This is a genomic window from Leptolyngbya sp. GB1-A1 (genome assembly GCF_039962475.1).
In the GTDB taxonomy this organism is placed as follows: Bacteria; Cyanobacteriota; Cyanobacteriia; order Elainellales; family Elainellaceae; genus Leptolyngbya_A.
In genome coordinates, this window is record NZ_JAMPLI010000006.1 from 115344 (window position 1) to 173014 (window position 57671).

The 57671-nt window shown below is 51.6% G+C and carries 56 protein-coding genes and 2 tRNA genes (1 of these 58 only partly in view); 26 read left to right on the forward strand and 32 right to left on the reverse strand.

The window, feature by feature from the left end; genetic code table 11:
* Positions 1–152 precede the first annotated feature (152 nt).
* Positions 153–1451, reverse strand: a complete 1299-nt coding sequence (hemL, locus tag NDI45_RS08870) for a glutamate-1-semialdehyde 2,1-aminomutase (protein ID WP_348247090.1) — start codon at positions 1449–1451, stop codon at positions 153–155.
* A 461-nt stretch (positions 1452–1912) separates the two neighbouring features.
* Here hemL and hisIE point away from each other — a divergent pair, with 461 nt between their 5' ends.
* Entirely contained in the window at positions 1913–2557 is a 645-nt protein-coding gene (gene hisIE, locus NDI45_RS08875; protein ID WP_348247091.1) for a bifunctional phosphoribosyl-AMP cyclohydrolase/phosphoribosyl-ATP diphosphatase HisIE, read from the forward strand.
* 54 nt (positions 2558–2611) lie between these two features.
* Here hisIE and NDI45_RS08880 read toward each other — a convergent pair whose 3' ends face one another.
* Positions 2612–3385, reverse strand: coding sequence for a biotin/lipoate A/B protein ligase family protein (locus NDI45_RS08880; protein WP_348247092.1), 774 nt, complete (start codon positions 3383–3385; stop codon positions 2612–2614).
* A gap of 206 nt (positions 3386–3591) precedes the next feature.
* Here NDI45_RS08880 and NDI45_RS08885 point away from each other — a divergent pair, with 206 nt between their 5' ends.
* The 3 genes from NDI45_RS08885 to NDI45_RS08895 all read left to right on the forward strand — a co-directional run bounded on the left by NDI45_RS08885 (position 3592) and on the right by NDI45_RS08895 (position 6872).
* A complete protein-coding gene (locus NDI45_RS08885) occupies positions 3592–4359 on the forward strand; it encodes a precorrin-2 C(20)-methyltransferase (RefSeq protein ID WP_190792099.1) in 768 nt (255 codons plus the stop codon).
* 193 nt (positions 4360–4552) lie between these two features.
* On the forward strand, positions 4553–5656 hold the full coding sequence (locus NDI45_RS08890) for a hypothetical protein (protein WP_348247093.1): 1104 nt from the start codon (positions 4553–4555) through the stop codon (positions 5654–5656).
* Positions 5657–5777: 121 nt separating this feature from the next.
* Positions 5778–6872 (forward strand): PfkB family carbohydrate kinase, encoded by a 1095-nt coding sequence (locus tag NDI45_RS08895; RefSeq protein WP_190792105.1) that lies wholly within the window; start codon positions 5778–5780, stop codon positions 6870–6872.
* Positions 6873–6906: 34 nt separating this feature from the next.
* Here the strand turns inward: NDI45_RS08895 and NDI45_RS08900 are convergent, their stop codons facing one another.
* From NDI45_RS08900 to cruF, 5 genes are all read right to left on the reverse strand, one after another.
* A complete protein-coding gene (locus tag NDI45_RS08900) occupies positions 6907–7419 on the reverse strand; it encodes a DUF456 family protein (RefSeq protein ID WP_348247094.1) in 513 nt (170 codons plus the stop codon).
* Positions 7420–7482: 63 nt separating this feature from the next.
* Positions 7483–8589, reverse strand: a complete 1107-nt coding sequence (locus tag NDI45_RS08905; protein WP_348247095.1) for a DUF3800 domain-containing protein — start codon at positions 8587–8589, stop codon at positions 7483–7485.
* Positions 8590–8748: 159 nt separating this feature from the next.
* A complete protein-coding gene (locus NDI45_RS08910; RefSeq protein ID WP_348247096.1) occupies positions 8749–9402 on the reverse strand; it encodes a cofactor assembly of complex C subunit B in 654 nt (217 codons plus the stop codon).
* A gap of 361 nt (positions 9403–9763) precedes the next feature.
* Positions 9764–10957: a 2'-O-glycosyltransferase CruG gene (gene cruG / locus NDI45_RS08915; protein ID WP_348247152.1), complete on the reverse strand. Its 1194-nt coding sequence runs from the start codon at positions 10955–10957 to the stop codon at positions 9764–9766.
* Positions 10958–11161: 204 nt separating this feature from the next.
* Positions 11162–12079, reverse strand: coding sequence for a gamma-carotene 1'-hydroxylase CruF (cruF, locus tag NDI45_RS08920; protein ID WP_348247097.1), 918 nt, complete (start codon positions 12077–12079; stop codon positions 11162–11164).
* A 274-nt stretch (positions 12080–12353) separates the two neighbouring features.
* Between cruF and NDI45_RS08925 the strand changes: the two genes are divergently transcribed.
* The 6 genes from NDI45_RS08925 (at position 12354) to NDI45_RS08950 (ending at position 17878) form a co-directional block, all read left to right on the forward strand.
* Positions 12354–13523 (forward strand): F420-0:Gamma-glutamyl ligase, encoded by a 1170-nt coding sequence (locus NDI45_RS08925; RefSeq protein WP_348247153.1) that lies wholly within the window; start codon positions 12354–12356, stop codon positions 13521–13523.
* Between the two features lie 33 nt (positions 13524–13556).
* Entirely contained in the window at positions 13557–14750 is a 1194-nt protein-coding gene (locus NDI45_RS08930; protein ID WP_348247098.1) for a GNAT family N-acetyltransferase, read from the forward strand.
* Positions 14751–14816: 66 nt separating this feature from the next.
* Positions 14817–15281 carry a Holliday junction resolvase RuvX gene (ruvX, locus tag NDI45_RS08935; protein WP_190790224.1) on the forward strand — a complete coding sequence of 155 codons (465 nt, stop codon included), beginning with the start codon at positions 14817–14819 and terminating at the stop codon, positions 15279–15281.
* Positions 15282–15421: 140 nt separating this feature from the next.
* A complete protein-coding gene (locus NDI45_RS08940; protein ID WP_190790223.1) occupies positions 15422–16006 on the forward strand; it encodes a DUF3727 domain-containing protein in 585 nt (194 codons plus the stop codon).
* A gap of 3 nt (positions 16007–16009) precedes the next feature.
* A complete protein-coding gene (mltG, locus tag NDI45_RS08945; protein ID WP_348247099.1) occupies positions 16010–17191 on the forward strand; it encodes an endolytic transglycosylase MltG in 1182 nt (393 codons plus the stop codon).
* A 138-nt stretch (positions 17192–17329) separates the two neighbouring features.
* Positions 17330–17878, forward strand: coding sequence for a YqeG family HAD IIIA-type phosphatase (locus NDI45_RS08950; protein WP_190790221.1), 549 nt, complete (start codon positions 17330–17332; stop codon positions 17876–17878).
* Between the two features lie 218 nt (positions 17879–18096).
* Here NDI45_RS08950 and NDI45_RS08955 read toward each other — a convergent pair whose 3' ends face one another.
* Entirely contained in the window at positions 18097–20628 is a 2532-nt protein-coding gene (locus NDI45_RS08955; RefSeq protein ID WP_348247100.1) for a DUF3656 domain-containing protein, read from the reverse strand.
* Between the two features lie 210 nt (positions 20629–20838).
* On the opposite strand from NDI45_RS08955, the gene NDI45_RS08960 reads away from it, so the two are divergent.
* From NDI45_RS08960 to NDI45_RS08970, 3 genes are all read left to right on the forward strand, one after another.
* Positions 20839–20912: transfer RNA gene (locus NDI45_RS08960), tRNA-Ile, on the forward strand.
* Positions 20913–20937: 25 nt separating this feature from the next.
* A tRNA-Ala gene (locus NDI45_RS08965) sits at positions 20938–21010 on the forward strand.
* A gap of 287 nt (positions 21011–21297) precedes the next feature.
* A complete protein-coding gene (locus NDI45_RS08970) occupies positions 21298–21456 on the forward strand; it encodes a hypothetical protein (protein WP_190790220.1) in 159 nt (52 codons plus the stop codon).
* A gap of 595 nt (positions 21457–22051) precedes the next feature.
* Here the strand turns inward: NDI45_RS08970 and NDI45_RS08975 are convergent.
* The gene (locus NDI45_RS08975; protein ID WP_348247101.1) at positions 22052–22507 is read right to left on the reverse strand and encodes a hypothetical protein; all 456 of its coding nucleotides are present in this window, start codon (positions 22505–22507) and stop codon (positions 22052–22054) included.
* Positions 22464–22760, reverse strand: coding sequence for a hypothetical protein (locus tag NDI45_RS08980; RefSeq protein WP_190794553.1), 297 nt, complete (start codon positions 22758–22760; stop codon positions 22464–22466). The genes NDI45_RS08975 and NDI45_RS08980 overlap by 44 nt, the downstream gene beginning before the upstream one ends.
* A gap of 268 nt (positions 22761–23028) precedes the next feature.
* Between NDI45_RS08980 and NDI45_RS08985 the strand changes: the two genes are divergently transcribed.
* Positions 23029–25137, forward strand: coding sequence for a hypothetical protein (locus tag NDI45_RS08985; RefSeq protein ID WP_348247102.1), 2109 nt, complete (start codon positions 23029–23031; stop codon positions 25135–25137).
* Positions 25138–25288: 151 nt separating this feature from the next.
* On the opposite strand, the gene NDI45_RS08990 is transcribed toward NDI45_RS08985, so the two are convergent.
* The 4 genes from NDI45_RS08990 to argS form a co-directional block, all read right to left on the reverse strand.
* Complete coding sequence (locus NDI45_RS08990) at positions 25289–25495, reverse strand: hypothetical protein (RefSeq protein ID WP_348247103.1); 207 nt, start codon at positions 25493–25495, stop codon at positions 25289–25291.
* Between the two features lie 326 nt (positions 25496–25821).
* Positions 25822–26148 (reverse strand): hypothetical protein, encoded by a 327-nt coding sequence (locus NDI45_RS08995; RefSeq protein ID WP_190794550.1) that lies wholly within the window; start codon positions 26146–26148, stop codon positions 25822–25824.
* Between the two features lie 263 nt (positions 26149–26411).
* Entirely contained in the window at positions 26412–28028 is a 1617-nt protein-coding gene (locus tag NDI45_RS09000; RefSeq protein WP_348247104.1) for a glycosyltransferase family 39 protein, read from the reverse strand.
* 262 nt (positions 28029–28290) lie between these two features.
* Entirely contained in the window at positions 28291–30048 is a 1758-nt protein-coding gene (gene argS / locus NDI45_RS09005; RefSeq protein WP_348247154.1) for an arginine--tRNA ligase, read from the reverse strand.
* Between the two features lies 1 nt (position 30049).
* On the opposite strand from argS, the gene NDI45_RS09010 reads away from it, so the two are divergent.
* Positions 30050–30175, forward strand: coding sequence for a hypothetical protein (locus NDI45_RS09010; protein ID WP_277879273.1), 126 nt, complete (start codon positions 30050–30052; stop codon positions 30173–30175).
* 283 nt (positions 30176–30458) lie between these two features.
* On the forward strand, positions 30459–31340 hold the full coding sequence (locus NDI45_RS09015) for a C39 family peptidase (protein WP_348247105.1): 882 nt from the start codon (positions 30459–30461) through the stop codon (positions 31338–31340).
* 47 nt (positions 31341–31387) lie between these two features.
* On the opposite strand, the gene nadC is transcribed toward NDI45_RS09015, so the two are convergent.
* From nadC to NDI45_RS09045, 6 genes are all read right to left on the reverse strand, one after another.
* On the reverse strand, positions 31388–32281 hold the full coding sequence (gene nadC / locus NDI45_RS09020) for a carboxylating nicotinate-nucleotide diphosphorylase (RefSeq protein WP_348247106.1): 894 nt from the start codon (positions 32279–32281) through the stop codon (positions 31388–31390).
* 32 nt (positions 32282–32313) lie between these two features.
* Positions 32314–32607, reverse strand: coding sequence for a DUF2470 domain-containing protein (locus NDI45_RS09025; RefSeq protein WP_190794545.1), 294 nt, complete (start codon positions 32605–32607; stop codon positions 32314–32316).
* Between the two features lie 317 nt (positions 32608–32924).
* Entirely contained in the window at positions 32925–33872 is a 948-nt protein-coding gene (locus NDI45_RS09030) for a GDP-mannose 4,6-dehydratase (RefSeq protein ID WP_348247155.1), read from the reverse strand.
* 287 nt (positions 33873–34159) lie between these two features.
* Positions 34160–34642 (reverse strand): hypothetical protein, encoded by a 483-nt coding sequence (locus NDI45_RS09035; protein ID WP_348247161.1) that lies wholly within the window; start codon positions 34640–34642, stop codon positions 34160–34162.
* Positions 34572–35528 (reverse strand): isoaspartyl peptidase/L-asparaginase, encoded by a 957-nt coding sequence (locus NDI45_RS09040; RefSeq protein ID WP_348247107.1) that lies wholly within the window; start codon positions 35526–35528, stop codon positions 34572–34574. The genes NDI45_RS09035 and NDI45_RS09040 overlap by 71 nt, the downstream gene beginning before the upstream one ends.
* A 92-nt stretch (positions 35529–35620) precedes the next feature.
* The gene (locus tag NDI45_RS09045) at positions 35621–35842 is read right to left on the reverse strand and encodes a DUF2256 domain-containing protein (RefSeq protein ID WP_348247108.1); all 222 of its coding nucleotides are present in this window, start codon (positions 35840–35842) and stop codon (positions 35621–35623) included.
* 141 nt (positions 35843–35983) lie between these two features.
* Between NDI45_RS09045 and NDI45_RS09050 the strand changes: the two genes are divergently transcribed.
* Together NDI45_RS09050 and NDI45_RS09055 are read left to right on the forward strand one after the other, a co-directional pair.
* A complete protein-coding gene (locus NDI45_RS09050) occupies positions 35984–36775 on the forward strand; it encodes an RNA methyltransferase (RefSeq protein WP_348247109.1) in 792 nt (263 codons plus the stop codon).
* A 333-nt stretch (positions 36776–37108) separates the two neighbouring features.
* Positions 37109–38533: a serine hydrolase gene (locus NDI45_RS09055; RefSeq protein ID WP_348247110.1), complete on the forward strand. Its 1425-nt coding sequence runs from the start codon at positions 37109–37111 to the stop codon at positions 38531–38533.
* Between the two features lie 59 nt (positions 38534–38592).
* On the opposite strand, the gene lexA is transcribed toward NDI45_RS09055, so the two are convergent.
* Together lexA and NDI45_RS09065 are read right to left on the reverse strand one after the other, a co-directional pair.
* Positions 38593–39204, reverse strand: coding sequence for a transcriptional repressor LexA (gene lexA / locus NDI45_RS09060; RefSeq protein WP_190790419.1), 612 nt, complete (start codon positions 39202–39204; stop codon positions 38593–38595).
* 377 nt (positions 39205–39581) lie between these two features.
* Positions 39582–39923, reverse strand: coding sequence for a cytochrome c (locus tag NDI45_RS09065; RefSeq protein WP_347277824.1), 342 nt, complete (start codon positions 39921–39923; stop codon positions 39582–39584).
* A gap of 376 nt (positions 39924–40299) precedes the next feature.
* Here NDI45_RS09065 and petG point away from each other — a divergent pair, with 376 nt between their 5' ends.
* On the forward strand, positions 40300–40413 hold the full coding sequence (gene petG, locus NDI45_RS09070) for a cytochrome b6-f complex subunit V (RefSeq protein ID WP_035999205.1): 114 nt from the start codon (positions 40300–40302) through the stop codon (positions 40411–40413).
* 142 nt (positions 40414–40555) lie between these two features.
* Here the strand turns inward: petG and NDI45_RS09075 are convergent, their stop codons facing one another.
* Positions 40556–42058, reverse strand: coding sequence for a YdiU family protein (locus NDI45_RS09075; protein WP_190790422.1), 1503 nt, complete (start codon positions 42056–42058; stop codon positions 40556–40558).
* 20 nt (positions 42059–42078) lie between these two features.
* Between NDI45_RS09075 and NDI45_RS09080 the strand changes: the two genes are divergently transcribed.
* Entirely contained in the window at positions 42079–42228 is a 150-nt protein-coding gene (locus tag NDI45_RS09080; RefSeq protein WP_190790423.1) for a hypothetical protein, read from the forward strand.
* A gap of 177 nt (positions 42229–42405) precedes the next feature.
* On the opposite strand, the gene glmU is transcribed toward NDI45_RS09080, so the two are convergent.
* The 3 genes from glmU to NDI45_RS09095 all read right to left on the reverse strand — a co-directional run bounded on the left by glmU (position 42406) and on the right by NDI45_RS09095 (position 45667).
* The gene (gene glmU, locus NDI45_RS09085; protein ID WP_190790424.1) at positions 42406–43794 is read right to left on the reverse strand and encodes a bifunctional UDP-N-acetylglucosamine diphosphorylase/glucosamine-1-phosphate N-acetyltransferase GlmU; all 1389 of its coding nucleotides are present in this window, start codon (positions 43792–43794) and stop codon (positions 42406–42408) included.
* Positions 43795–43895: 101 nt separating this feature from the next.
* On the reverse strand, positions 43896–44741 hold the full coding sequence (locus NDI45_RS09090; protein ID WP_348247111.1) for a metal ABC transporter permease: 846 nt from the start codon (positions 44739–44741) through the stop codon (positions 43896–43898).
* Between the two features lie 182 nt (positions 44742–44923).
* On the reverse strand, positions 44924–45667 hold the full coding sequence (locus NDI45_RS09095; RefSeq protein ID WP_348247156.1) for a metal ABC transporter ATP-binding protein: 744 nt from the start codon (positions 45665–45667) through the stop codon (positions 44924–44926).
* Between the two features lie 245 nt (positions 45668–45912).
* On the opposite strand from NDI45_RS09095, the gene NDI45_RS09100 reads away from it, so the two are divergent.
* Positions 45913–46848, forward strand: a complete 936-nt coding sequence (locus NDI45_RS09100; protein WP_199296429.1) for a zinc ABC transporter substrate-binding protein — start codon at positions 45913–45915, stop codon at positions 46846–46848.
* Here NDI45_RS09100 and NDI45_RS09105 read toward each other — a convergent pair.
* The 6 genes from NDI45_RS09105 to NDI45_RS09130 form a co-directional block, all read right to left on the reverse strand.
* Complete coding sequence (locus NDI45_RS09105; RefSeq protein ID WP_190790940.1) at positions 46820–47446, reverse strand: TMEM165/GDT1 family protein; 627 nt, start codon at positions 47444–47446, stop codon at positions 46820–46822. The two genes, NDI45_RS09100 and NDI45_RS09105, sit on opposite strands and share 29 nt — an antisense overlap.
* A 305-nt stretch (positions 47447–47751) precedes the next feature.
* Positions 47752–48756, reverse strand: a complete 1005-nt coding sequence (locus tag NDI45_RS09110) for a hypothetical protein (RefSeq protein WP_348247112.1) — start codon at positions 48754–48756, stop codon at positions 47752–47754.
* A complete protein-coding gene (locus tag NDI45_RS09115; RefSeq protein WP_348247113.1) occupies positions 48716–49717 on the reverse strand; it encodes a M20/M25/M40 family metallo-hydrolase in 1002 nt (333 codons plus the stop codon). The genes NDI45_RS09110 and NDI45_RS09115 overlap by 41 nt, the downstream gene beginning before the upstream one ends.
* A gap of 273 nt (positions 49718–49990) precedes the next feature.
* Complete coding sequence (locus tag NDI45_RS09120) at positions 49991–50437, reverse strand: ribonuclease III domain-containing protein (RefSeq protein ID WP_348247114.1); 447 nt, start codon at positions 50435–50437, stop codon at positions 49991–49993.
* A 32-nt stretch (positions 50438–50469) separates the two neighbouring features.
* Positions 50470–51411, reverse strand: a complete 942-nt coding sequence (locus NDI45_RS09125) for a homogentisate phytyltransferase (RefSeq protein WP_348247157.1) — start codon at positions 51409–51411, stop codon at positions 50470–50472.
* A gap of 106 nt (positions 51412–51517) precedes the next feature.
* Positions 51518–52363, reverse strand: a complete 846-nt coding sequence (locus tag NDI45_RS09130) for a methyltransferase domain-containing protein (RefSeq protein ID WP_348247115.1) — start codon at positions 52361–52363, stop codon at positions 51518–51520.
* 280 nt (positions 52364–52643) lie between these two features.
* On the opposite strand from NDI45_RS09130, the gene NDI45_RS09135 reads away from it, so the two are divergent.
* From NDI45_RS09135 to NDI45_RS09155, 5 genes are all read left to right on the forward strand, one after another.
* Positions 52644–52862, forward strand: coding sequence for a hypothetical protein (locus NDI45_RS09135; RefSeq protein WP_190790945.1), 219 nt, complete (start codon positions 52644–52646; stop codon positions 52860–52862).
* A gap of 50 nt (positions 52863–52912) precedes the next feature.
* Positions 52913–53419, forward strand: coding sequence for an aspartyl/asparaginyl beta-hydroxylase domain-containing protein (locus tag NDI45_RS09140; RefSeq protein ID WP_190790946.1), 507 nt, complete (start codon positions 52913–52915; stop codon positions 53417–53419).
* 116 nt (positions 53420–53535) lie between these two features.
* Complete coding sequence (locus NDI45_RS09145; RefSeq protein ID WP_190790947.1) at positions 53536–54909, forward strand: TrkH family potassium uptake protein; 1374 nt, start codon at positions 53536–53538, stop codon at positions 54907–54909.
* 93 nt (positions 54910–55002) lie between these two features.
* The gene (locus NDI45_RS09150) at positions 55003–55707 is read left to right on the forward strand and encodes an NAD-binding protein (protein ID WP_190790948.1); all 705 of its coding nucleotides are present in this window, start codon (positions 55003–55005) and stop codon (positions 55705–55707) included.
* Positions 55708–56643: 936 nt separating this feature from the next.
* Positions 56644–57671 carry the 5' end (the start) of an ATP-binding protein gene (locus tag NDI45_RS09155; RefSeq protein ID WP_348247116.1) on the forward strand. Its footprint extends 1399 nt past the window's final position, so only the first 1028 of its 2427 coding nucleotides appear in the window; it begins with the start codon at positions 56644–56646; the stop codon falls past the right edge of the window.

Sequence of the window (57671 nt, forward strand, 5' to 3'; positions counted from 1 at the left end):
AAGCTTCAAAAAGGCAATTTCTTGTCCTGTGCGATCGTGTGACAGGCTATGGAGGTTGCCTTTTGCTATAGAAATAAAACTAAAAAATAGGGCAGGCAAGATGCCCACCCCACAAAAGCGATATTTCAAGCGCGATGAATCACGATCGAACCCTACAACGAAGCCATCACTTCACGGGCAGCGGCTAGAGTGCGATCGATATCCTCATCGGTATGAGCCAGCGACGTAAATCCGGCTTCAAACTGAGACGGCGCGAGATAAATGCCCTGCTCCAGCATGCCGCGATGGAAGCGACCGAACTTGGTCAGGTCAGCCTTTTTCGCGTCTTCGTAGCTGTGAACGGGTCCCTCGGTGAAGAAGAAGCCGAACATTCCGCTGATTTGTCCACCGCAGGCAGCGTGTCCGGTTTCCTGGGCAATTTGCAGCAGACCGTCCGTTAGCTTTTTGGTGACGCGATCGAGATACTCGTAGGTTCCGGGACGCTTCAATAGCTCCAGCGTTTTGATACCTGCGGTCATTGCCAGCGGATTGCCGGAGAGCGTGCCTGCCTGATACATCGGACCTGCGGGAGCAACGAGCTGCATGATATCTTTGCGTCCACCATATGCGCCCACGGGCAGACCGCCGCCGATGACTTTGCCCATTGTGGTCAGGTCAGGGGTAACGCCAAATCGCTCTTGTGCGCCGCCGTAGGCAATGCGGAATCCGGTCATCACTTCGTCAAAGACAAGCAGTGCGCCGTGTTCTTTAGTGAGTTCGCGCAGCCCCTCCAGGAATCCAGCATCGGGAGGAATAAAGCCTGCGTTACCAACGATTGGCTCCAGGATTACGCCCGCGATTTCATTGGGATTTTCGGCAAAGAGGGCTTTGACAGCTTCCAGATCGTTGTAGGGCGCAGTCAGGGTGTTTGCAGTTGTGGATTTGGGTACGCCCGGAGAGTCAGGTAAGCCCAGGGTTGCGACGCCGGAACCTGCTTTTACCAAGAACATATCGGCGTGTCCGTGGTAGCAGCCCTCGAACTTGATCAGCTTCTCGCGTCCAGTAAATGCTCGCATCAGCCGCAGCACTGCCATACAAGCTTCTGTGCCGGAGTTGACGAAGCGTACCATTTCCACGCTGGGCACGGCATCGATCACCATTTCTGCCAGCACGTTTTCCAGATAGCAGGGCGCACCAAAGCTCGTTCCCTTCACCAGGGCATCTTGGAGGGCGGCAATCACTTCGGGGTGAGCATGACCGCAAATTGCTGGACCCCAGCTTCCCACGTAGTCAATATACTGGTTGCCGTCTACGTCCCACATATATGCGCCTTGAACATGGTCAAAGACGATCGGCTGTCCTCCAACAGACTTAAACGCCCGCACCGGGGAATTGACTCCACCCGGCATCAGCTTTTGGGCAGCGGCAAAAATTTCTTCTGATTTTGTCGTTTTAAGACGAGTAGTAACCAAATCTCTCTCCTCTTGAGCAGCTTAAATCGAGTAATTTTGTATCGTTTGCTTCGCAGTTGCTTCGCAGTTCCGCAAAGGGGGCATTGAGCGGATGCTGAGCTTGAGATCTTGGGGGCGATCGCAGCAGTGCGTCACGCTCTGTCAAAATAGCTCCTTCATTATCCTATCGAGTTGGGAATCCAACTGTGGGGGAATTCAGGAAAAGCAAATTTATTGTAAGAACGCAATTTTAAGGCATTACGTTTCAGGCAAAATAGAGAGTATTTCTACTCATCCTCTAGTCAGTGCAATTGATCCGTGCCAATAGCTCAGCGCAAATCGAGCGGTGGGATGCCAGGGATTTGAGAGTCACGATTTGATAATCACGATCGAACAAAAGCCTATCGATAAATTTCCTGAAAGCGATCGTCGCAGCTAATAATAGACATTGATCATCAACACCGCTTGCAGCAGGTTAACCCATGTCCTCCGTTCAATCCTCTACCTTCGCTATTCCGCTGGATCAGATTCGCTACAACGAGCAGGGGCTTGTTCCGGCGATCGTGCAGGACTATCTCGACGGTACGGTGCTGATGATGGCGTGGATGAATCGCGAGTCGCTGCAAAAAACCCTAGAAACGGGTGAAACCTGGTACTGGAGCCGATCGCGCTCTGAACTCTGGCACAAAGGCGCAACCTCTGGACATTTGCAGCAGGTGAAAACGATTCGCTACGACTGTGATAGCGACACGCTGCTGGTGACAGTCGAGCAACAGGGCGACATTGCCTGTCATACGGGAGAACGAAGCTGCTTTCATCAGATTGACGGTCAGATTCAGCCACCGCCTGCAGATACCCTATCTCAGGTGTTTGAGGTGATTTGCGATCGGCGAGATCACCCCAACTCCGATTCCTACACCTGTAAGCTGCTGGCAGGGGGCGATAACAAGATCCTCAAGAAAATTGGCGAAGAGTCGGCAGAAGTGGTGATGGCATTTAAAGATGATGACCCGGAGGCGATCGCCGGAGAAGTGGCAGATTTGCTTTATCACACGCTGGTTGCCTTGGCGCATCATAAAGTGGATATTCGTCAGGTTTACCGCAAGCTTCAGGAGCGCAGACGCTAGGCCAATGCTGCCTGTGCGGTGGTGTCTGTCAAGTAATGTTGTTGTGCGGTAGGGTCATCCTCCGATCAATCGCCATTCTGATTCGGTCAAAGGCTGGGTTACAAATTCGACATCAAACGTCTCGCAGGCAGCAGCAATCAGGGCATCAATGACTTTTTGATGCAGGTCATTTTGATACGGGTCTGGCAGGTCGAGCAGCGAGCAATCGATCGCCTCCATAGGCTGACCAAACACCTGCTTAAATAGCCCCGGATCAGGCTGAAGCCGCATTGAGCCATGCTGCAAAATTGCATTTCCCCGCCGCAGTTGGGCACTGCCAATTAGCTTCTCTCCGTTTGGCAAAACGAGATCGGCTGCGGTCGCCGTGCCAAAACAGTTGGGATTGTGGATGTAGCCCCTTCCTGCCGTACCGTAGTGCAGCTCTACGCCGATCGCCCTCCAGCCCCGAATCAGAAATTCACAAATCTTCTGGTATGCCTGCATTCGCGTTCCCTCAATCCCGGAGGTCACAACGGCATAGGTGAGGTCGCCCTGATGCAGCACGGCTCGACCCCCGCTTGGACGACGCACAAGGTCTAGCGGCTGATCGTTCCAGATTAGGGTCTGCCAGTGGTCGGGAATCTGTCGCTGATGATAGCCGAGCGAGATTGCCGCCGGATGCCAGGTATAAAAGCGCAATGTTGAGGGGTGCTGGTGGTGCTGATGTTGCTCTAACAGCCAGCGATCGATCGCCATTTGCTGGGAGCCGGGAGCCAGGAGGGGGGGGATGAGCCGCCAGGTGTTGGGAATCGGGAATTCAGGGGGTGAGAAGGGGGGGGAGTTTGCCATTTATTTTTGAGATGGGGGCGGGGGAGTAACTTGTTTTAGGATGGGGTGAGTTTAGCCGGTAGGGATTGGGCTATGGTGGGATAAAAGTGGGAATGAGTTGAGCGGCGATCCCTATGATATGAGGGAGGATGAACTCGATCGGCAACCTGGTATTCCTGGTATTTCTGAACGATTGAGAGAGTTTGTGTGAGAAGCTAGGGTGACGTATGGCGCATTCGATCGGTACACTTTTTGGCATTGGGGCGGGCGCAGGCGATCCAGAGCTGATCACAGTGAAGGGGCTGCGGATTTTGCGGCAGGTTTCGATCGTGGCATTTCCAGCAGGGGTGCGGGGAAAGCCAGGAGTCGCAGAGCAAATTATCGATCCGTGGCTGCTGCCGGAGCAGAAAAGACTGGCATTGACTTTTCCCTATGTGCAGGACGACGCGGAGCTGACTCAGGCATGGGAAACGGCTGCCGATCGGGTCTGGGAAGAGCTGCGTTTGGGGCAGGATGTGGCATTTGTTTCCGAGGGAGATGTAAGTTTTTACAGCACTTTCACCTATCTGGCGCAAACCCTGCAAGCAAGGCATCCGGAGGCGATCGTTCAAACCATTCCGGGAATTTGTTCACCGATGGCAGCCGCAGCCGCGCTGGGAATTCCTTTAACGGTGAGGGCACAAAAACTTCTGGTGCTGCCTGCGCTGTACAGTGTTACCGAATTGGAAACGGCACTGGCAACCGCAGATGTTGTGGTTTTAATGAAAGTGAGTTCGGTGTATTCGCAGGTTTGGTCGGTGCTGAAGCGATGGGGGCTGCTGTCACGCAGCTTTGTGATCGAACGCGCCACCCTACCCAACCAGGTCATTTATGCTGACTTGAGCGATCGTCCCACCCTAGAGCTGCCTTACTTCTCGCTGATGATTGTGCAGAGTCGGGATGCAGCACAGGCTCCGCTGGCGGTGGCAACTTTCCAGAATGAGCCGCAGTCGTGATTACAGTTCCGCAATTACAGTTCATATGTGCAGCGGTCATTCTAGGGGTCATTGCAGTCCTGATAGATTGAGCCATGTTGTGAAAGGGGATGCGGTAGGATCAAAAAGTTTCGTCAGGGGCGAAGTTTGGATCAGGGGTTCAGTTCGGTTTCGATCGCTATTTTTTCCATCGGTGCTTTAGTGAGTCGGCAATATGTCATCCTCCTTGCGGTTTCAGGATTTTTCAACCCTTCAGAAGAACGCGCAGCAGTGGCTCAAGCACCCTGCCGTTTGGTCGGGCATTGTCTCCGTAGGAGCGCACGGCTTGCTGTTTGCCCTATTGCCCCTACTGCCCAGCGATGCTCTCAGGGAAAATCCGCCTGATCTTCAGCGATCGGTCGATCTAGTTGAACTGACGCCCGAAGAACAGCAGCGATTGCCGGAGTTTTCGAACGAGCTGCCCGTAGAGTTGCCATCGATCGCCCAAACACCGTCTCAATCTCCGTCTGATTTGTTTACCACGCTGCCGCCGCTGTCCAACGAGACACTACCGCCGATCGCGCCTTCTTTTATCAATCCACTGCCGCTGCCCTCGTTCCCGATTTTCCCGATTCTGCCGCCGTCCCGGACTCCGCTTCAGATTCCTGCCCCGACTGTGCCTCCGAACCCACCAGCCAGCCCTTTGCGCTCTCCTTCTCCCGAGGCTTCTCCTTCGGCGGCAGCTAGTCCGCAGCCGAGTCCTTCCCCGGCTTCTGATGCCCCGGCTCCCGATGCCAGTTCCGCTCCTGAATCTCCACCAACCGCTGAAAATCCGCCTGCTCCATCACAGCCCAGCCCCTCAGAGCAGCTTATTGCCCGGCAGCAGGAGCTACGGCAGCTGTATACCTATAACCCGGAAGGAACCAGCAACGAATCGGCTTTGCAATCGGATACCGACTGGCTGAAGCAGGTTACTGATAGCCTGGGCGAAAACTGGGACGAAGACGCCCAAGAGAACCTCGATCGCGACAAGATTGTAGAGATAGCGGGAGTTTATCCCAGAGCTGCCTGTATTCGCCGTCTATCGGCTTCGGTGATTCTAGGGGTGATGGTGGACGGAGAAGGCAAACTGCTGGAAGAACCCGTGCCGCCTGCGATTCTCAGAAGTTCGGGCTACGCCGTTTTTAATCAGCTCGCGGTCGAGGCAGCCGCTGCCCATGCTTTTGAAGCTGCCGAAAAACCGCTCCCTTACCGGGTCCTGGTTAAGTTTGAGCCGAGCAATGAAGTTTGTCCGCCCGGAACGGCTCCTGAATCGGCTCCAGAGGCTCCGCCGTCCTGAGGAAGAATCTCACTCGGTCGAAGAATCTAACGATCGAGGTATGACGGAAATTCTCCGATCACGGTATCTGTGGGGTACTTGCGGAATTTACTCTGTCTCTCCGCCCTTCCCCGTTACTGTGATCATCCTGGATACTCCGTTTAAAGCGCATCTTCGCGCGATTGCCGATCGCCTGTTTTCACTGATCGATCGCTTCTCGCAGGCAAAGGTACTGGTGATTGGGGATTTGACGCTGGATGAATTTTTGACAGGGCAGGTGGAGCGGGTGTCCCGGGAAGCTCCGGTGATGATTCTGCGGCACGAGCAAACCGAGAGAACGCCGGGTGGTGGTGCAAATGCGGTGTATAACCTAGCGAAGCTGGGAGCACAGGTGCAGGCAGTGGGTCTAGTGGGCGACGATGAGCAGGGAATCGCGCTTCGTAATCTGTTCGTCCAGGCAGGCATCGATACCGCAGGAATTTTTGTTGATCCCGATCGCCCAACCGTTACCAAAACCCGAATTTCCGGTCATGCCCGCCAGTCGGTAACGCAGCAAATTGTCCGAATCGATCGCAAGTCCGACCGCGCTCCCCGTTTAGAGCTTCAGCAGCAGCTTGCCACCTATATTCGCCAGCACGTTCATTTCGTGGATGCAGTGGTCTGTTCGGACTATGGCGATCAAACGCTGGGGCAGCCCGTGATCGATGCGGCACTATTTCATCCCTACACAATCGTCGATGCTCAACAGCAGCTCGAGCGCTATCGGGGCGCGTTTTTGTTCACGCCTAACCTCCCTGAAGCTGAAAAAGCGGTCGGCTACGCAATTACCGATGAGCAAAGCCTCAGCCGCGCCGGACATGATTTGCTAGAGCGCACTAAAGCCAAGTTTGTGCTTATCACCAGAGGCGAAGCCGGAATGACGCTGTTCGATCGATCGGGTGTGGAGCAAACCGTTCCTGCCTTTAACCGCACTGATGTGTTTGACGTAACAGGAGCAGGCGATACGGTCGCGGCTGCGCTCACCCTGGCCCTCACCGCCGGAGCCTCACCCTGGGAAGCGGCAATTCTGGGTAATCTGGCAGCGAGTTTGGTGGTGCGCCAGTTCGGAACCGCGACGACAACACAAGCCGCAATGCAGGCTGCTCTGAAGGATTTGCTAAGCGGCAGTCAAGACGACCGCATCACCGAACCCCTGCGCGAACGAGCCGCTGCTCCAGAGGAATTCAAGAATGCCTAGCCGGAATGTTTGCTGGAATAATTAGCCGGAATACCTAGCCATACACCTGCGGCCAGGTAGTGAACAGAAAGACGACCACCGGGACGATCGCCAGCAGGAGTTCGATGATATTACCAACCATAGTCCCGACAAAAATCCCGATCGCCGCCCGAAACGCCCGCTTCAAATCCCGCTGATACAGCAGCTCCCCTACAATTGCCCCCAGCAGCGGACCAATTAGCAGCCCCAGCAGCGGGCCTCCAAACGGCAGTGCAGGCAGCAGCCCAAAGACGCCCACCAGCAACCCGACGATCGCGCCAATTTGCCCCCAGCGGCTCGCCCCCGCCTTTTTTGCCCCGTAATAAGCTGCCAGAAAATCAATGCCCAGATTTGCCAGCAGCACGACGATCGCGACGGCAAGCGGAATCCAAATTTGGCTAAAGCCCTGAACCAATCCCCAGATAACGATCGCCACCAGAATTAAACTCGCACCTGGAAGCGCGGGAACGGCTGCGCCAATAACGCCGAGGATCATAACCGTGATCAGGAGCCAGTAGAGGAGGAGCATTGAGGTAGGTGAGTGGGTGATTAATAAAGGGGGTTAAAGTTAATCTTTCTGCTTTATTTATTGCTATGTGTGATTTTTGTCTCTAATGTTGCATATTAGAAAAACTTTTTCCAATTCTTCATAGCTATCTATCCTATGCAGAAAGGCAACATTTTTATTCTCAGATTTGTTTATTAGCTCTATAAACGAATCAACATTATTCAGTTGTTTCTCGGAAAGTGAAGTAAAATCATGTGCTATCTGCTCCTTTGAGCTACTATTTACGTAGATAGTGAATTTACCCATTAAGCCAACAAAAACATCTGAAGCCTGAATAAGCAAGTTGCTTTCTGAATCTATAAAATAGTAGTTCTTGAGTTCTTTGTAATCGGCAAGGATTTGCGAAATCTTAACCTCATTGTCGAAGATATGGGTTGAGTTTTTGAACAATTGTAAGGGTCTTAGATAGAAATGCGAAAAGTCTTCTATTAAAACATGGTCTTCTTCATTCATTATGAATGGAAGTGATTTGTTTCTCCTTGCCTCTTTAAGCGTTTGCCTAAGGAATTGCAATCCAAAATGGAACTCTTCTTCATCAATATATTCGTCAAATATTAGGGTCAATCTTTCAATGAATTCTAAAACCGACTCCTTCTTGAGGTTGGGATAATTGAAATTGTAGAATAATTCTATTACCTGCTTAATCTCAAGCTTGGCAAGCTTATACAGATCATTCTTCAGATAATTTACAAAACTTAAATCCAACTGTCTTGCTATTTCTAAGTCCGCGATTGCAGAGTCAACGATATCGACAATAGACCAGTAAAGAATATTTAGACTTGAACAATGAATATATAAGTTACTATCGAAAAGATACTTCAAAAAGTAGTTCAGTTTCTCGGATTTTAGACAATCAAGGAAGTCACCCTTGGCAATGTGCTTAAGTTTTACTTCCTTAATATTTTTCTGTAAGTTTAGTTTATTAAATAGAGGTTCTATGTTCGGGGATTTTCCCTCATAAACCAAGCCGCCTAAAACAAAATTTGAGCTAAAAGGGGAATTAAAATCATTTTCCTTTACATAAAATTTTCTAATATTATTTGTTTCATCGTAGTAAAAAGTAAAAGAACTGTCAAAGTCTGCTGTTGGCGCAAGGATCTTTGCAATTGTTCTGACGTCAAAACTCATCATTTTCCGCCCCTGTTCATTCCATCCATAGCAAGTCGCGACGCTAGAAAATTGAGCAATGGTTTATTCATACTGAGCAGTGCTCATCATCTTGTTAAGTTACTCATTGATAACTAGCGCACTCACCCCTTCACTCACCCCTTCACTCATCCCCTCATCAATTCACTGCTCGATTGCTTCAACCGAGGCAAGGCAATTCGCAAGCTTATCCGAGATCCCGGCAATCCAGGTTTCATCCTGCTTGGTATAGCTGCGGGGAGCGTTTGCACCCAGGATCATAACGCCCACTTTGCCGATCGGCTGACAAATCACGCCCTGAGTATTTTCGGGCAGATAATCAAACTCGATGCGTCCGGGATAAAGGGCAAGGTTAACCAGGTAAACGGGCTTTTGGCTCGAGAGAACGCGCTGCACGATCGCCCCTGGTTTTACCTCTGGATTGTTGCCCAAAATGCCGCGCCTCAGCAGGACCCGATCGCCATACCAGACCAGGATCGATCGCGTAACAGTATTCGTCAGCAGCAAATGGGATGACCAGGCAAGCTCGGTTTGAATTGATTCAGGCAGATCTTCCGCCAGGTCAAATCCTTCTTCGCCAATGAGTTGCACAGCATCGGGTAGCTTTGGCTGAACTTGCTGCCAGATCAGTCCGGTCAAAATCAGAATCGCGCTGAGAATCACGCCCATCACATCCGATCGTGCCTGCGAGTCGGTGAGGGCAGGGGTAAGGAGCCGATTTAACATCAGCAGCGTACCGCCAAGAATGCCAACGGCGATCGGCAATTGCCGTAACACTGCATTTTGATCTTTAGCCATCGCTGCTTTTTCCGGTGGAAGTCTGATTCTTTTTATCTTACCTAGCGGGATCAGGGGATTACCTCACCTGGGCCGACGCGGCACTAAAACGAAAAATCAGGCTGTGTCATTTTGTCATCTAAAATTCACATCGCCATAACAAGGCTGACAAACCCGGCTGATAACTTATAAATCACAGGTGAATGAATGCTGCGGAGGGGTAGTGAGCTGCAATCTCTGAGCAATCCGAAAGGGTTCTCACAGCGGCTACTCCTCTTTTTCCGTCTTTTCCGTTGGATACCCCTTCGATCGAGATTCAACCAGCCCGAAGAATTTTCTGACTGTGGTTAACCCAGCGTCAGATCAAGAAACAGCATAACCATTATCCCTCCTGTCCTTTTGCATCCAGAGCCGCATAGCTTCTGCCGCGCCACTGAGTCGGAGTGCGGGTCGAAGACAGCCAGATTCGCAGCACCGCGATCGGATCAGCCAGGGGAGACAGCCAGAAGCTCCAGCTTGCATTTGCCTGGGAGAAATCGTAAGACGCAGCAATGCCCAACAGCAGGGCAAACCGGATCGCGACCAAGCCTGCATTTAGCCCAAACGCTGCCCAGATTGGGAGAGACGTGAAGCCCAGCGCGATCGCAACAGCAAACCCGATCGCCCCAATCAAAGGAAGTCCCTGAACGGCAATTAAAAACCCCAGATCGCCCCATTTCTGTGCCGGAGTGCAGGCATCTTTTAAGTCGAGCGATCGTCCCCACTCGCGCCAAGTTTCTGCCATGCCTTCGTACATTCGCACCTTTAGCACTCTGGAACCATCCAGGAAGCCGACTTTTGCCCCCAGCCGAGCTGCATTTCGTGCCAGCGTCACATCGTCACAAAAGGAATTTCTTGCGCTGGAGTAGCCCCCCAGTTGGGTTAAAAGCGAGCGACGGCAGAGAAAGCACTGTCCATTTGCCATCACGCGATCGGCTTCGCCTGACCGTTCTCCGGCTGCCCCGAAGCGATAAACCAGTGTAATCAGCAGCGCAGGCTGGAGCCACCACTCGCCCAAATCCTTCAGGATAAAGCGAGGGGCAAGCGAGATCAGATCGTAGCCTTCCTGATGAGCCGTTTTAAGAATGCTGGCAATAAGTCCGGGCTGAGGCTGGGTATCGGCATCGACGCCCAAAATCCACTCGCTGTCTTCGGAACTGTAGAGAAAGCCGCTGTGCAGTGCCCACGGGCGACCGACCCATCCTGACGGCAAGGGGTCATCGGTTAGTAGGCGAAATCGCGGATCGGCCAGCTGGGCTGCTTTTACCAAATCCGGTGTACCGTCCTGCGATCGGCTATCGACCACAATGATTTCTCGCACTTCGTAGCCCTGTCGCGTCAGCCCTTCCAGGCAGCCTCCGATCCGATGTGCCTCATTCAGCGTCGGAACGACAATACTCACCCTGCCAATCAGATCCGGCGTAGCCATTTGCGGCTGAAGCGGGGGTAGTCGTCGGGGAGCTTGCAGCAAACGAGACAGCAGAATTGCGACAGCAGGTAACTGAATTACGAGCAGCAGCAGGGCAAGGGCATTCATCCAGCCAGAGCGAGGATCTGCACCAGGGAGAAAGTCAAAAAGCAGTAGAGTTTGCACAGTTTCAGCGTTTGCGATCGGAATCGGTGAGGAAAAAAGGCGAATAAAAAAGCAATGAGGAAGTTTCCCCACTGCTCATTTTGACACCGAAAGGCTGCGTTCAAAGACGATTCGGCAATCCGTCCACAGTCCTTATTCGAAATTGAGCTATTTGGATGTAACGGCAACCGGAGTCGGATTACTCACGCTGTCAGCCAGGGAAAGAGACGCAATCGCGCGATCGCCTCCACGCTGAGCCAGCCACCAGCAAACGACCGCCGGAGCCACCCCCGTCAGTAATCCCAGACCCAGCGGAATCCAGAAGCCTGCCCCAATGCTGAGCACCGCAGCAAACACAAAGTTGCCGAGATAGACCACAAGCGGAAGTCCAAGTTCCTGACGATCGATCGAGATGGTTTGCTGACGCCAGAGGAAAGCAGCCACAGTAATATAAACGACCCCTGTGCCAAACCAGCCCGCAAAGTTTTGATAAGGCATTCCAAAAAATGCGCCGGGGGTGTGCCAGTACCAGAAGGGGAGAGCAGCCTGGCTCATTGCCGGGTCAAGCACAAAATCCCAGGAAGTGAGCATTAGCGAACCCAGAACCACGGCACCAATCTGCCCCAGCCAGCCCAGCTTGCCGGACTTGACGACGCTTAAGCCTGCCCGTGCCAGCACGTATGCCGAGAAGCCAAGATAAAACCAGGAGAGGGGAATTGTAAACGGAACCAGTCCACTAATCTTGTAGCCCAAGCCGCTGAGATAGCTGTAGTGCCCGAAGGGAAAACCTGTGCTGGTTCCCATCAGTTCGCTGGTTAGGGAGATGGACACTGCCGGGATCATAAACGTCAGCAGGTTTCGTAGACCTAACATGCGACAAGCATAGACTGCTACCGCGATCGTTGCCAGCACCATGTACAAAACGCCGCCGCCCGCCAAGCTCCAGGCATACATAGTTTGACCCGCAGGCAGATAAGCTAAAAATTCAGGGTGGGGCATGACGAGCAGGATTCCTGCCAGTCCAAATGCCATCGACACCAAATGTCCAATCAAGCAATACCGCTCGATCCGCTCCAATACACTCATCTCAGGCTCCCCGTGCGTAGACACTCACAAGTCCAGACTAATTAGTGAAATTTACAAAATTTAATCTGTCTCACGATACTACTGTAAAAGAAGTCAGGCTGTAAATTAGCAGAAAAAGATTGGGATCAGGGGGATGGCGAGTTAGGGAGTTGGGGGGATAAGGATTAATCAGGATTTTGGTGCGGCGTGAGAATTCGTGGTGGGATGTCCAAAGTCGATTAGACTGCATAATGAACATTTTTAAGCAATAGAAGCGGAATCAAATACTGTGTCGATCGCCGGAATGATTGGAGTTGGTCTTGCCGTCGTAGTCGGTTTAGTCCTGCTGGGGCTGATTGCGTTCGAGGCGAAATATCGTCAGCGTCCAGGCAACCGCTTAGAGGTGACTGCCGGGGAATGGAATTTGCCGATTTATGAGCCGGATCATTATTTGGCGATCGGCGAGATAGAGCTGATTAACCAGACCAAAACACTGGAAATCATGGTTCCGCAGCTCTGGGCGGAGGCAACCCTGCTCTCGAAGGGAAGCCTGGAAGGAATTACGACTGAAATTCGCGTGACGCCCCGCCATCCTGATGCCCCTGCCCGTCCAGATGGCTACTGGTTTGGTTATATTGTGAAGCGGAAGCCCACTAAGGCAGAAATTGCGATCGACCTTCGCGGTAAGAAATTAACTGAGCTTCAGTCGGTTTGGGTACGGGTTCACTACATTACCTACGGGCCTCAGGGACGGATTCCCAAAGTCAAACATATTATTGTGCCGCTCAGCTTCCCCAATGTCGATGAGCCGAGACGGTGGCGACCGACGACCCGCGCTGACGTTTTACCGATACGAACTCACCTGCTGACTCACCTGGATGATCCAGTGGAGATTGTGAAGCGGTACGTTATGCCTCATGCACAAGATGGCGACGTCGTCACGATCGGCGAAACGCCCGTTGCCCTCATGCAGGGTCGGTTCCGGCATCCCACCGAGATTAAACCGGGCTGGGTGGCGCGTCGCATTTGCTATTTCTTTATGCCCACTTCCAGTCTGGCAACCGCTTGCGGCATGCAAACCCTCGTAGATATTGTGGGACCGTGGAGCGTGCTGTTTGCCTTTATCGGCGGCTCGATCGCCAAAGCCGTCTTTAAAAAACCGGGAATGTTCTACCAATGGGCAGGGGAGCAAGCCCGTCTGATTGATGACGTGACCGGAACGCTGCCGCCCTACGATCAATTTATTGTGCTTGGACCCGATCGTCCGCAGCAGGTGGTAGAGCGAATCTACCAAGAAACTGGGCTTCAGGCGGCGATCGTAGACGTGAACGACTTGAAAGCAGTTAAGATATTGGCAATGACGCCTGGATTGTCAAGTGATCTGCTGAATCAGGCATTGCTCCACAATCCAGCCGGAAATGCTGACGAACAAACGCCGATCGTGCTAATTCGTCCAACAGGTTAATGCCCAAAAGCTAATCATGCTTCCCTGTGACTTATGACTTCTGCCCCTCCCCAAACTAACGTGACGATCCGTGCCTTTCAGTATCGCGATCTGGAAGCAATCACCCGGATGGTGGGTGCTGCGGAAACGAACACAGCGACCTCGACTGAAGCAACGCAGCGATTGCAGCAGTTGTGGCGGTGGTATGGGCTGCTTAAATGCCTCAGTTTGTTCCCAAACCCGTTTCAGCATTCAATTTCGGCTTACGTCGCTGAGCAGGACGGGCAGCTATGCGGCATGGTACAGGTGTCGCCCTTTAATCGGACCCGCAGTACGTGGAAAGTCGATCAGGTCTGGGTTGATCGATCGACCCTGGGCGGGCAAACCTTGGCAATGGATGTGGGCTCTCAGCTTTTACGCCACTGCTTTCAGACGATCTGGGAAGCGCGAACCTGGATCATTGAAGTCAATGTGAACGATAGCGAAACCCTTGCCCTATATCGACAAAATGGCTTTCAGACTCTGGCACACCTCACTTACTGGGAGCTTTCCCCAGAGCTCTTGCAGGCACTTGCAGAACGCAAGCACGATCTGCCCAATTTGCTTCCGGTAGGCAACGCCGATGCTACGCTGCTGCACCAGCTTGATACGGTTTCCATGCCGCCCTTGGTGCGCCAAGTGTTCGATCGCCACGTCACCGACTTCAAGAGCGGGCTAATGGGATCGATGCTGCGTCAGATGCACCACTGGATGCACCAGTCTGAGCAGGCGCGAGGTTATGTGTTTGAGTCTCAGCGCAAAGCGGCGATCGGCTATTACGAGCTTCAGCTTTGCCGTCACGGTCATCGTCCCCATGTAGCAGATATTACGGTTCATCCGGCGTACACCTGGCTCTATCCCGAACTGTTTGCTCAGATGGCAAGAGTGGTGCGCGACCTGCCCGTTCAAACAATGCGAGTTGCTTCGACTGACTATCAGCCAGAGCGGGAAGCCTTCCTGGAGCGCATTGGTGCAACCCGGATCGAGCATACGCTGATGATGTCGCGATCGGTCTGGCACAAGCTGCGAGAGTCTCGCTTCTCGCTAGAAGGACTCCAGCTCTCTGAAGTGCTGCAAGGATTCCAGCCTGCCCGTCAGCCCATTCCCGGTCGGTTTTCGCTGCTGGATTCGATCCGTCCTCAAGCATCCGAAAAATCTGACACACCGCCGCTTGATCCCGGGAACACGAACCCGCCTGAAAATTCCTGAATGTTTCTGAAAGTACCTCGAAGAACGCCTTTGCTTCCCTGATCCCTCTTTCCTCGGCTCCCTTTTATGCAGCGAATTTCCGCACTAGGGCTGGATCTGGGCAGAAAGCGAATCGGGGTTGCAGGCTGTGACGGAACTGGACTGATTGCAACCGGCTTGACCACGATCGATCGCCGCTCGTTTGCGGAGGATGTGGCACGGCTTCAAAAGCTGGTACTAGAGCGGGAGGTACAGCTTCTGATAATTGGCTTGCCTTACAATATGGACGGCAGCCTGGGAGCGCAGGCAAAGCAGGTGCAAAAATTCGCCGCTCGCCTCTCTGCTGCCCTCAATTTGCCCATTGAATTTGTCGATGAGCGTCTGACTTCAGTACAGGCAGAAGAGCTATTACGCGCCGAGCGACAAGATTTTTCTCGCAACAAAGGCTTGATCGATCGCAAAGCAGCGGCTATCATCCTGCAACAGTGGCTCGATATTCGCCGCAGCCAAAAAAGAAACTCCCTTAACTCCCTTGAATTGGATCAAGATTAAAAACCTTCGCATTTTTTCTGCTTTTATCTCTTGTTCAGGCAGAATTTGACGCAAGACCTAACCTCAGAAAGGTATAAGGAGAAGGGATAAAGAGTAGAAGTTAAGCAAACGCTCAAATTGGATTCAAATTGGAACTTGAAATGGACGATGTACCTACACTAAATCTACTGGATGAAGACGGACAGCCCGTACTTTGCTACGTCGAGCGATCGCTCAATGCAAAGGGCAAAGAGTATGTGCTGCTGCGTCCGGTAGATGCCCCCGTTGAAATTTTTGCCTGGGTGGGGGATGAGGAAGAAGAAGAAGACGAAATGCTGCTAGATGTGGACGATGCCGAGCTAGACGAAATCATGCCCACGGCAAAAGCAGTTTTAGCAGAGCAAGATTTAACCCTGCATCGGACTGCCCTGTCACTGATTGCAAGCGGTAATCTACCGGAGTTCAGTGAGGAAGACGTGATTACGCTGGATATTGAAGGCGATGAGGGTCAGGTCAACATGGAGCAGTTCCAGCAGCTTGCTTCGTTCTTCCATGAAGAGCAAGAGTATGTGGTCTGTACCCCGCTCGATCCTTTCCTGTTTATCGCTCGCCTCAACGCTGCCGGACAGCCTGAACTGCTGACCCCTGATGAACTGGTTGCGCTCCAGCAACTCGACGAATTCAAGGAGATGCAGCTTGAGCTGGAACAGCTTGCCGATGAATTTGACGATGAGGAGCTAAATTAACGCATGGTCAAGGCTTCCCGCATTCCTAGGGTGTTGTTCTACTTACTGCTATTGCCGATCGTTCTAGGAATTGGTGCATGGCAAGGATGGTCATGGTGGAGCTGGGCAAGTGCGCCCCCTGTCGGAACTCAGTCTGGAACTGCTGCGAAGCCTGACTCTAGTAAGCCCCAAACCGTTCAAATTCAAATTCCTGAAGGAACCTCAGCGCAACAAATCGGAGAAGACCTCCACGCTGCCGGGCTGATTCGATCGCTGACTGCCTGGAACCTCTGGTCACGATGGCTGAGCCAGCAGGACAAAACGGGCAGCTTCCAGGCTGGGACTTATGAGTTATCTACCGATCAGGCCATGACGGCGATCGCTGACCAGCTCTGGCGGGGCGATGTGGTGCAGAGCAGCTACACGATTCCCGAAGGCTGGTCAATACAGCAAATGGCAGCCTATTTTGAGGAGCAGGGTTATTTCTCAGCCCCGGCGTTTCTGGAAGCGGTCAAGCAAATTCCTCGCGATCGCTATCCCTGGCTGCCTGAAAATCTGCCTCATCTGGAGGGATTTCTATATCCCGATACCTATCAGTTTGGGGGGGATCTCACGCCTCAGCTTGTGATCGACCAGATGCTCGATCGCTTTCAGCAGGTCGGACTGCCGCTTTATGAAAAGGTACAGGGGCAAACCAAGTACAGCCTGCTAGAGTGGGTGACGCTTGCCAGCATTGTTGAAAAAGAAGCGGTGGTTAGCTCAGAACGCCCGACGATCGCTGGAGTGTTTGCCCGTCGCCTGCAGGAGGGAATGACGCTGGGAGCCGATCCCACCGTGGAATATGGGCTGGGCATTCGCCAGACTGCCGACCAGCCATTGACCCTCGATCAAGTCCGTACCCCTTCTCCTTACAATACCTATATCAATCCTGGCTTACCGCCGACGCCGATCGCTAGTCCGGGCGTTGCCAGTCTCGAAGTTTCCCTCAATCCACCGGATACTGAGTATCTGTACTTTGTTGCCCGCTACGACGGAACGCACGTCTTCAGCCGCACCCTAGCAGAACATGAAACAGCCCAGGCAGCAATTCACGATGGGCGAGAAAATCTTGCTCCGATGGCTTCACCCTCACCTGCAAATTCTGCTCCGGCGGCATTGTCTTCGCCTGCAAGTCGCCCTCAAACGAAGCCTCAAAGTAGCCCTTAGTCAAACTAGATTCCTGAGAGCGTTAGATTAAGAAAGGGAAGGATGAGAGAAATCCTGATTCTGTTGTTCTGGTCAGGCGTGCGCTAGATTGACTGAAGTGATTTGCATTGCTCTATTTTTGTTTCTGGAACCCGTACTATGTCCTGGGGTAAATTATTGCAGCCCGATTTAATTCTGGGCAATTCGATTCTGGCACTGACTCCTGAAGTGCTTCAGCGGCATCAGCTTCAAGGCTTAGTGCTGGATGTAGACGAAACCCTTGTCCCCATGAGTATGGCAGAAGCTTCAGATGAGCTGTGTCAGTGGGTGAATAGCATACGATCGGTTGCCTCGCTCTGGCTCGTGAGCAACAACCTGAGCGAAGCCCGAATTCGCCGCATTGGAGAATCACTCAATATTCCTTATATTCTGGGAGCCAGAAAACCGTCTCGTCGGAAGCTGCGGCAGGCAGTCACCGCGATGAATTTGCCGATCGAACAGGTGGCAATGGTGGGCGATCGGCTATTTACCGACGTGCTGGCAGGCAACCGCCTGGGAATGTTTACGATTTTGGTTGAGCCGATGGTGAACCCGATGAAAGCAGAACGGCGTTATCTGGTGCGAGATATGGAAGTTTGGTTCTCGCAATTGCTAGGCGTGTCGATTCATGAACTGCAACAAACCATGACTCATTCGGACAAGTCTTAATATTCCTTCGTTGATGCTAAAGAAAAAGTTAAGTCACCTATTATTTTTTTTGATCCCTGCTAATCTAGGAATAGCTCAAATGGGGTCAGCGAATATAAAGACCCTAACCCTTAAATCCCTGTAAATACTTTGATAGAACGACCAGTCTTTCTTACCGAAGGGCTGGTGTTCTACTTTCTGGCGTTTTTCTTTTAGCATTATTTACGCTATATCAAACGCTATTCAAAAGGTCCACGAGTTACACCCAGGCGATTTTGCAGTTTAAGCTTGCGCCAGAGCTGTGCCCCGGTCATTTTGCCCTGAAGCAACTGCTGATAGCAGTCGATCGTCTGACGCACCTGATCCGGTGTTTCGTTCACAAACTCCAAGCGGAACGATCGCACCCCCAACCCGATCAAGCGCTGCATATATTCCGCTCCGGTTTGCGCTGTGCCGTTAAACACCGTGTTGCGACAGCCTGCATCTGCCTGAAGCAAATGCTCTGTGCCCACGCGATCGCGCAGCTTCACTTCTGCTTTTTCGCAGGGACGACCGCAGTTTGTAAAATCTGTTCCCTCAGAGAGAAAGGCGCAAAAGACGCAGTGTTCCATGTGAAACATCGGGATGTGCTGGTGAACCGTCACTTCCAGCCAGTTTGGCGGGCAAGTGTGAAGCAGGTCTTCGAGCTGTGAAATATTCAGGTCATAGGAAGCCGTTAGCCGTTCCAGACCGTATTGCATCCAGTAATCTGCCGTCAGCGCGTTCGCCACGTTGAGTGAGAAATCGCCAATCCGTCGCTGGTCGGCAAAATACTTCAGGTGGTCATAGTTTCGCACCAGATAGCCGTCTGCCTCAGACGATCGCACCTGCTGAAGAATCCAGTTTTCTCCCGGTTTTGTGATTCGCGGCGGCGCGACAAAAATCTGAGGCGGCAGGCGGTTTGCTGCTGGAGAGTCTGCGATTGGGAAACTCCGTACCATCTGCACTGCCTGACGATAGGCGTGGGGATCTTCCAGTTCGCAGTAAATTAGCTTGCTACCGGATTCCAAAACTGCCTCTAACTGCCCCAAACGACGCACCAGCGGAATCAGCGTTGGAGTCGTCACAGGCGTTGCGATCGGCTCTGGCAACAAATTAGACAACGTTTGTTCAGTATTGAGCTGCCAACGACGGGGCTGAGTGCGCTGCTGTTCAAGCTGAGACACTATTTCGCGGCGCAGACGGTTCAATTCGCTCATAGGCAGCATTAAATTGCCTTGGAGATGGCTCGTCAGTTCGCCTAGACAGAACGGTGTATTGCCCAAACGCCCAAACTGCTCGCGTAGCCGATCGAGCGTCAACGGCTGTTTTTCCGCAGCGACGAGCAACATCGCAGACTCAACCTGCACAATCTGCCCCTGCTGATCACGAGCGATTACGGTCAACGAGCGACCCAGTTCCCCCTGCACTTCCAGATCGATCGATCGCTGAAATCGAGGCGTTTCTCCCGCATAGGTTTGGCGAAGCTGCCGATCGAGTTCTGGGTCGCTGGTTTTCCAGAGTCGATCGCCTGGATGAATTCGCCGCCAGTTCAAATCATTCCGCCCAAAGGTAAGAATGGCTTCTGCTCCGCGCTGCTCGACGGCATAGATGCGTCCGCCTTCTTCTTTTTGTTCCGGGTGTCCGCTATCAAAGACCACGCCATCTCCGGGCTTTACGGGAGCTTCTAGCGTCAGCATGATTTGCTCCGGGCGAATTTTTGTCACTTGTCCCAGATAAACGCCGCGCTTTTTGCCGAATCGAGCGTGAACGAGTTCTTGATTGTTAATGCCCCGCAGCCATCCGGTCGAAAGCCCGCGTGAAAAAGACATTTCCAGGTTATAGCGATCGGAATCTGAATAGAAATTAGTCTGCGTTTCTGTAAGCGACTCCATGACGCGATCAAGTGCCTGTCGATAAGTGCGCGTCACGTTTGCCACATATTCAGGAGCTTTTAAGCGTCCTTCGATCTTTAGGCTGCTGATGCCTGCTTTCACCAGATCGGGCAGCACCTCCAGACCCGAAAGATCCTGCGGACTAAGCAAATATTTTCGATCGCCCAGATTTACCTGTTCTCCATCTGCAATCAGCTCGTAAGGCATCCGGCAGGCTTGCGCGCACTCGCCCCGATTTGCCGATCGCCCACCCAAAGCCTCGCTGGTGAGGCATTGCCCTGAATAAGCAACACAGAGTGCCCCATGCACAAACACTTCCAGCGGCAGGGAGATTTGCCTTTCGCCAAGCTGCTGCTGAATCTTGCGAATTTCCTTCAGCGAACATTCTCGAGCCAGTACCACCAGTTCGCAGCCCAGGTCTCTGGCAAACTCTACCCCGATCGCGGTTGTTACCGTCATCTGCGTCGAAGCATGAATCGGAAAATCGGGCGACAAATGGCGAATCAGCCGACAGATGCCCACATCCTGCACGATCGCTGCATCCACTCCTGCGGCAATAATGCTGCGAAGATACTGCTCTGCCTCGCGCAACTCCTGCGGAAAAATCAGCGTATTCAGCGTCACATAGCCCTTTACGCCGCGCCGATGCAAAAACGCCATCAGTTCTGGCAAATCTGCCTCGGTGAAGTTTTCTGCCCGCATTCGCGCATTAAACCGATCGAGTCCAAAATAAATTGCATCTGCGCCGTTTTCTACCGCAGCTTTGGCACATTCCCAGTTGCCTGCGGGAGCAAGAATTTCGGGTCGTCTGAACTGGGCAGGCGTGGGAGAAGTCAGGAATTGCAGGTCAGCCATCATAGCAATCGATCGCGCTTCGATGAGACAGGTCTTCTGCCATCATATCGAGTCAGTCTGCTCTATGGTGACTGCTGGGTAGCGGCAGTTCGTTCTGACTGGCTGGCATCAGTTCCAAACTATCTTGCAGGCAATGCTGAAGAAAATCGAAAAAAGGTCTTGTCAAATTCGGAAAGCTACTGCTATCTTTATAAAGGTGCTGAAGCCGGACGCGGGCTATTAGCTCAGGTGGTTAGAGCGCACCCCTGATAAGGGTGAGGTCCCTGGTTCGAGTCCAGGATGGCCCATACGGCGAGGCACTGTAAAACACAAGGGGGTTTAGCTCAGTTGGTAGAGCGCCTGCTTTGCAAGCAGGATGTCAGCGGTTCGAGTCCGCTAACCTCCATCGGTTCCAGGGTTTAAAACGAAGGGCTTCCCTAAATTTTCCCTAGATCACAATTAAATAAAAGCTGTCTATCTCAATCGGCGCAATTCTTTCAGCCTCTAGCCAAAGCGAGGTTGCATTTTGGTGAGCGTAATTTGCAATAAGTATTTATATAGATCAAACTGCGGACACCGTTTCAGGTGATACGTTTTGTCTTAGCTCCACGGCTAATATCTCTCGATTGGGGTGCGGCTAGAATTTAGGGGACGTTACACTCATGGCACTGCTCGATCGTGCCCTCCCTCCAAATGGCGCGTACTTGGACACCAGAAGATCGACAGAAACACTCTGAGTTAATGCGATCGAAACTACTTGCCCGTGAATGGGAGCCGTGGAAGCATACGGTCGATCGATCGCAGCAAATGCGCTGGCGGCTGCAAGGTGGGCATAGTCCCGATGCAAGCTAAATTCGGTAGATGATTATGGAGAATAAACGCAGATGCCCAGATAGACACTAGAAACTCGTCAGAAGCAAGCTGAGCTAATCCAACAAGTCAGACCTTGTAGCCAATCGACCGGACCAAAAACTTGCCAGGGCAAGCGGCGATCTCTGGTGGTGACGGTCTGAGCCGACTATCCCTATTAATCTCACTTAGTGATTGGGTGAAACCAAGCTGTATTCTTGGCACCATCGTATTCAGTTCTGATTTGGTTCTTGCAGCATGGGCAATCAATAGGTATGCCAGTGTGCGGAATATGAACATCCTTGCCACAGTAAGGGCAATTGTCTGCTAGGAATAAAACAAATTCTTTCAGGAAGGCAGCAAGTAATCCCAATATCAAGATAGAGACCAAAAAGATAGGTCCAACTCCACCATGAGTCAGCGCACCACTCAGGATGGTAATGACCCAAGCAACTCCAACGCCGATTCCTATCAAAACTCTAACAACCAAGTTTGCCCTTTCAACCTTGGCTTTAACAGGCTGAGGCTTTTGACTTGGCTTGTAAATTGGCTTATGAATTGGTGCATGATTTTGCTTAAGCGTGGTCTTGCCCGGCTTTCATTGAAAGCCACACTTGAGGCAGGTTAGCCGCATCTTGCCAGCGCCAATAAAGCCACCGGCTAAACCCAGTAGTCCCAGTAAGACTGCTCCTGCAATCGCTTTGCCGCCACTAAAGCCTTTCTTGTTCACCCCGATCTGAGTAGACGTGCAGCGAGGACAGCGCACAGGATCGTCCTCCGACTTCTGGGAATGCGGCATGACGCGATTAATCTGCTGAGTTTGGCTGCTTAATTCAATAGGAGGTGCAGCCAATGCGGATGCTGTTGGTGAAATTGGTGGTACTGGAGGAGCGAAGCCTAATTGAATCTCTTCAATCCAAACAGGTATGTCCTCGCCGATTTGTTGACCGCAAACCTTAACGGTTGTAATGCCCGGGGGTGCTAGCTTATTCAAACCTCGCGCAATGAAGCTAACAATCTTCTGCTGTTCCGGCGGCACCAGAAGCAGGGGCATAAAGCGGAGTGCCGCTGTCTGTTCCCAGGTCTGCTCCTTCGTGCATCTTCTCAACGCCGGTGATGGGGTGAGCTCGCATTCCGAAGTTAGAGGTCACTGGGATTCCTACCACTTCCCCACCGTCATAGATGCCGGGAAAATCCACATTCACGACTTGAGCAGGTGTGGAACTGCTATCACCCTTAAACGGGTTCACGCTGCCGATCGCGTCCGTGATGGCGTTCTTGAGAACGATCGCCGTACAGACCAACACAAATAACCCTGCACTGGTTAGCCCCTTGGAGCGTAAGCCATCTGTAAGGTTTGATGTCTGGATACCCCGCTGTTTGCGGCGGAGAACACCATTATCGTACTTTATAAGTCTGGTTCAGTTCCATTTCAGTTAACCAAGCTGCTAGCAAATGGCTCGAACCTATCTTGAATCAAGACATTAGAGCAATACATAGGTAATGAGCAGAGTTGGTTTTAACTCTGTTTACGCATCGTATATCAAATTATTCTCTACGGTTGAACTGCAAATCATGGCGGAATTAGAAAAAATAGAGAATCAAGTACAGACCCCATACAACTACCCATCCGAAGCCGATTACATACAAATCTTGGAACGATTTGCTCTCTATAGCGAGCGTGGCTGGAAGGGGAACTATCTCGGCGATCCTCAACTGGGTTACTTTGGCGATCCAGACAATGACGAGAGCGGGATGCGCTCAATGGGCAACTACATCTTCACGACCAGTTTGCTTGCCAGCGATCCAGCCTACAATCCTAATATCAGCGGTATCGAACAATCAGTCTTGCTCGATCGAGCCAAATGCTGTCTCAATTACATGACTCGCAGCCATGTGACAGGTGATATTCCCTGTGGCAATGGTCGCCAGTGGGGAAATGCATGGCAGTCAGCCTGGTGGACAACCAAGATGGCGTTGGGAGCGCAGTTAATCTGGCACACACTCAGCCAGGAGCAGCAAAGGGCAGTAGAACGAGTTGTAGTATTTGAGGCATCCCGGCATTTAGACCGCATCGTTCCCAGTGGGTTGGCGGAAGATACAAAAGCTGAGGAAAATGCTTGGGATACAGAAATTCTGGCAACCGCGATCGCTCTATTTCCGCAGCATCAGCAGTGCGAAGGGTGGCGAGAAAAGCTGATTGAATTTAGCCTTAATACCCTTTCGGTTGCTCAGGATCATCACTCTCAGGTGTGGGTTGATGGTAAACAACTGAAAGAGCAGGTCTACACCGTTAACATTTATTCAGACTATACTCTGGAAAATCACGGAGCCTACCATTTTTGTTACGTTGCTAGTCCCCTTGTGTCTGTTACCTGGAGTTACTATGCTCTACTAAGCACAGGACAGCCGATTCCAGAAGCACTGTTTCACCACGTTAAAGATCTGTGGAATCGAGTTAAAACCACTTTTCTAGACAATCGCTTTGCTTACATCGGTGGAAAAGACTGGGCTCGATATACCTACGGACTTTACTTCATCGTGCCGGTGCTGGTCTTATTGCAGAACAAGTATGAAGACACAGATGCTCGGACGATCGAAGTCTCCCGTATCTGCACCTTGGCAAGTGAACAACAAGACAACCAGGATGGCAGTTTTTTTGGTCAACGAGTCACCCGCAACCGATTGTTCGGTCAGAGCGCGAAGTACGAAACTGATTGTTATGCCGATTTAGGGCTTGCTTACTTGCTGCACCGCCGGTTACAGACCACTAAGCAGATCACTCCGCCCCAGGAATTTGCTCAACGGATTAGTGGTCGCACGATGGGACAGGAAGCTAGTATTTGCTGGGTGAGAACCCCAGAATTGTTTGCATCGTTTTCCTGGCGAACACTAACTGATCCTTTTCCAATTGCGCTATTTATTCCCAGCGGTATGGACAACGCCGCAGAATGGACAGCTAACAATCTGCTAGGCAGAGTTACTGTTTTGGGAATACAAAGTGCAGTCTCCATTCGTTCGATGCAAGCAACAGGTGACGGCTTTATTGTTAAGGGAACGATTTCATATCGTTCTAGACAACGAGAAGCCTTTGTACATGAGTTGTCCTATGAGGTGAGACCAGGGCAAAAACTGGCAATTGTAGAAAGCCGCTTTATTGCCCGCAGTAAGATTATGGTAATCGCACAGGAAGGTCTAAGATTGGCGATAGCCAACGATCGCTTCAATGACTACGAGCGCCATTTCAAATGGGATACTGGCAGTGCTACGATTAGCTTCGATCCCACGACTCAAGCTCAGAATCATCAGAATCAACTTAAATCTGGTTTATTGGCTCGCTTGCAGCGCAAGGCGGTCAAATTACTTAACCTGAGAGTGGTGAATTGGCAAATGGGACAGAATTGGGTGAATGTAGATGACAAGTTGGGAATTGTTCAGCTTCATAATTATCAGCATCAGACCCAATGTGAATGGTTCAATCTAAGGCAAGAACTCGATCGCAACACTCCCAATAGCTGCCTTCACTATGATATCCTCAACTACCCCAGACCTACTTTGCGTCCCCAAATCAGGCAATCAAACGAGGTTTTGCTGCACACTAAGTTTTTGGTTGTAGCAGGGACTGCCGCAGAAACCGAAGGGATTGCTCATTCTTCCTCGATTGATCGAGTACGCATTGATTAACGATGATCATTAGGGCGGGTTTTAAAGGTCTTGCCGCCCCCCGATGAATTGCTCTACAGTTTCTGATCGAAATAATGTAGCCCACTCCAGTCGCTTCTCTGATTGTGCGATTGATATCGCTAACTCACTCCGATCGTTGATCATTGCTAAGCTAGTGTGCTTCCAGTTCAGCCCGTCTAAACCCATCAAAGCAGGCAGGAATGCCCAGACTAATATCTTGCTGCTTCTTGCCAATCCCATTTTTTGCGCGCAATGTCGCCCGAAGGTGAAGGGCTTTGCCGCGAATGCCAACACGGACAGGAATCGCGGCAGCTTTCAGCCGTTGATTAATTTGGGCGATTGCTTCCCTCTCATGCACTTCCCTAAATTTTCCCTAAAAAGTGCAGCAACAGTAGGCATTTTACGACAGTTTGAGACGATCAAATGCCAAGCAGAAAAGTGGCTGAAGCCTCGTGTTTCATAGATTTGAGCAATTTTTGAGCCCAAAGAGCGTCTGCTTTGTAAGCAGGATGTCAGCGGTTCGAGTCCGTTAACCTCCATTCAACAAACTGAATTTGCAATACAATGCTTTTCTTCATTTGAGGAAGTGACTGCTGTTGTATTGCAAACTCGTAAAGCGATTACTGTTGGTTAAGCCGATTGCCAATCGCTAATTCGTGTTTAAAGGGGCAGTCCTTCAGGAAGTCACACGCTGAAAAGGCTATATCCTAGAGCGATTAGACCGATTAAGCTCACTAAGCCCAATCCCTGACGGAAATAGTTAACACCTGAGAAGAGTTCCAGCCATGCCCAGCTGTATAAAGTGCCAAACCCGACTAAGCCTGACAGAATTCCAATCGTGCCATTTGGAGCCACAAAATGGAGCAACGTGGCTGCTGTTCCAACGAGGATTGGCAGGTTGGGCGGCTGAATAATCACAATGTTGCCGTTACTGTCGCGAAAGATGCGATCGAACAGCGATCGTTCATTTGCCTGAGCGGACTCGAAATCGCGATTGAATTGAGATGACATTGGCTTTGCTAAGAAACGACTAGATATGATGTTAGTGCGGTCTCATCAGGCAGAACCTATATCAGACGTTAGATTAGCGTTTGTCCGCAGGTGTAGTTAGTGAGGCGTTAAGCCCCGTAGTCGCATTTGAAAAAATTTGCTGATATAGCACGAAACTCCCTTAGTCCATCTCTAGGTTAGTACTGGCTAACTCATTGCAATCAAGGTAGCCATCCCTTCGCGCTATCAGAGTTTTTCTCTAGTCGCAATACTGATGCTGCTTATCAATTATCTTTCCAAACCTCATTCCAGGCATCTTGAAAAGCGGGAGCCAGTTTCTTTTGAAATCGAGACTCAAACTGCTGACGAAAAACTTCTGGCAGATTGAATAGAAAGATTGTTTCAACTCCTTTAGGGAGAGCTTGAACAGAAAACGAATCTCCAACGGCTGGCAGTAATAGTAACTGGGTATCCGGTTTGAGCAGGTAGCTGAGGGAAATGAGACTGACCGGATAGTAGCTGAAAGCATCAGCAATGATGAGGGGACGATCGCTTTCATTAATTAAATTAGCAAGCTGATGGTAATTAGAATTCACATCTTTATTCCACCAGGTATTTGCCTGAGAATAGACCCCACAAGAGAGAATTCCTAACAGAATTAGCAGAGAAAAAACCAGCTTTGCAAAGCTAGACTTCCATTTTTGAGTTTCGGTTAAATAGGCTGATAGCAGATAAACGACTGCGAGTTGTAAGCCAACATAGCAAACAATAGGATATCGAATGACGGTGAGCCGCTGTCCCCCTAGCAGAAGATCTGGAAGCCATAGTATGAGGGCAGTGCTGCCCACAAAGGTGAGGATAAACCAATAGATTTTCTTGGGTGCATTGCGGCAAACCACAGACAGGGCATAACCTTGCAGAATCAAAATTGGGATTGCCAAAATATAGGCAAGGGAGTCACTAAACTTAGCGTTGAAATCAACAAAACTGCGGCTAAAGTTAAACGCTAAGGCTTGTAGATAAGTTAGTGGTGCTGGCGAGATCGAAGTCCAACTTGTTGTCGCACTCAGCGTATCCCTCGATGTAATGATGAAGGATATCCAGGGAATAAAAAATAAAGCGACCAATAGCAGCGTGATGAAACAGGAAATCGTGCGTTTTCCCATCTGCAAGGGCAGTTTAACAAATCGATTATCTGAATCTACAAATAGAACATAAGCAAAATGACCGACCGCAACACCCAGCGTAAATAAAGCAGTGTAAGAGGCAACAAGCATTGATACGCCATACCATGCCCAATTGCGCCAGGAAGAGGAACGGATTGCCCGCAGCAGCAGCGCACTACAGACAAGCGTGAGAACTGTCCAGAAGCCAAACTGCCGCACTTCTTGTCCAAATACCAGGTGAAACGGGGAGACAGCAAACAGGGCGATCGCGACCCATCCGCTTAAGCGGGATTCAAATAGTTCCCAACAGAGCCAGTACACCGCCGGAAAGATTAATAGGCTGAGCAGGGCTGAGAAGCTGCGAGTCACTGCCGGAGCCGTCCCCCACCACTGTGCCCAAAACCGCAGCAAGAGGTAATAAACCGGGGGGTGCTGCACATCTTCTGTGCCTTTTCGCACCACCATATCGCCCAAAGTCAAATCCGGGACAAAACGCTGATATGCCAGCAGATCGGCAGGTTTCGCCAGCGTACCTTTAAAGATGTCTTCGTTGAAGTACTTTCCGGGACGAGCCGTAATCACCGTTGAGGTATAAGCTTCGTCGTGCCAGTACACTTTGCGATCGAGGTGGGCAAAGCGAAAGCAAATTGCCAGCACCAGTAGGGCGATCGCGATAAAACGCACCTGTTGGAGGAGCTTTGGGTTTTTAGGCGGGGGTAGGGGCTTTCCTGTCACAGCAAAAGTTCCTGCAAAAGTTCCTGCGATAGCTGGTGAGCGGAGAGTGTTGGAGGAGTGTGAGAAATCCTACATTGCCCCTAAATTCCTCAATGCTGGGGGACTTTGAATTCTGAAGGAAAGCTAGACTTTGAGGACTTTGAAACTGAAAGGAGAGTGATTTTCCCACAGTTGGGACAAGGGGGCAGTTCGGGTCACAATCAGATTTGGGTCACAACCAGAATTGTTCAAATATCCTCTAAACTACATCCGCTCCAGTAAACTACATCCGCTCCAGTACCGGAATTCCTAATAGAGTAAGTCCCTGTTTGATGGTTCTGGCGGTGAGGTCAGAGAGAATAAGTCGAGAGGTGCGAAGCGGTTCTTCTGCCTGCAAAACAGGGCAGCGATCGTAGAACTGATTGTATTTCTGGCTCAGCTCAAAGAGATATTGGCAGAGGCGATTGGCATGGAGTTCGGCTTCTACATCGCTCAGAATTTGGTCGAATTGCAGCAGGTGTTTTGCCAGTGCCAGCTCGGTTTCTTCTTGCAGGACGATCGGTGCATCGACTCCCAGCTTAGAAAAATCAATTCCCCCCTTGCGGCTAATGCCCTGCACTCGCACATAGGCATACAGCATGTAGGGGGCCGTGTTGCCCTGAAGTGCCAGCATTTTGTCATAGCTAAACACATAGTTGCTGGTGCGGTTCTGGCTCAAATCAGCGTATTTCACCGCACTGATGCCCACCACCTGAGCGACGTGGTTGATAAACTCCTCTGATTCCTGCCGTTCCTCCGCTTGCAGCCGAATAACGAGATCTTGCCTTGCCCGATCGATCGCCTCATCCAGAAGTGACCTGAGCTGAACCGTTTCACCCGATCGCGTTTTAAATTTTTTGCCGTCCTCGCCCTGCACAAAGCCAAACGGCACATGAACCAATTTCACCGTATCGGGAATCCAGTCTGCCCGCCGCGCCACCTGAAACACCTGAGCGAAGTGATTTGCCTGCCCGGCATCGGTAACGTAAATCATGCGATCGGCGTGATCTTGCTGAATCCGGTAGCGCAGGGCTGCCAAGTCGGTCGTCGCGTAGTTATAGCCGCCGTCCGATTTCTGAATAATCAGCGGTAACGGATTGCCGTCCTTATTCATAAAGCCTTCCAGAAAAACGCACTTTGCCCCCTGATCTTCGACCAGCAAGCCAGCTTTCTCCAGGTCAGCGACGACTCCAGGCAGCAGCGGATTATAGAAAGATTCGCCCCGCTCCGTAATGTGAATGTCGAGCAGCTTGTAAATCACTTCAAATTCCTGGCGCGACTGCTCACAAAGCAATTGCCATGCTTTAACGGTTTCGGGATTACCCGATTGCAGCTTCACCACTTCAAGCCGAGAAGTCTCCCGGAAAGTTTCATCCTCGTCAAATCGCTGTTTTGCCTGTTTGTAAAATGCGGTCAAGTCTCCCAGATCAAGGGCTTCGGGCTGCGTCAGCGCCTCTGGATACGCCTCACGCAAATAAGTAATCAACATTCCAAACTGTGTGCCCCAATCGCCTACATGGTTGAGCCGCAGCACATCATGCCCCAGAAATTCCAGCACCCGTGCAAAGCTGTCGCCAATAATGGTCGATCGCAAATGACCGACGTGCATCTCCTTAGCAATATTCGGGCTAGAAAAATCTACGATCGTCCGCTGGGGTTCCTTTGTTTCAGGCACACCCAGGCGATCGTCGTTTTGCATCTGGCGAAGCTGAGATTCCAGGTAGGCAGGCTTGAGCGTCAGGTTAATAAATCCGGCTCCTGCTACAGTAGGCGGCTCAGAGATTTCGCTGACACTCAAGTGTTGAATGATTTGCTCGGCGATCGATCGCGGCGGCTGCCCCAGTTTCTTCGCAAGCGACATTGCCACATTTGCCTGATAGTCGCCAAACTTTGGGTTGCTCGTTGGCACTAGCACCGGGTCGGTTCCTGCTAGCTCATCACCAAAGGCGGCTACCAATGCCTGCTCAAACTGCTGCTTTAACTGGGCGATCGTCGCATTCATCATGTCTCACCTGCCAAAACTACTGCCGCTTTTGTCTCTTTACCAGGATAGCGATCGCTTCGCGCTGCCGCCTCTGGCGGGTCGACTCTCTATCATTCAGCACTTTGGCATATTTGGGCAAGGTTAATAGACTTGTTCTCCGCCCCGATTGCTTCCACCGCTTGATGATGGGAAGGCAGTGTGATCACATCCTGGATAAATTCTCTCAAAAAGCCGCAATTCTACGGGACAATTGGTTCTCTTTCTGTTTTGCCTGCCGCGATTTCGGAAAATGCACGGAAGGAAGGAGCAGAATTGGACTTTTATTGTGAAATTATTCTTCGCTCTGTCTGAAATACCTGCAAAAGGCATATTTCCATGAAGCGCGATGGGTGTATTTCTACCATTTCTCAAGAGGCTGAACGTCATTTATGGTTGCCAGCATCAATTCTCCCGCTCAAGCCGTTTCATCCGTAGTTTCGTCAATCGATCTCATTGCAATCGCGAAGCAGTTTCGCAGCGATCCACAGCAAATTAAATTAATTCAGTGGCTTCAGGCATCAACCGGGCAGCAGCGACAGGCAGAATTCGCGCAAATGTGGCGTAACGGGGAAGAGAAAGGGACGATCGATTTTGTGCAGGTGTTTCGGTTTTATCAGGGTCGTCCGCACCAAAACGCTGCGCTGAAATGGCTTCAGCAAACTAGCCAGCCTAAAACCCTGGAAGGATTTGCCTGCATGTGGGGACGGATTCCTGCTGCTGGGAAGAACCGGGAACTGCGCCTGAATGTGCCCTACTACGAGCAAACCAACAATCTCTACGAGCCGCAGCGCACCTGCAACACCTCAAGCTGTGCAATGGTAGCGCGATTTCTGGGCGCGAAGATCTCGGGCGATGATGCCTATTACCAAATCGTTCGCAAGTACGGTGACACCACCGATCACGGGGCACAAACCAAAGCTCTGGCACAAGTCGGCATCAAATCGACCTGGAACACCAACCTCGGATACGATGACCTCGATCGCTCCCTGGAAGCTGGATTACCGATCGTCATTGGCATTCTCCATCGTGGCACGCTGCAAAGCCCCACTGGAGGACATATGATTGTCGTCGTCGGCAGAACACCCAGTCATGGCTACATCTGTCACGATCCTTATGGCAGTCTGCTTGACCCAAACGGCGGCTACACGGGCGCAGTCGAAAACGGCAAGGGCGTTGTCTATCCGCGATTCGTGCTGAATCATCGCTGGTTAGTTGAGGGTGAACAATCGGGCTGGGGCAGGCTATTCTACGCCCATAAAGCGGTTTCGTGAGTAAAATCAGGATTCTAGTGAAACGGTCCTGCTCGGAAGTCCGCGAATTATGCCTGTGAGGAATCAGGAATTCCCTGCTTGAGGCGCATACTGATATCGAGCCAGGTCGATCGCGTAATCGGGGCACTGCTGGAGATAAAATCAACCCCGGTTTCGGCAACCGATCGAATCGTTTCCAAAGTCACATTTCCTGAAGCTTCAATCTTGATCCGATTGCTGGTCGATCGGATTTTTTGTACTGCCTGACGCATCTGGTCGGGCGGCATATTGTCAAGCATGATGATATCTGCGCCGTGCTGCAACGCTTCCTCGACCTGAGCCAGGGTTTCGGTTTCGACCTCGATCGTTAAAGGATAGGGAATGCGGGTGCGGATTTGCTCGATCGCCTGGCGGATTCCGCCTGCGGCAGCAATGTGATTGTCCTTAATCATCACGCCATCGTCTAACCCCATGCGGTGATTCCTGGCTCCACCGACCTGAGCAGCATATTTTTCGAGAATGCGTAAGCCCGGAGTCGTTTTGCGCGTATCAACCAGTTGGGCAGACAAATCGGCGATTTTATCAACATAGCGACTGGTTGCCGTGGCAATTCCGCTCAGGCGCATGGTCAGATTGAGGGCAACCCGCTCACCCGTCAGCAAAGCGGCAAAAGAGCCTGTGATGGTGGCGATCGTTTCTCCCCGGTTGCACCGCTGCCCTTCTGTCCCCCGCGACTCGAATTGAATGTTCGGATCTAAAAGCCGAAACACCCGTGCGGCGATCGGCAGTCCAGCAACGATGCCTGGTTCTTTGACAATCCACTGCGCTGTTCCGGTTTCAGCCGAGGGAATCAGGGCTTGAGTCGTTCGATCGCCCCGTCCAATGTCTTCTTGCAGCCAGCTTTGCAGCAGGGGATCAAGCACAATCGGCGGCGGCAAAACGGCAGAACTTGTATTTAGCATTGGTACATTCCAGCGATCTCCAAATCCGCTACTTAGTGAGCGGGGCTAATCATCTGCAACGCCTGCTTCACCATGCCGATCAGCGTGTGATGAGCATCCTCAGCGTCCTGCAGCGTGTGATCAAATGTGACCCGTAGCGGCATTTCTGCTCCGTTCGACTCGACCAGTAAATCCATTCCTTCAGCGTCGATTTTCTGCATCCGGGCTGCGGTGACATCATCCACGCTGCCAAACGCCTGAGCGTAGAGGATTACAGCATCCTTGTGGTCATCATTCATGTGAGCGCAAATGCGATCGCTAATGGCTGGAGAGAAAGCGTCAGACATAAAAGCTCTGGTTTTGAAATGAGGTAAACAATGGACAGAATTTTGCAAAACTTACTGTCAGATGAACTGAGCTACGATTAGCTGCCGTGCAAAAAGAAAACGGTAATCCGAAACAGGCTGCTGGCAATAAAACCAATCAGAGCCAGGAAAATCAGGACGTTGACAGCATCTTTCAGCTTTTGCATGAATTCCGCAGCACAAGCAACATCCTTACATTATCAAACGGGTTGTCCCGACCGAGAAATTTGCAGAATCTTTTCCAGCCTAATCTTTTCCAGCCCAATCTTCTCCAACCCAACCCGATCGATTGGCAGCCCCTACAGCGCATCCACCATCAGATGTGCCACATCCTTCATCGTGTACTTTGCCTGCCAGCCCAGCCTTTGCTTTGCTTTGGCTGCATTGCCGCAGCTCACGGCGATATCCGTGGGGCGAAACAAACTGCGATCGACTTCCACGCGATCGTGCCAGTCTAAACCCAGGTAATCAAACACTTCAGCCACAAATTCCTGCAAGCTATGGGTCTGTCCAGTGGCAATCACAAAGTCGTCCGGTTGCTCCTGTTGCAGCATTTGATACATGGCCTCCACATATTCCGGCGACCAACCCCAGTCCCGCCGAATCGAGATATCGCCCAAAGACAGTTTCTCGGCTCGACCTGCCGCAATGTCTGCCGCTGCCTGCACAATTTTTTGCGTCACAAAGCGTTTGGGACGCAGAGGCGATTCGTGGTTAAACAAAATGCCAGAGCAAGCAAACAGATTGTATGCCTCGCGGTAGTTTGCCACTTGCCAGAAAGCCGCTGCCTTTGCCACTGCATAGGGGCTACGCGGACGAAAGGGAGTCGTTTCATCGGCGGGTGCTGTGCCCGTATCGCCAAAACATTCGCTCGACCCCGCATTGTAGAGCCGAATTGGGGCATTAATAAAGCGAATCGCCTCCAGCAGATTGAGCGTGCCCAGCGTAATGCTTTCCATCGTTTCTACAGGCAGCTCAAACGAGAGTCCAACCGAGGTTTGCCCTGCCAGATTGTAAATTTCATCCGGCTGCACTTTGTTAATTACCTGAAGCACGCTGCGAAAGTCGTTGAGTGCCATTGAGCAGGTTTTGACGCGATCACGAATTCCCAACCGTACCAGATTGCGAAACGTAGAAATTTGGGCGTCCCGCGATGTGCCGACCACAGTATAGCTATGACTCAGCAGCAGTTGAGCTAGATAAGCTCCGTCCTGTCCTGAGATTCCGCAGATAAGGGCTGTCTTCACCATAGGTAGGGCAATCCGTAGGGCAACTTTATGAGGTTAAGAGACGGTTTGACAAGCGACCGTGCTGGCTTCGATCGCCCCTCTAACGGGTCAATTCTAGAAGGAACCGACTTGCTTTCGGGTTTCAAAATTTCCCAGGTTTAGGAATTGAGGGGGCAATGCTAAGGGAGCAATGTAGCACCTCGAACACTGCTCAAATCACCTCTCAGCCTAAAGTGCCCCGATCAACTCACTGGGCAACAAATTGCTTCTGTTGCTCCTCGGATTTACGTTGCCACCCCAGCTTATTATTCGGGTGATGCGGTTGATTCTCTTGTTCGAGCAGATGCTGGATTGAGCGTAAACGAGATGGATTTTTCAGCTTGAGGCGCGATCGACGGTTCAAATTGGGGAAGCTGAGGTTCAGCTTTGGGGCGAAGTTCAGCCACCGGGCGAATATCCGGCGGCAGCGTAGGGGCAGGAGCGGTAGCCTGTTGAACGGGAACTGAAGCAGCCTCAGACGATGAAGAAATCGATTGCGAATCGCGCTGACTGAGATTAGAAACGATCGCCAACGCTGCCCCAGCCAGCAACAAAACGGGAAAGGGCAAGCTGTCTAGCCCATTCGACCACTGGTAGAACTGCGCTACACCAAAAAACAGCACCACACAAACCAATAAAAGCGGCATTTCTGCTCCTTTGCTCCTGCCCTGAGCTGATCTAAGCCAATCGGCTGCCCGTGCCCATCGATCGAGCCATGTCGAGCGTATCGCCGATCGTTTCACCGTCATGATAAGCCGCCAGCAGCACTTCGCTGGTTTTGCCCCAGGCGATCGTTCCCGTGGCATCGATCCCGATCGCACCCAGGTCGCGGTTTCGCTGATGTGCCTCCCGGAAGGAGCGATCGAAGGCACCAGAGATCGGCAAGCCATCGGTGGTGCGAATCACAATACGGGCAGCAAGGCACTCTTCGATAATGTCTTCGCCAATTCCGGTGCAGCTTACGGCAGCGTCGGCAGTGGCATAATTTCCAGCAGGCATCGCAGAATCGCTGACTCGTCCAATTCGCTCAAAGCCTTTTCCGCCTGTGGAAGTGCCTGCGGCAAGCTGCCCAGCGGCATCGCGAACTACCACCCCGATCGTCCCGCGTCCGGCCTCGCTCACCAGCTCTTTTTCGGCAACCACGCCCGCCATCGCTTTGTCAAAATTGCCTTCACGCTCCAGAATCCATTCCTGAAGCCGCAGCTTGGTCAGGGGATCGTAGGCAGGCAGTTGCAGTTCGCGCACCAGCTCCATTGCGCCATTGTCTGACAGCACGCGATCGTCTGAGCTCTGGAGAAACTGCGCGAGCTGAATTGGGTTTTGCACTCGCGACACGTTGATAATGCCGCTAAAGCGTTGGGCATTGCCATCCATTAAAGAAGCACTCATGCGAATCTGCCCGTCGGACTGAAGCACCGATCCGGTTCCGGCATTAAAGCGGGGATCGTCTTCTAGAAGCTGACAGCCCAGAATCACCGCAGATTTCGCATCCAAGCCCGACAGCAATTTGTCGTAAACCGCATCGATTACCTGGTAGAGCGACTGACGCACCAAATCCGCTCCTTTTTCCCCCTTGAGCGAACTGCCCGCACCTCCATGAATGATGAGCTTGGGCTGTCCATCTACGATCGACATCGTTGAAAATCCCCTGGTTAAACCCTATTATTACGCCTCTGGATTGCTACGCCTCTGGCGGAAGCCTGTGATCGAAATCCTAATCGCTAATCCTACCTGGAAATGGCAAAGCAAACGGTAAACGAATCTGCATCTGTCACGCTTCCAGTATCTGCTTCGTCTGGCTTTGTCGATGGGCGTCGTCGCCGACAGCGATCGGAGCAGTATTTCACCTCGTCCCAGCAGTCTGCCCATTTTTTGCGCCAAGCAAAGGGACGACCGCACACAGGACAGATTTTAATCGGGAGATCAGATTTCGATCGCGATTTTGCCATCGGTTGTTAAAGATTCCGTTGATTCATTTCGATATTGATACGTCATCGATCGTAGCGAGTAAAAGATAGAAGATATCAGAGAGCGAGATGGTTTCATCTCAATTTCCAATTTTGAAGATTCTGAATTTTTGATCTATATTGATGCCACATGATTTATCGGGCATACGAATTGTGCTAATGGAGCCTGCGGGAGCTTTGAACGTGGGATCAGTAGCTCGCATTATGAAAAACATGGGGCTACGACAGCTGGTGCTGGTGAATCCACAATGTGATCCCCTGGGTGACGAGGCAAGGAAAATGGCGGTCCATGCTGCCGATGTGCTGGAAGCCGCACTGCGAGTGCAGACCTTACCAGAAGCTTTGCAGGACTGTCATCGGGTTATTGCCACTACGGGTCGCAGTGACACAACGCTGAAGATGCCGCTAGAGCCACCCCGAAATGCGCTGTCCTGGCTGGTTCCTGCTGATTTCCAAACGGGTTCTTCAGCCAATGCTGCGCTCATTTTTGGACGGGAAGACCGGGGACTCACGAACCAGGAATTGAACTATGCCCAACGGCTCGTCTGCATCCCTGCCAGCTCAGAATATGAATCGCTCAATCTGGCGCAAGCGGCTGCAATTTGCTGCTACGAGCTTTATTTAACGCTCAAGCTGCCGTCCTTCTCAGCCCTGCCAGCAGTTCCTCCGACGATCGCTGCCGCTTCAGAACCTCCGCCAACGTTTGAAACTTTGGAAGCGTACTACCAGCAGTTAGAGGCACTGCTGCTGAAGATTGGCTATCTTTATCCCCATACTGCACCTAGCCGGATGGAAAAATTTCGCAGACTGTTGGGGCGATCGCTCCCTTCTTCAGAAGAAGTGGCAATGCTACGCGGAATCTTGCGTCAGGCAGAGTGGGCTTTAGGGCAAGAAAAATCGTCTGAAGCCCCCTGAATAAGTCTGCTTGAACTTTTGTGAAGCACCGTTTTGCTCCAAAGCTGCATCGTTTAATCTTGGAGGGCTTATATCCTCTCGCAGAAATTCCTCCATATCCTCTTCAAAAATTTCTATGCGTTAAGTGCTTGTCAGATTCGTAAATAACGATTAAAAATAAACAGCGAAACTCTAGATATAGCGTTAAGGTTCGCTTAAAAATCTGCTCCGGTAGGATAATCCGCTCAGCATTCATTCCCCTAGAGTACTGCTACCAGCGAGAATTCCTTATTCCAGGCGCACTCCGCTAAATGTAAGAACTCTCTTTATCTACCTGTTGTCGAGGTATTGCCCGTGCTTGAACCAAGCTATCGCCCCCAAGAGTCGCAGCGTCGTCGCCCATCTCGCCGTCGTTCTCGCCGCGTGTCGCCTGCTTCGGCTTCAGAAGTTAAATCAGAGCAATCGACAACTCGTTCTTCGCCCGCTGTTGGGTTTAACCCAAACCGAGCCAAACCAAGCCGCCCATCTTCTCCGGCTCGTTCGATGCCTGCTCGTCCGAATGAATTATCTCGGCGATCGCAAATTCCGGCTGACCCAGCTCTTGATTCAGTTCCCGGTTCACAGTCGCGTCGAACGCGCAAACCTCACCCCAAGCGTCGCCCTACCCCTCCTTTAATGCAGGGAATCCGGCTGCTGATTCTAGGCGTTGGAATTTGGGCAATTGCCGGAACTGCGCTCTCAATTTGGGAACCCACGGTGCGATCGGCGCAGGCAAACCAGGAAAACGTCGCCTCGGGAAGCAGTAACGCCCAGGCAGCTCCTGCAAATACCTCAATTCACAATGCCTTTAAACCGGGTCAAGAAATGACCACACTGGCAGCCAGAATCCAGCCTTTGACCAAAGACCTGACCGATCTCGCGCCCGGTGTCTTTCTTGCCGATCTCGACAGCGGCAACTACTACAGCCTGAACGGAACAACAACCTTTGCTGCCGCCAGCATGATCAAAGTGCCGCTCCTGATTGCCTTTTTTCAGGATGTTGATGCGGGCAAAATTCGGCTCGATGAAATGCTAACGATGCAGCAAAACGATATTGCAACGGGATCAGGCGATATGCAGTATTTGCCCGTTGGCTCAGAGTTTACGGCACTGGAAACGGCGACCAACATGATCGTGATTAGCGACAACACGGCAACTAACATGATCCTGCGGCGACTGGGCGGCATCGAAGCTGTAAACCAGCGATTTAAGGAGTGGGGCTTAGAGCAAACCACCGTTCGCAACGTGCTGCCCGATCTGGAAGGAACGAATACGACCTCTCCTAAGGAACTTGCGGCGGTGATGTCGCTGCTGAGTCAGGGTGAGCTGCTGTCGATGAAGTCACGCGATCGTGCAATCGCGATTATGCAGGGAACGTTAACCGATACACTGCTGCCTACTTCTTTAGGGGCAGGGGCAACGATCGCCCATAAAACAGGTGACATCGGCTCCCTTGTCGGCGATACAGGGCTAATCGATATGCCCAGCGGCAAACGCTATGCGATTACTGCGATGGTGAAGCGTCCGCACAATGACGATCGCGCTCAAGAGCTAATTCGTCAGATCGCCGCAACGGTCTATGATTATCTCGACCAGCCTACTGCCCAGACTGCCGCTGCTCCAATTTCTTCCACAGCACCCGCCGAGGCTACGACACCAGAATCTGCCCCGGACGCACTCAATGCTGCACCGTCTGAGGGAGGTGTACCCGCAAGTCCCAGTCCTACCGCTCAAGAATGATCCAGCAGGATGGGTCATTGCAGGCTTTTTTGCTTACAGGGATTGACTCAGGATTTTCGTTAAGATGCCAGGTGGCTATAGCCCCGCCAGACGGCAACGAGCAATCCCTGTACTGCAACATCAGTCGCAGCAGCCTCGATCACGTTGTAGTTTGGGTTTGCCGGCTTGAGCGTGACTTGATTGCCTTTACGATGATAGTACTTCAGCGTTGTGCCATCTCCGTTGACCCGTGCTGCGACGATCGCCCCGTTTTTGAGTGCCTTCGGGTCTTGCACAGGACGCATAATGACCACGTCTCCTTCGCCAATTAAGGCTCCAATCATACTGTCTCCCCGGACTCGCAGTGCGTAGTCCCCCGGCTTGAGCAACGAGCAGGAAAAGTCTAGCTGTTCGACAGAGTCCGTGTAAGATTCAACAACAGAGCCAGCAGCGATCGCTCCTAAAATCGGAAGTCCCTGCGGCTTGAGGATGCGAATCGTTCTGGCCCTACCCTCGGTCCAGTCGATGTATCCTTTGGCTCTCAGATGTTCTAAACGACTTTGAATTGGAGCAGGAGATTTTAACCCCATTGCTCGCATCATTTGCCGAATTGAAGGGGAATGCTGATTTTCTTTGATGTAGTCGACCAGCCAGTCAAAAAGCTGCTGCTGGACTTCTGTTAGGGATTCCATAGGTTGATAGGTTGGTAGGCTGGTTGTAGGACAAACAGATCATTCCTGGAACAGATGTACCACTAAACTGCCGCCTTTGTCCAGTCCTTCAGGGAATTTCTTTTTTGTAGATTTGTATCACCAGAACGGTTTGGGGTCTGCATCGAAGGCGATCGTGCGAGCATTGCCCTGCCAGACAGTTCAGCCAACTGTCCTACTTCAAGTCCAGCAAATTTGGCTTTTTTCAAGGGTAAACCCCTCGGTTCAACCGACCAATTGCTAAACCTACTTCTACCTAAAGCGTAAAAAATCGGGATGCTGGCAGGATAAAACCAGGTTCATTGAGATCCGTTATGCCCCTTTGCTCTGGCAAGGGGCTTTTTTAAAGGCAAAAGGATCTACAAACTTTCCAGGTATTCCAGCAAGTCAGCCATTTCTTGAGGACTTGGCTGAAACTGAGGCATTGGCGGGGTAGACCCACTCGTAACTTGATGAATAAGACCAATTCGCGACTTGCGAGAAGCAACGCGATGCAGATTTGGACCAACCCAGCCACTTGCATCAAATCCGTGACAGCTCGCACAGTTCATCTGAAACATGACTTCTCCCCGTTGGGCATTGCCAGCATGAGATAGGACATCTCTTACATAGGGATCAGCATGGCGGAAGTGATGAATGCCAACAAAAGCAAGCACGACCAGAAGTAGAACAGCCAACAGCGTGATAACTGTTCTTTGCACCGTCGGCTCGGGCGAGGTCGCTGTAAGGGGTTTTTCCAAAAGCTCTTTAGTCAAGAGAGGCAAAAAGGGAGAGAACGGCAAACAGGAGCTAACAATATATTTTAGGAATTTAACTTACTTCACGTTATAGCTAAGCATATTTTAATATTCCCAGCTCTTACTCAGGAATCAAAGCTCAGCAAATGCAGGCAGTCTTGTCACCACATTACCTGAAAGCCTTGCTCTACTTAAAGTTTACCGCTTTCTTATTTTATTTTACTCAGGATATTTTAAATTGAACCCGTCGCGGAGATTATGAAAGAAGACTAAAAACCGTTAAGAAGCGGCAATGTCGCTTTGTTTGCTAAAATTCAAACGGAGATAAGGAGATAAAGCTGTGGTAGAACCGTTACTTTCTGGCATTGTGCTTGGTTTGATTCCTGTCACCCTGGCAGGATTATTTGTGGCTGCCTATTTGCAATACAAGAGAGGCAACCAGCTCAATCTTTAGTCCCCGTTGCGAGTCTAGACTCGGTAAGACGCTAAAGAAGGCTCTGCCAATTCTTGCCCTCATTCGCTTGCTCTTGTTTGCCCGCCCTATTAATGCGAGGGATCCAGGGAGAGTTCAACCACCGCTTGACTCTCCCGACTTTTCAAATCTCCTCTGAAACAACCGACGATCGAATCCGATCGAGCAGTGCATAAAACGGCTGCCAGTTATCTTCCTGGGTAATGGGTTCCCAGATGGCTTCGATTTCGGGACGAATAATAACTGTTGCCGGATTGTGCTGACTTAATCGTTGGGCGATCCGGCTTATTTCTGATTCGGGTAGGCTGTTCAACACCTGATGGTAAAACTGCCGCCAGCGATCGAGCAGACTTTCCACCGCATCGGTTTTGTCGCCAGGAGCCTGAGTGACTGCCAGGTTAAAAATATTGGTTGCGGCGTCGCGCCAGGAGCGATCAAACTGTTGCCGCAGTGCCAGGAAGAAATCGTGATAGCCTAGCTTGGTTTCAAAGAGAAGCTGCAAAGTCAGATGCAAAAGCTCATCGGCAACTTCTTCGGAAACCTGATCGAAACCGATCTCAAACCCTAATTTTCGCAGCATCCGCTGACGGTAGGTGTGCTGATAACGATCGTGATAGCGATCGAGGGCAGCTTCCATGTCAAATGGATCAAGCACAGCTTTGAGCGGCACTTGCAGCATTTGCAGATTCCACTGGCAAGCGGCGGGCTGGTTCGCGTAGCAGTAGCGTCCGTAGTAGTCAAAATAGGCGGCAGTAAACTGTGGGTCGTACTGCTGAATAAAGGCATAGGGTCCGTAGTCGAAGCTTTCGCCCGTGACGGACATATTATCTGTGTTGAGAACGGCATGACAAAAGCCGACCGACATCCACTGTGCGGTGAGATCTGCCACTCGCTCGACCAGTTCGGTATAGAACTGCAAGTAAGCGTTTTCCTGTCCTTTCAGGTGGGGATAGTAAATTTCCAGAACGTGATCCAGCAATTTCTGAATCAAATCTTTGCGTCCGAGATGGTGCAGCCGCTCAAAGGTGCCAAATCGAATATGCGATCGAGAAAAACGAATCATCACAGACGATCGGGTCGGAGACGGTTCATCACCGCGCCATAGCCCTTCTCCGGTTTCCACCAGACTGAGACAGCGCGAGGTTCTGACACCCAGCTGATGCAGCATTTCCGCCGCCAGCACTTCCCGTACTCCGCCTTTCAGGGTCAAGCGTCCATCACCGCCTCTAGAGTAGGGAGTTCTGCCCGATCCTTTTGTGCCAAAGTCGTAAAGCGCACCGTCAATCCCACGCACCTGCCCATAAAGAAAGCCGCGCCCGTCGCCTAACTGCGGGTTATACTCCCCAAACTGGTAGCCGTGATAGCGCATTGCCAGGAATGGAGAACGCCCCTCAAACCGCCCAAACGCCTCAATGAAATCAGCATCGGTCACCTGCTGCGGGTCGAGCCCAAGCTGACGCAACACATCATCGTTACGAAACCGCAAAATCTGTTGGGGAAACTTTGCCGCAGCTACCCCATCGAAGTAGTCTTCCCCTAACCGCTCAAAGGCGGGCTCATAGGGAAGTGACAGAATTGAATTCCCCGATAAATTCGCAGAACGATCGGCAGGCATATTGACAGACATGGACGACACACCAGACTTTAATGAACGACTTTGATGAGCAGCAGGGCTTTGCCCCTTCTTTCAGTCTAGTGTCCGATCAATTGGCTCAACTAATGCTTTCTGCTGACCTTTTGCCACAGTCTGAAATTGGGCAGGAAAAGCAGTTGGGAAAAGTAGTCAGGCTAAAGTAGCCAGGAAAAGTAAGCAAGAAAAAAGGGAGAGCCATTTGGAAAACTCTCCCAACCATCAGGGTGCATCTACATAACAGATTATTGCACTAAAGGGGTGAGGGGCGTAACCCCCTATTTAATTTTTTTCTGTAAATCTACGAAAAAGTTTCACAGGTAGGGGAAATTTTTTGCCCTAAGTCACTCTGCTTGCTGTTCCGGTTGCTGTTCAGCATACCCCGATCGATTCAATTTCCAGCCTGGCTTAACGACCTGACGGGCACGGGCGATCACCAGCGCGTCGTGGGGTACATCTTCAGTCACAACCGAGCCAGCAGCGACGGTCACATCTGCCCCCAAGGTCACGGGCGCGACCAGCACACTATTTGATCCAGTTTTGGAACGATCGCCGATCTCGGTTCGGTGCTTTTGTACACCGTCATAATTTGCCGTGATTGTACCTGCTCCTATATTGACCCGATTTCCCAAACTCGCATCCCCCAGGTAGGAGAGATGCGCCACGTTCGTTTGCTCACCCAGCCGCGAATTTTTCAGCTCGACAAAGTTTCCAATTCGGCAGCCTTGTCCTACTTCCACATGACCGCGCAAATGGGTATACGGACCAATCCGGCTATTTGCTTGCACCCTGCTATCGCTTACCACTGAAAGCAGAACAGTAGTATTCTCACCAATCTCGCTGTTTTCAATCAGGCTACCCGGACCAATCCGACAGCCCGATCGAATCACGGTTTTGCCGCGCAGATGGGTTTGCGGCTCAATGATCACGTCCGGTTCGAGCTGCACTTCAGTATCGATCGTAATGCTGCCCGGATCGATCAGCGTTACTCCGGCTGTCATCCACTCCTGCTTGATGCGCGTTTGCAGAATCTCATAGGCATCGGCGAGCTGCTGGCGATCGTTAATGCCGAGAATTTCTTGATAGTCTTCGACATCCACTGCCATCACGGGCGAGACTGCTGTCACGGCATCGGTAAGATAGTATTCCTGCTGATTGTTGTTGCTCTGAAGCAGGGGCAATACTTCCGCCAGCTTTAACCAGTTAAAGCAGTAGATTCCGGCATTAATGCGCTGGTTTTGCCGTTGAGCAGGCGTACAGTCCCGGTCTTCTACAATTTGCGTTACCCGATTTTCGCTATCGCAGAACACTCTGCCGTAGCCCTTGGGATTAGCAATCTGAGCCGTGAGAATAGTAGCAGCGTTTTGATGCGTTTGATGCGTTTGAAGCAAAGCACCGAGCGTTTTAGGACGTAGCAGCGGCACATCGCCATTAAGTACCAGTAAATCTCCTTCAAACCCTTCCAGGTGAGGAATGAGCTGCTGAACGGCGTGTCCAGTTCCAAGCTGCTCTCGCTGTTCAACCAGTTCCACATCCGGTACATGGGCGAGAGCCTGACTCACCTGCTCTGCCCCATACCCAACAATCACCAGACGGCGGCTCGGCTGAATTTCTGTCGTGCCGTCCAAAACCCTTTCCAAAAGCGATCGTCCACCAAGAGAATGCAGCACTTTGGGCAAACGAGACTTCATCCGAGTCCCTCGCCCTGCCGCCAGAATTGCTACCGCGACCATTCGTAATGCTTGCCTGCTGAGATCACATCCAACGGAGTATAGCTGGTTCTGACCCGATTTCAGCAAGGGCAACCAAAAAATTGGCTGGCTTTGTCTGGTTTTTACGCTCGCTGAAATGCCCGCACCAAAATTCCTTGGCTTGGACTGAGCAGCAGTGCCAGGAAAAACAGCACCGACGCAACCAGAACGATCGCTGCACCAGAAGGCAAATTGTAGTAATAGCTGAAATACATCCCACTCAGGCTCGACACAGTGCCGATCGCCCCACCCACAAGCATCATCTGATGCAGTCGCGGCACGAGCAAATAAGCAGTGGCAGCAGGCGTGATCAGCAGCGACAGAACCAGAATGACGCCGACTGCTTTCATGCTGGCAACAACAGTAAGGGCAAACAAAATCATCAAGCCTGTGTCAAACCAGTTGGTCGGCAAACCCGTCGCCTGTGCCCCAAGCGGGTCGAAGCTAAAAAACAGCAGTTCCTTATAAAAAAGAACGATCGCCAGCAGCACCAGGACAGCGATGATCGCCGTATCCCGAACTTCTGACTGAGTCACGCCCAGAATATTGCCAAACAGAAAATGGTTCAGGTCGATTTTGTTGGACTTCTGGACGACCGTAATGAGCGTCACTCCTAGTGCGAAAAAGGCAGAAAAGACAATGCCCATTGCGGCATCTTCTTTGATCGGCGAGCGGGTATGAATCCAGCTAATAATCACCGCACTTAGCAACGCCGCTACAAACGCCCCCAAATACAAATTTGCGCCCACAATAAAGGCAATCGCTAGTCCGGGCAGCAGCGAGTGACTAATTGCATCCCCCAGTAACGCCATCCGTCGCACTACCAGATAGCTGCCAACTACCGAACAGAGGACTCCAACAATAATTGCGACCACGAGCGATCGCTGCATAAAGCCGTACTGAAGTGGGTCGAGCAAGAGGGAAAGCATAGAAAACGTTCGATATTTCGAGCAGTAAGAGGGTAAAAACTGTGATCCGAACCCTTCCCCTGGCAGGTCAAGTTTGGGAGAACCCGGCTCGCTTCAGGATTCTCAAAGTCCCGCAAAGTTGGGGAATTGGGGGGCACGGTAGGGAATTTGAGACTTCTCAAAAACGCTTTCCCATCAAGAAACTACGCAGCCTGTTTGCCAAAGAAGCTTACATGACCGCCGTAGGCACGAGTCATATTTTCAACCGTGAGCACTTGATTCCAATCGCCGCAAGCAATCAGTTCACGATTTAGCAGCAGTAGCCGGTCGAAGTGGGTAATTGATTCGCCCAGATCGTGATTAACGACGAGGACGGTTTTTCCGCGATCGGCAAGCTGCCGGAAGATGCCAAACAGCAGGTCTTCGGTCTTTTGGTCGATGCCGACAAAGGGTTCATCAAAGCAAAATACATCTGCTTCCTGTGCCAGAGAGCGGGCAAGAAACACGCGCTGCTGCTGTCCGCCCGATAGCTGACCGATAGGCCGATTGCGAAACTGCGACATTCCGACTCGTTCCAGTGCTTCGGCAGCCGCCTGCCGACTAGTGACTGAAAACCGATTCAGGTAGCCCATTTTGCGAACTCTGCCCATCAGCACCACATCCCAGACCGTTGCCGGAAAGGTCCAGTCAATCTGCGATCGTTGGGGGACATAAGCAACGCGCTCTTTCTGGTCGGCAAGGGGGCGATCGCCATAAAAAACGGAGCCAGACACCGTGGGAATTAAGCCCAGCATGGCTTTGATCAGCGTACTTTTGCCTGCGCCATTAGGTCCAAAAATACCAACCAGGTGTCCGGGGGTCATCGTAAAGCTGACATTCTGAAGTGCCCGGACAGACTGATACTGAACGCTCAAATGCTCAACTGCGATGACGTGGGGTGCAGTCATAGGTCGAGCAGACCGACGAGCAGAGGATTGGAAGCGGGCAGTCGGGTGTAGGGCAGTCATAAGCAGCAGCGTGAGGAGGAAAAATGAGAAGAATATGAAAACGCAATATGATCGAATCTACCATAGATTATGAAACCAATGTGAAAAGGCTGTAGTCCGTCATGGGAAAGGAACTGATGCAATCAAGGGATAGAGATAACGGACGGTTTCGGGCAGGAAAAGGGGCAAAAGCTCTATCTCGCTATATGCTTCTTTGGATAGTGATCGGGGTAATGGGTTTAACCGGATGCGGTTCAAATCAGTCCACAGCCGAGGACGGCAAGCCAAACGTCGTCTCGACCAGCACCATGATTAGCGACTGGACGACTGAAATTGGCGGCAGCGAAATTGATCTGACCAGCATCTTAAAGCCAGGAGATGACCCACACGTTTATGAGCCAGTTCCAACCGACTCCCAGGCAATGGAAGAAGCGCAGCTCATCCTCTACAACGGCTTTAACCTGGAACCGGGGCTGATTCGTCTGCTAGAAGGCGCAGGAGCAAACGCTAAAAAAGTGGCGGTCGGAGAAGTGATCAAACCGCTAGACCTGCAAAAGGATGGGCAAACAGTTCCCGATCCCCACGTTTGGGGCAGTGCAGAGAATACGATCGAGATGGTGCAGGCAATTCGGGACGCGCTGATCGAACTCTCGCCGGACGATCGCGAGCAGTTTACCCAAAATGCCAATCGACTCATCGTGGAACTAGAGCAGCTTCATACCTGGATTCAGCAGCAGGTCGCGACAATTCCGCCCGATCGCCGTAAACTCGTTACAACCCACGATGCCTTTCAATACTATGCGCGTGTCTATGGCTTGACCGTGCCAGGAACCCTCATTGGCATCAGTACCGAAGAGCAGCCCAGTGCCCAGACGGTTCAAAAGTTAGTCGAGTCAGTGAAAGGCTTGGGGATTCCCAGCATCTTTGCTGAAACCACGATCAATCCGCAGCTCATTACCACCGTTGCCGAAGAATCGGGCGTGAAATTGGCTCCCCAAAAGCTTTACTCCGACTCGATCGGTGCACCGGGCAGCGATGGCGATAGCTACATCAAAATGATGGTGGCAAATACTAAAGCGATCGTCGAAAACCTGGGCGGACGCTATACCCCGTTTACCCCACCCAGCCCATCAGCCGAGTAAAGCTCATCGAAGCAAACAGGAGAAATAAGCCGCCGCCGATCGCCGTCAGTTTCTGTTCGGAGACGCGCCCACAGAAAAACTTGCCGCACTGCACTGCAATCAGGGCACAAAGTGCGTGACCCAGAATGGCTCCCAGCGAAACGCCTATCGGATGATTTGCCGCTGCCAGCGCAATCGTCGTGATCTGGGTGCGATCGCCCCATTCCCCCAAAAAAGTCAGTCCAAACGCCTGAGAGACAACCCCCAGCGATCGGCGCGGCTTGATCTTGGACTCGGCTTCCATCACCGTTTCGGCGGCTTCCTGCTCTTCTGCTAAACAGCCATTGGGCGACATTTGGCGAGCGTCGTAGAGCAGCTTTAGCCCAAAGCAGAGAAACAGCAGAATTTCGCCCCAGCGCACGTAGATTTCCGGCAGCAGAGTTGCGAACTGTCCCAGCAGCACCGAGAGAACGGTCATTGCGGCTAATGCTAAAACTGCACCCAGAAATACCCAGCGACGGGGGTGACGCATTGCCAGGATTGCAGAAACGAAGAACGTTTTGTCACCCAGCTCGGAAACAGTAATTAGCAGCAGAGCCGCAGTAAATCCGGTTAACATCCTCAGTTGCTCCTCTCGATTCAGTCAGTGATCGACGTCACGGCTGACGGAGCGTGATGAGGATAAAACACTTCACCAGCTCACATCAATTTGTGAACTTAGTGAAGGTCTCGCTAATCAAAAACTTTTGCTTTTGCGTTTGAGCCAGGTTCATCACCAGTATGTTGACTCAAACTCACTTAGCTTGCAGAGATAGTCGCTTCCTGAAGCAATTCAAAGGTCATTCAGAAGCAAACTCTAAAAGCCAGCAGCTACTCCCCTTCATTTGTTTCTATCCTAAGTCCTGGGGCAGAGAAAGTCAAAGTTCAGGACTGCGACAGGTAATAGCCTTTTCGATAAACCCAGGCAATTTGATCCGGGTCAAGGCTTTGAGTCCAGGTAGAAAAATCGGGTTCACGTTTTCTGCGCCGAATGGTTTTGCGGCTAACCTTCAAGCGACGAGCAAGCTGACTGGCAGAAATAGCTGTGGCTCCCGGTGAGAAATCTGCTTCCAGAAAATCGACGTAGGCATCCCAGAAGACAAACAGGCTAATGAACAGCAAAAAAATCACGGACTCTGGACGCTTGAGCACGTCTGGTGTCTCCAGCAGATCATCAGAGCCGGACAGGTCAGGAAAAGGAGAATTCGCAGCCGCAGCGTAGGACACTTCTTCTAAAGGTTGTGGAGAGGCTGGCGATCGCGTATCAAACGCAGAATGCTGAACCGTAAAGCTCTGCTCATCTTCGGTTTGAAGCTCTGTTGGAGCGTCGATCGGGGCAGGGGAAGCAGGCTCTAGGGATTCCGGGAAAGAATTAGAGGCTTGAGTCACAGAATTTCTCCGAGGCAGGGGCAAATCGGACAAAAGCAGATCGGGTGGTTCAGAAAAAGAGGTATCGAGCAAAGACGGCTCGAAGGAGGAAGGAAAAGGAAACTGAATCGTCTGCCGCCAGTCAAGGTGAGTCTCCCCTTGGCGACGACTATAAACCATGATGGTTTGAATCGACTGAACATTCAAGACGCTTAGAATACGCTGCAAAAAGGCGATCGCTTTCTCCTGATCAAGAAGCTGCTGCGCCTCCAGCAAAACGTGCAAACAGCGATTCTGACGCTGGACTTTTGCCTTGACTCCGTGCGATCGGGTTACGTAGTTCAGCAGCGTCGCAATGGCGATCGAATGACCTTGTTGAGCAAGCGCAAGGATTTCCTGCGACAACATAGTATGACCCTGAACAGCAGCGCGGAAAGCAAATTTTCCATCCATAGCATACGAGATTCGGCGACCGTTCACGCTAATTGCCGATCGCACCTTGCAGCAAAATGGCGATCGCATTGATCACAGTTTGGGCTGAACCCAGGAAAAAGTCGCGATCGATCGTCTCTGGGGTATCGCTTGGCTGATGGTAGTGGGGATTGCGAAAGTTTGCAGTATCCGTGACCAGCACTGCACCGCGCCCCGATCGCCAGAAAGGAGCATGATCGCTGCGAACCAGGTCAGGCGTAAAGCGTCCCATGGTGGGAACCGATAGCGTTAACACCTGCGGCAGGTTTGGCTGATTAGCATCGGTAAAACTCTGGGTCAGGGCAGGATGGCCCTGATCGCCAATCACCCCCAAAAAATTACCGCGATCGGTGGGTGGGGCAATCGGCAACACACTCGGAAAAGTTTGACAGCCAGGAGTTTGGCAGGCGTAGCCCAGCATATCGAGAATCACTGCCCCATCAAAAGTTGGCTCCGACTGAAGCTGCTGCACGTAGGCTTCACTGCCTAGCAGACCTGCTTCTTCAAGGTCAAAAAAGACCAACCGCAGCGAACGCGGGGTTTGCTTTTGCTGGAAGAGCCTGGCGGTTTCCAAAAGGGTTGCGACTGCGGTGGCGTTGTCGTCTGCTCCAGGGGAATCTTCGACTGTATCGTAGTGTGCGCCCAGCAAAATCACGCCAGCAGTTGAGCCATTTCCAGGACGCTCTGCCACCAGATTCACACCACCCTCGCCAAAGGGCTGCTCCTGCACCTGCCAGCCTGCGGACTGAAGCTGCTGCACAATATAGCTGCGGGCACGGGCACGATCGGCTGCCTCATGCCGCACAAATGCCAGTTGCTCAACATCGGCAATCAGGCGATCGGAATTCGATCGAGGCAAGACAAGGGGCATATCGCTAGAGACTCGAAACGGCGACGAGTACTCAACTTCTCTGGCAAGGGGAAGGAATCTTTGCGGGTGCAGTCCCCAGCCCAGCAAAACGGCAGCGATCGTCACCAAAAACAGCAGCACTCCAAGCCAGCGTCGCCTCATGGCATTCCTCCCGTTGATTTGCCGATCGAGCCGATCGTTCAAGATATTGCCGCTCTGGAAGCGGCTTCATCGTCTAAAGTCTAAGATCAATCTCCTGTAATAGGGTGTGATTCAGCGATGATCCCCTTGGGTAAATCTCTCAATTCTGGGGACAATTTAGCCTGGGGTAATGGAGCATCTGGAATACCTGTTAAGCAGCCCAGGGAAGGCATTCAGATATAGAATTTTCACTCATCGTTTCAATGGTATCTTAATGGCATCAGCGCAAGTCCTTTACTCTTGCTCTGGCTGAGCGAAAGACGATTCAAACAATCGCTTCACGACTTCGCTTGCCGATCGAAATCCACCATCAAAATAAACGCCGCCGATCGTTGCTTGAAAGGTCGCTGACAGCATAGCGGGGTCGGGCAGGGTGTCGCTGGCTTGTTCATCGCTGCTGAGGCGCAAAAAACGATCGATCTGGAGGAATTGAGCAATCTGGCTCAAGGTTTCCGGGTTGACAAGCTGACTCAACCAGGATTCGAGGTCGTCTGCCTCGGAGTAGCCATAGCGAATCAACAGTTCGATCACGACCATTTGAATCAGTCGATCGCCCAGGACTTGATAAACAGTCTGATTGCCCGGAAGCTGATGCTCGATCGCGTAGGCGGGGGTTGTGAGTGCCTGTTTCAGGATCTCTTTGTCGAAGAAGAAATAGCCGAGATTTTGTTCGATCGCCATGCCATTCCCAAAAATTCCTCAAGCGCGAAAACTTAGCCTTGATGCAGCAAACAGGCAGCCGGAAACACCAGATATTCCAGGAAAAACAGCTTCCAAATGAATTGATAAAACTGGGCGATCGATTGCTTTTCGCGTAAGTCCACACGGCTGCTTAACACCCAGAGCGCAACCAGAGCCAGAACGTGGGTGGGGATCAGGAAAAGGGCACTGACATTCGGCAGCAATGTACCCGCCACGATCATGCCGCTATAGCAAAGCGTAATGACCCAAAGTGCCAGCTTGAACACCGCCTTTTGTCCCAGCCGCATTGTAAACGTAGTGATGTGGTAGAGCCGATCGCCCTCTAGATCGGGAATGTCTTTGAAAATCGCGATCGCAAACGTGAACACCAGCACAAACAGCGTCAGTGCCCAAACCGGAGCCGGAACCCCAAAACTGCCGCCCAACTGCTGATTAAAGTGCAGGAATAAACCCAGATTCACGATCGCCCCGCGCACCGTAAAAATGCAGACCGATGCCCAGAACGGAAACCGCTTGAGCCGGAACGGGGGCAGCGAATAGGCAGTTCCGATCGCCACGCTGAGCCACACGGTCGCCAGCAAAAACACACCCTGCACCGCAGACAAACCCAATGCCAGCAGTCCGGTCGTCAGAACGATTGCCTGTGCCTCTCGGCGGGAAAACTCGCCCGATGCCAGGGGCAAATGGGGTTTGTTGATGCGATCGATCGCCACGTCCTCAAGCTGATTGAGTCCCACAATGTAGACATTGCCACACAGACACGTCAACAGGGGCAGCAAGGGCAACGATAGAGAAGCAGGATTTAGCGCAAAGGCGATCGCATACAGTCCAAAAACGCTGAGCGTCGTGCCAATGATGGTGTGGGGACGGCTGAATTTCCAAAAGGCATAAATCCAGGGAAGGCGTTGCATTAAGTTCGATCGAGACGGGCGGGGTGGCGAAATCTGGCTCATGGAGTTGTTTTTGGGGATCGGCATGATTCTACGAGATTCCAGAGCCGGATATGCGATCGTGGCATAAAAAGATGTTGAAGGAATGGAAGTGAAAAGGGGCGAGGGGTTAGGGTTTGGTAGCTTGGAGTAAGCCGAAGCGGACTAAACCTCGTTCGTAGCCGCGTTTCATCAGCCCCAGAGAGAAAGCAGCTTGGATCGTAGTCCAACCAGAGAGGAGTAAGCCGACGATTGCTTGAGGGGTGAAGGCAGAGTCGATCACGATATCCCAGAACGGGGCAACGGCAGCAGACCAGTCGGCGGTTTGGAGATTCTGGAATCCGGTCTCGCGGGCGATCGTTTCGTACTGCGGCAGGGAAATGACATAAGGCAGACAGTAGACGCGGTAGATGTCCTGCAGGTGCTTTTGTTCGTCGGGGGTGAGGGGCTGATTCCCAGTGGGGCGATGGCACCAAGTCACCATGAGAAACTTGCCGCCCGGTTTGAGGACGCGATAGCACTCCTGCACAAATTTTTGTTTGTCGGGCATATGTTCGCCGCTTTCCAGTGACCAAACAAAGTCAAACGAATTGTCGGGAAAGGGGGGTTGCTGGGCATCTGCGACGAGAAACTGGGTGCGATCGCTGAGTCCTGCGGCTTTCGCCCGTTCTGCGGCGCGGTTTGCCTGCACGGGGCTAAGGGTAATTCCGGTGGTGTGCGCGTTAAACTTTTCTGACAGGTAAAGAGAGCTGCCGCCAATGCCACAGCCAACGTCGAGGATCTGGCTTGCCTGCTGCACGTCTGCCCACTTCAGCAATTCTTCGATTAAGTCAATCTGTGCCTGTCGGCGGTCTTTGCGCTCCTGTCCCGATGCACCGTAATAGCCGTGGTGCATGTGTTCACCCCAAATCTGCTCCCACAGGCCGGAAGAAGTGTCGTAAAACTGCTGAATCTGCTGCTGAAGGGTTAGGGTCATGTCTTATCTGTCCAATGAGCTGATAAATGAAAGTTGCCAAGCGGATCGGCATTCTGGTATCTCTTGCTTAGTTTAGAGGATGTTTGAGAAGTCATTGCTGAGACCCAAACCGTCCCCTTACCCTCCCAATTTCAAGGGGAATCTATTGATCCCGGGGTTGCAAAGTCCCCTCGCTCTTTTAGAGCGACAAGCCAAACCATGGGGGATTGAGGGAGCGATGTAGAACATTGCACACTGCTCAAACGTCTAAACGAACTTTATTGAGGAAACGAAACTGCTCATGCACTCGCCAGATCAATGGATTTTTGAACCCGGCACGGAAGGTCCACCACCGCGATCGCCTGCCTCAAAGCAAACGCTGAAGGAAGACATCAAGCAGGGACTTGGCTACGTTCAGTTTGTGGTGCGGATGGCAACGCGGATTCGGAGCTGGAAGAATCGGATTCGCTTTGTGGTGGGCTTGATTCTGTGGAAGCCAATCCTGCCCGATCAAGAATAGTGCCCGATCAAGAATAGTGCCGGAGAAGAATAGCCGATGAGGAACCGCTGATGTATTACGACGCGAACCAATTTGACTTCGTTACGCTGCTGGAAGACAACTGGAAGGTTATTCAGTACGAGCTGAGTCAACTGCCAAGCCAAGACTTCATTCCCTATCCAGAGCGATATTTGCTCGACAAACGGACGGGCTGGGATGTGTTTGGGCTGTACTTTGTCGGGGTCAAGATTGACTTCAACTGTGAGCTTTGTCCGCAGACCGCGCGGCTGGTGAAGCAAATTCCCGGCATGATCACGGCGGGCTTTTCGCGGCTGGCTCCCGGAGCGCATATTGTGCCCCATTCGGGCAGACCGAGCGGTGTGCTGCGCTGCCATCTGGGTCTGGATGTGCCGCCTCGGTGCGCTCTGCGAGTGGCAAACGAAGTGCGATTGTGGAAAGAAGGCAAGTGCCTTGTGTTTGATGACACCTCCGAGCATGAGGCGTGGAATTTGAGCGATCGCCATCGCGATGTGCTGCTGCTTGACTTTAAGGCTCCGCCTGGCTTTCTAGCCGCCTAGCCCCATTGCCCGAACGGGTTACCACACTGGAGCAGTTGGAATCGCTTACACTAGGAAAACTCTCGCTGCAAAGGGTTCACCCTGTCTCACAAGCGTCTCACAATCAATACGTTTCAATGTTTTTGAAAAAGCTGTCGTTTCGGCCGTCCAAGTTTGTCACCGTGCCGCGCACGATTTGTTTTGGCTTCCTTGCCGTGATTCTGCTGGGAACGCTGCTGTTAATGCTGCCGATCTCGATCGCAGAAGGAACCTGGGGCGATTTTATTACAGCCCTCTTTACCTCGACTTCGGCGGTTTGCGTGACGGGGTTGGTGGTCGTGGATACGGGAACCTATTTCTCCTTCTGGGGGCAGTTCTTCATTATGCTGCTGGTCCAGATCGGGGGTCTGGGCTATATGACGGCAACCACGTTTCTGCTGCTGCTGGTGGGGCGGCGGTTTGGCTTGCGGGAGCGGCTGGCGATTCAGCAATCCCTTGATAGTCCAGGGCTATCGGGCGTGGTGCAGTTGGTGAAGTCGATTATTGCGACGACGCTGGTCTTTGAGTTGACCGGGGCATTTTTGATGATGGCCGTCTTTGCGCCGCAGCACGGGTTCGATCGTGCCCTCTGGCTGGGACTCTTTCATAGCGTCAGCGCGTTTAACAATGCCGGATTTGGACTTTTTCCGGACAACCTCATCAGCTATGCGACCAATCTGCCCATTAACCTGATTATTCCTTTGCTGATCATTTTTGGCGGCATCGGTTATCAGGTGATTCAAGAAATGTATATTTGGCTGCGCGATCGCATTACTCGCAGCCGCGAACGCGTTGTGTTTCCGCTCAATTTTAAGATTGTCACCAGCACAACGATTTTTTTGCTGGTGCTGAGCACGCTCGCCTTTTTCCTGGTGGAGTACCGCAACGAAGAAACCTTTGGACAGTACAATTTCACCGGAAAGCTGATGGTTGCCTGGTTTCAGGGAGTCGTTCCGCGCACAGCCGGGTTTAACTCGATCGACTACGGCAAAATGACTGATGCGGGGCTGTTTATCACCATTGCCCTGATGTTTATCGGCGCGAGTCCGGGCAGTACGGGGGGCGGCATCAAAACCACAACGTTTCGGGTGCTGTTTGAATGCACAAAAGCCGTCTTGCAGGGCAAGTCTGAAGTACTGTGCTATCAGCGAGAAATTCCAACCGCTCTGCTCCGCAAGGCGATCGGCGTGGTGTTTGGCTCTCTGACCACCGTGATTATTGCCACGACCCTGATCGCGATTTCCGACCCTGATGTGGAATTTATCCGGGTGCTGTTTGAGGCAGTTTCGGCCTTTGCGACCGTAGGGCTTTCGACCGGGATTACTGCCAGCGTTTCGGTTTTTGCCAAGCTAGTGCTCATTGCCACCATGTATGTCGGGCGCGTCGGTGTGCTGCTGCTAGTGTCTGCCTTTCTTGGCGATCCCAGCCCAACGCTGGTGCGCTACCCAGATGAGAACCTGCTCGTGGGGTAGTAGCTTTTCCCCTCTCGATCGATAGATTGTTTCCCTTCTGGTTTAGGCTAGAAAATACGTCAGAGAAAAAATGCCACGTTACCTGATAACTCCGTGACCCTATCTTCCCTTTCTTCTCTCAGCTTTTTTAAGAGCCTGCGATCGAATAACCGTCAGTTTGCCGTGGTTGGGCTGGGACGATTTGGGCGCGCGGTTTGCATGACGCTGCACCATTTAGGCTATGAAGTGCTGGGGGTCGATTCAGACGAGCGACGAGTCGCCCAGGTACTCTCTGATGAAATTGCTTCCCACGCGCTGCAAATTGACTCTACAGAACCTGCCGCACTTCGAGAAGCAGGGCTGTTTGAGTTTGATACGGTTATTGTGGCGATCGGCAATTACGTTCAAGAGAGCGTTATCACGACGCTCAATTTGAAAGAAGGCAAGGTGCCCCACGTCGTCGCCAAAGCCTCTTCTGAAATTCACGGCAAGCTGCTCAAGCGAGTGGGAGCCGATCATGTGGTGTTTCCAGAGCACGAAATGGGCTGTGAGCTAGCCCGATCGCTGACCCGCCCCGGAGTGCTGGAGCGGTTTGAGCTAGACCCGGATCACAGTATCGTTGAAATTGTGGTTCCGGCAGAGTTTGACGGCAAGACGATTTCCGACCTCGATCTGCGGAGACGCTACGGCTTAAACCTGCTGGCTGTTTGCCGGGAAAACCAATTTGAAATTAATCCCAGCCCCCTGACCCGCTTGGCGAAGGGTTCATTAATGGTGGTTATTGGCTCGAATCGGGGCATCGATCAACTTCCTGTCTAGTGATTTCTTCAAGAAAAGAAACGGAAAAATCATCTCAACGCGATGTGAAGCAGTGCTAAATTGCTCTCGCTCCAATCCTGATTTTAAAAATCAGCGAGATTGAACTCACTTCTGATTTCGCTTCATCCCTACAGGAAAACGAGCCAGAGCAGAAACCAGGCAATCAATTAAGGAATAAGGGCTCACTTAAAGAAGCGAAAGAAGCGAATTGAGAGGCGAATTGCGGGGTTGTCGCTCATCAGACGAAACCGAACGATAAACGCTAATTTAAGTAGAAATTAAAGAAATAGGTAGAAATCGCTTTTTATTCCATAATGTTTGGGAGGTTAGATTGACCCAAGCTTATTTGCCCGATGTCTTTTAGCAAGTCGCGGTGAAATTATACCGATTCTGTCTAAGGCAGGGCATCGGCAGGGACTTAGAAACTGCTTAGGAGCTTTGAGATCCCCCCAATCCTCCTTCAAGAGGGGAAAGGAACTGTTGCAGTGATTGGGGTTGTCACGGAAAAGCTGAACCATTCCATGTCCCTCTTTTACACCTCTCTTTTAAGGGAATTGAGGGAGGTCTGAGCCGATCGCGCCACCCATTCATTGCCCCTTCCCCTCGCTGCCTCTGCTGATTACTGGGTCGAGTGAATCTGATGCAAGCTCAAACTCAATGAGTATTAAAAATGAGTATTAGATGAGTATTAGAAGTTGAACGATAAAAAACAGCAATAATTTTTGGCAATTTTCCCCAAGTTGAATATTCCATCCTTACAAGTTTCTTATCCTTACAAACGAAAATAAAGCGATACAAAACAGCGCTCAGTCAACTTAGCTCCTGCCTTAAGCACTTCTACCTGAAAATACGATCGTATTTCCTGTTTTAATTCCGCTTTTAACCCTGCCGCTTGCCCTTTTCTAACATCAACGCTTAAAAAACAAATTCTTGCTTGTGAATGAGTCTTGGCGATATCTTTTAGTTCTGGTAAGTGGAATAGTGTTGGGGCTGATTGCTTCTCATTTTGTCAGAGCGGTTGTCCTGCGGCGAGAACTTGCCCTAGTACAGGACATGAGCGAGCGCAAACGGGCAGAACAGGCACTTCAGGAACGGGAAGCTTTGCTGCGATCGATCAGCAACAATATTCCGAAGGGAATTCTCTACCAGCTTGTGCATGACCCCAAAGACAACTCGCTGGCGTTTTCCTACATCAGTACCGGAATTCAGGACTTGCTCGGTGTCTCCGCAGAAGCCGTCATGCAGGATATTAATGTGCTGTACGACTTGCTGCTCGACGAAGACCGAAAAGAAGTCGAGCGCCTGACCCAGCTCTCGCTGAAAAATTTGACCATTTACGAAGCGCAGGTGCAACAGCGTAAACTGCAAAACGGCATTCCTCAAGGCATTGTCTGGTCAAGTTCGCGGGCGGTTCCGCGTCGGTTAGCCGATGGGCGGACAATCTGGGATGGGGTTGCGGTAGACATTACGGACTTAAAAGAAGCCGAAGCCGCGCTCCGCCAGAGTGAGGCACAAATGCGAGCCGTGCTTCAGTCGATTCCCGATCTGGTGCTGCTGACCAACCGCCAAGGATCGGGACTGGCATATCACCATGGCGGAGAGGTTATGCTGCTGACCCCGAAGCCCATGCAGGAAGAAGGAATGACCGTATTCAATACGCTGCCGGAAACGGTTGCCCGCGATCGAATGCGCTGTATTCATCAAGCCCTCGACACAGGAGAACTGCAAACCCACGAATACGAGCTGCACAACAATGGCAAAACTCACTGCGAAGAAGCTCGCATTGTTGCTAGCAGTTCCGATGAAGTCGTGGTATTCGTGCGTGACGTTACCGCAGCCAAGCAGCGAGAAGCCGTTCGTCAACAGTTTGAAACCGAGCTAAAGCAGGCAAAAGAAGCCGCCGAAGCCGCAAATCAGGCAAAAAGCACCTTTTTATCCCACATTAGCCATGAGTTGCGATCGCC

Coding starts and splice junctions, on each gene's coding strand:
- hisIE (WP_348247091.1), top strand. CDS start 1,913: ATGTCCTCCGTTCAATCCTCTACCTTCGCTATTCCGCTGGATCAGATT.
- NDI45_RS08880 (WP_348247092.1), bottom strand. CDS start 3,385: ATGGCAAACTCCCCCCCCTTCTCACCCCCTGAATTCCCGATTCCCAAC.
- NDI45_RS08885 (WP_190792099.1), top strand. CDS start 3,592: ATGGCGCATTCGATCGGTACACTTTTTGGCATTGGGGCGGGCGCAGGC.
- NDI45_RS08890 (WP_348247093.1), top strand. CDS start 4,553: ATGTCATCCTCCTTGCGGTTTCAGGATTTTTCAACCCTTCAGAAGAAC.
- NDI45_RS08900 (WP_348247094.1), bottom strand. CDS start 7,419: ATGCTCCTCCTCTACTGGCTCCTGATCACGGTTATGATCCTCGGCGTT.
- NDI45_RS08905 (WP_348247095.1), bottom strand. CDS start 8,589: ATGATGAGTTTTGACGTCAGAACAATTGCAAAGATCCTTGCGCCAACA.
- NDI45_RS08910 (WP_348247096.1), bottom strand. CDS start 9,402: ATGGCTAAAGATCAAAATGCAGTGTTACGGCAATTGCCGATCGCCGTT.
- cruG (WP_348247152.1), bottom strand. CDS start 10,957: ATGAATGCCCTTGCCCTGCTGCTGCTCGTAATTCAGTTACCTGCTGTC.
- cruF (WP_348247097.1), bottom strand. CDS start 12,079: ATGAGTGTATTGGAGCGGATCGAGCGGTATTGCTTGATTGGACATTTG.
- NDI45_RS08930 (WP_348247098.1), top strand. CDS start 13,557: ATGACTTCTGCCCCTCCCCAAACTAACGTGACGATCCGTGCCTTTCAG.
- ruvX (WP_190790224.1), top strand. CDS start 14,817: ATGCAGCGAATTTCCGCACTAGGGCTGGATCTGGGCAGAAAGCGAATC.
- NDI45_RS08940 (WP_190790223.1), top strand. CDS start 15,422: ATGGACGATGTACCTACACTAAATCTACTGGATGAAGACGGACAGCCC.
- mltG (WP_348247099.1), top strand. CDS start 16,010: ATGGTCAAGGCTTCCCGCATTCCTAGGGTGTTGTTCTACTTACTGCTA.
- NDI45_RS08950 (WP_190790221.1), top strand. CDS start 17,330: ATGTCCTGGGGTAAATTATTGCAGCCCGATTTAATTCTGGGCAATTCG.
- NDI45_RS08955 (WP_348247100.1), bottom strand. CDS start 20,628: ATGATGGCTGACCTGCAATTCCTGACTTCTCCCACGCCTGCCCAGTTC.
- NDI45_RS08970 (WP_190790220.1), top strand. CDS start 21,298: ATGGCGCGTACTTGGACACCAGAAGATCGACAGAAACACTCTGAGTTA.
- NDI45_RS08975 (WP_348247101.1), bottom strand. CDS start 22,507: ATGCCCCTGCTTCTGGTGCCGCCGGAACAGCAGAAGATTGTTAGCTTC.
- NDI45_RS08985 (WP_348247102.1), top strand. CDS start 23,029: ATGGCGGAATTAGAAAAAATAGAGAATCAAGTACAGACCCCATACAAC.
- NDI45_RS08995 (WP_190794550.1), bottom strand. CDS start 26,148: ATGTCATCTCAATTCAATCGCGATTTCGAGTCCGCTCAGGCAAATGAA.
- argS (WP_348247154.1), bottom strand. CDS start 30,048: ATGAATGCGACGATCGCCCAGTTAAAGCAGCAGTTTGAGCAGGCATTG.
- NDI45_RS09010 (WP_277879273.1), top strand. CDS start 30,050: ATGTCTCACCTGCCAAAACTACTGCCGCTTTTGTCTCTTTACCAGGAT.
- NDI45_RS09015 (WP_348247105.1), top strand. CDS start 30,459: ATGGTTGCCAGCATCAATTCTCCCGCTCAAGCCGTTTCATCCGTAGTT.
- nadC (WP_348247106.1), bottom strand. CDS start 32,281: ATGCTAAATACAAGTTCTGCCGTTTTGCCGCCGCCGATTGTGCTTGAT.
- NDI45_RS09025 (WP_190794545.1), bottom strand. CDS start 32,607: ATGTCTGACGCTTTCTCTCCAGCCATTAGCGATCGCATTTGCGCTCAC.
- NDI45_RS09035 (WP_348247161.1), bottom strand. CDS start 34,642: ATGACGGTGAAACGATCGGCGATACGCTCGACATGGCTCGATCGATGG.
- NDI45_RS09040 (WP_348247107.1), bottom strand. CDS start 35,528: ATGTCGATCGTAGATGGACAGCCCAAGCTCATCATTCATGGAGGTGCG.
- NDI45_RS09045 (WP_348247108.1), bottom strand. CDS start 35,842: ATGGCAAAATCGCGATCGAAATCTGATCTCCCGATTAAAATCTGTCCT.
- NDI45_RS09050 (WP_348247109.1), top strand. CDS start 35,984: ATGCCACATGATTTATCGGGCATACGAATTGTGCTAATGGAGCCTGCG.
- lexA (WP_190790419.1), bottom strand. CDS start 39,204: ATGGAATCCCTAACAGAAGTCCAGCAGCAGCTTTTTGACTGGCTGGTC.
- NDI45_RS09075 (WP_190790422.1), bottom strand. CDS start 42,058: ATGTCTGTCAATATGCCTGCCGATCGTTCTGCGAATTTATCGGGGAAT.
- NDI45_RS09080 (WP_190790423.1), top strand. CDS start 42,079: ATGAACGACTTTGATGAGCAGCAGGGCTTTGCCCCTTCTTTCAGTCTA.
- glmU (WP_190790424.1), bottom strand. CDS start 43,794: ATGGTCGCGGTAGCAATTCTGGCGGCAGGGCGAGGGACTCGGATGAAG.
- NDI45_RS09090 (WP_348247111.1), bottom strand. CDS start 44,741: ATGCTTTCCCTCTTGCTCGACCCACTTCAGTACGGCTTTATGCAGCGA.
- NDI45_RS09095 (WP_348247156.1), bottom strand. CDS start 45,667: ATGACTGCACCCCACGTCATCGCAGTTGAGCATTTGAGCGTTCAGTAT.
- NDI45_RS09100 (WP_199296429.1), top strand. CDS start 45,913: ATGCTTCTTTGGATAGTGATCGGGGTAATGGGTTTAACCGGATGCGGT.
- NDI45_RS09105 (WP_190790940.1), bottom strand. CDS start 47,446: ATGTTAACCGGATTTACTGCGGCTCTGCTGCTAATTACTGTTTCCGAG.
- NDI45_RS09110 (WP_348247112.1), bottom strand. CDS start 48,756: ATGCGATCGCCATTTTGCTGCAAGGTGCGATCGGCAATTAGCGTGAAC.
- NDI45_RS09115 (WP_348247113.1), bottom strand. CDS start 49,717: ATGAGGCGACGCTGGCTTGGAGTGCTGCTGTTTTTGGTGACGATCGCT.
- NDI45_RS09120 (WP_348247114.1), bottom strand. CDS start 50,437: ATGGCGATCGAACAAAATCTCGGCTATTTCTTCTTCGACAAAGAGATC.
- NDI45_RS09125 (WP_348247157.1), bottom strand. CDS start 51,411: ATGAGCCAGATTTCGCCACCCCGCCCGTCTCGATCGAACTTAATGCAA.
- NDI45_RS09130 (WP_348247115.1), bottom strand. CDS start 52,363: ATGACCCTAACCCTTCAGCAGCAGATTCAGCAGTTTTACGACACTTCT.
- NDI45_RS09135 (WP_190790945.1), top strand. CDS start 52,644: ATGCACTCGCCAGATCAATGGATTTTTGAACCCGGCACGGAAGGTCCA.
- NDI45_RS09140 (WP_190790946.1), top strand. CDS start 52,913: ATGTATTACGACGCGAACCAATTTGACTTCGTTACGCTGCTGGAAGAC.
- NDI45_RS09145 (WP_190790947.1), top strand. CDS start 53,536: ATGTTTTTGAAAAAGCTGTCGTTTCGGCCGTCCAAGTTTGTCACCGTG.